We start from the raw sequence: 57168 nt of genomic DNA, 5'->3' as shown, positions 1-57168 counted from the left end.
AGCTGAAAACAAACCGTTGCCTTCTCGTTACCTACTCTCCTATACAAAAATGTAACTACCATATAAATCAAGTCGTTACATTACTTTAATCCCGCACCTCTGTGGGGTCCGCCGCATGTTTTCGCCTGCACAGGACGGTTATTTGAACCACTCCTGCAAATGGTCGCGGCCGTAGAAGTAGTAGACCGCAAGCCCCACCCAGCTGGTGAGCAGCACCACGACCGCCGCGATGACCTTTCCGCCCGTGGAGATGTTCTTTTTGAAAATGTCCAGCACGCACCAGATTGCGCACACGAGGCCGATCAGCCAAACAATCGTTCCAATCATAACATTTTGAATTTAGAGAAACATTGATGTTCGAATATGTCCGCCGGGTAAACCACGTCCGAGAGAAACAACCCCTGGGCCGGCGCGCCGGCGCTCGACCGCGACAGGTCGCGGCTCTCGACGATCGAGCGGAACCCGTCGGGCGTGTAACGTCCGCGCCCCACGTCGACCAGCGTGCCTACCAGCGACCGCACCATATTCCGCAAAAACCGGTCCGCACGGATCGTGAAACACATCGTGCCGCGGGAGTCGATCGTCCAGACGGCCTCCTTCACACGGCAGATGTTGGTCTTGTTGTTCGAATTGAGCTTGGCGAAAGAGGTGAAGTCGTCGTACGCGGTCAGCATCGCCGCCGCCTCGTTCATCCGCCCGACGTCGAGCGGCACGTAATACTGCCACGTCTCGTGCCGCGTAAAGGGATTCTTGCGCGGCTCGATGAAGTAGCGGTACTCCCGTTCGCGGGCGTGGAAGCGGGCGTGTGCATCCTCCGCCACGGGCGTCATGCTGCCCACGGCAATGTCGCCCGGCAGCAGGAAATTGAGTTTGTAGACCGTCTGCGCAGGATCGGCGACGGGACGTTCGCAGTCGAAGTGCGCCACGTAATAGGCCGCATTGACCCCCGTGTCGGTACGCCCGGCGCCCGTCAGAGCAACCGGTTCGCGCAGCAGGGTAGCGAGCGCCCGTTCGAGCGTCTGCTGCACCGACGGCTGGTCGGGCTGCCGCTGCCAGCCGCAGTAGGCGGCCCCGTTGTACCGGAGTTCGAGAAAATAGCGCATACCGGAAATGATTTGTCCGGCAAATATACGAAATTCCAGAATACTATTGTACGCTCTCCTGCGTTTAGATTCATAAATAATTCGTATCTTTGTACGAATATTTCGACAAAACAAATGAAAGCAGCGATCATAGGATACGGCAAGATGGGCCGCGAAATCGAACGGATTCTCACGGAAAGAGGGCACGAAGCGGCTCTGATTATCGACACGGACAACGCGCACGAACTCGACGCCGCACATCTGGCGGGCATCGACGTCGCGCTGGAGTTCACGACGCCCGAAACGGCCTACCGGAACATCCGCACCTGCATCGAATGCGGCGTGGCGGCGGTGAGCGGCACGACGGGCTGGACCGACCGCCTCGGGGAGTTGCAGGAGCTGTGCCGCGAGCGGGGCGGGGCGTTGTTCTACGCCTCGAACTACTGTCTGGGCGTGAACCTGATGTTCCGCCTCAACCGGCAGCTGGCCGCGATGATCGACCGCGTGGGCGGCTACGACGTGCGCATCGAGGAGGTGCACCACACCCAGAAGAAGGACGCCCCGAGCGGCACGGCAATCACGCTGGCCGAGGGAATCGCCGAAAACCTCGCCGGCAAGCAGGGCTGGGTCAACCTGGCTCCGGGAATCGAACACGCCGCCAACCGCATCGAACGCAGCGGAGAGGCGCCCGCCGACCGGATCGAAATCCGCTCCGTGCGCAAAGGCGCCGTCCCGGGCATCCACACCGTGACCTACGAATCGGAGGATGACGTGCTGGAGATCAGACACACGATCAAGAACCGCCGCACGCTGGCCCTGGGAGCCGTCGTGGCCGCCGAATTCCTCTGCGGAAAACAAGGGGTCTACTCGATGGACGACCTGCTGCGCAATGCATAATTCACAATTCATAATTCACAATTAAAATCGGGGCTTTCCGCATGGGTAAAATCAAAAACTTGCTACGCAACAAATGGGTCGGTTTCACGCTGGCCGCATTGCTTTATACGCTCTGGTTCGTGGTCTGGACGGGCAACCTCTGGCTGCTGCTGGGACTGCCGGTCATCTTCGACCTCTACATCACGAAGTTCTTCTACCGCTACGTCTGGAGCCACAACGTGAAGATGTGCCAGCGCAGCAAAACCTACCGCACGGTGTACGAATGGGTCAACGCCATCATCTTCGCGACGGTCGTGGCGACGCTGGTGCATCTCTTCGTCTTCCAGATGTACGTCATCCCCACCTCGTCGATGGAGCGGACGCTGCTCATCGGCGACTATCTCTACGTGAGCAAGGTGGCTTACGGACCGCAGATGCCCAACACGCCGCTGTCGTTCCCCTTCGTACACCACACGATGCCCTTCTCGCAGACCAAGAAATCGTTCTCCGAGGCGATCAAGTGGCCCTACCACCGCCTCAAGGGGCTCAAGCCGATACGCCGCAACGACGTGGTGGTCTTCAACTTCCCGGCGGGCGACACGGTGCTGCTCGAAAACCAGAACGTGACCTATTACGACACGCTGCGCAGCTTCGAGGAGTCATTCGGCAAGGAGGAGGGACGCAAACGCCTCAACGAAAAATACACGGTGATCAGCCGCCCGGTCGACAAACGCGAGAACTACATCAAACGCTGCGTGGGGCTTCCGGGCGACTCGCTCGAAGTCCGCAACGGAAAGGTGTGGGTCAACGGCGAACCGCAGGAGGCGATACCCGGACTGCAATACAACTACGTGGTGCAGACCTCGGCCCCCTTCACGCAGTACGCCATCGACAACCTCGGAATCCGGGAGTACAGCGGTTACGGCTCGGGCTACTACATGAACCTCACGGACGAACTCGCCGAGAAGGTCAGGGGCTTGAGCAACGTCATTTCGGTCAACCGCTATATCTACACCCCCAACGACGAGGTGTTCCCGCAGTGGGGCGCTCCCCGCTGGAGCCAGGACAACTACGGCCCGATCTGGATTCCGAAGAAGGGCGACACGGTGCAGCTCACAGCGGAGAACCTGCCGCTCTTCCGCCGCATCATCGAGGCCTACGAAGGGCACACGCTCGAAGAGCGCGACGGACGCATCGTGATCGACGGCAAAGAGGCGACGGAGTACACCTTCGCGATGAATTACTACTGGATGATGGGCGACAACCGCCACAACTCGGCCGACTCGCGTTTCTGGGGCTTCGTGCCCGAGGACCACATCGTGGGCAAGGCGTCGTTCGTATGGCTGTCGCTCGATGCGGAAAAGAGTTTCCCCGCGAACATCCGCTGGGAACGGCTCTTCAGAAAGGTTCGGTAGACGTGGCCGGCGACAGTTACAGAACCGTCGCGGCCCCCGCCGAAGCCGCCTGCCGGGAGCGGAGCAGCAAGTTCCTCTCCTGGATTTATCCCGTGCGCACGGAGGAGGAGATCCGCGAACGGCTCGACGCGCTGCGCAAACGGTATTACGACGCCACGCATCACTGTTACGCCTGGCGGCTGGGACCCCGCGGCGAGGCGTTCCGCGCCAACGACGACGGGGAACCCTCGGGAACGGCCGGAAAACCGATCCTCGGACAACTGCTCTCGAACGACATCACGGACTGCCTGGTGGTCGTGGTCCGCTATTTCGGCGGCACGAAACTGGGGGTTCCGGGGCTGATCGCCGCCTACCGGGAGTCGGCGGCCGAGGCCATCGCGGCGGCCGAAATCGTGGAGCTGACGGTGGACCGCACGGTGCGGGTGGATTTCCCCTATGTGGCGATGAACGCCATCATGCGGGTCGTCAAGGAGCAGCAGCCGCGCATCGAGGAGCAGACCTTCGACAACCTCTGCACGATGCGGCTCGCGATCCGCGAAAGCCGCGCAGCGGAGCTTATCGAAAAATTGCGCAAAGCCGGCGGCTCGGTTCGGGACGAAGCGGAATGAAATACGAACAACGGATTGGAATATTTGCGGGTCAGCTCCGTTTTTGACGGAAAAAAATCCGCATTATCGTTCGCAACGGAAAAAGAGAGACCGAGGAAACGCGCGCCCGGAGCGGGGGGGGGCTGTAAAGGCGTCCGCAGGCGAGGGCAGACAGCTTGCTGTTTGCCGAGCCGCCACAGCCTAAACGGCGCGTGTTTTTGCGCCGTAAACCCGATCTTACTGCGCCCGCTCAGCGCGGATCCGAGGGCACTCCCGCCAGAACGGCATGCGAATGGTTTTGGGCGCCTTTTACCACCAAAAGGTACATAACGGCGAGTGTGAAACACTCGGAAAAGCGGATTGGAATATTTGTAACATGAAAGAACACGAAAACTCCATATATATCAAAGGAGCGCGGGTCCACAACCTCCGCAACATCGAGGTCGAAATTCCGCACAACAAACTCGTCGTCGTGACGGGACTCTCCGGCTCGGGCAAGTCGACGCTGGCCTTCGACACGATTTTCGCCGAGGGGCAGCGCCGCTACGTCGAGAGCCTCTCGGCCTACGCCCGGCAGTTCCTCGGGAAGATCAACAAACCCGACGTGGACATCATCACGGGCATCGCGCCGGCCATCGCCATCGAGCAGAAGGTCAACACGCGCAACCCCCGTTCGACCGTGGGCACGACGACCGAGATCTACGACTACCTCAAACTGCTGTTCGCCCGCGCGGGGCACACCTTTTCGCCCGTCTCGGGGCAGGAGGTGCGCTGCTTCAGCGTGGATGACGTGGCGGCCCGGATTCTCGCCCGCGACGGACAGCGCGTGGTCATCGGCGCACCGCTGGTATTGGGCGAAGGGCAGGGGATCATCGAAAAACTGACACTGCTGCTCTCGGAGGGCCTCATGCGGGTCTACACGGGCGGCGAGGTGCGGCTGATCGAGGACGTGCTGCCCGGAATCGGTCCCGACACCCGGGCCGACGAAATCCGGATCGTCGTCGACCGCATGCGCGTAGCGACGGACGAGGACTCGCAGACCCGCATCCGCGACTCGGTGGCCCGCGCCTTCTCCTACGGCGGGGGCATCTGCGAAATCGTCACGGACGAGGGCGTACGGGAGTTCTCGTCGCGCTTCGAGGCCGACGGCATCGAGTTCGAACGCCCCTCGGAACACCTCTTCAGCTTCAACAACCCGCTGGGGGCCTGCCCCCGGTGCGAGGGCTACGGCAAGGTGATCGGCATCGACGAGGACCTGGTGATCCCCGACAAGAGCAAGACCATTTACGAGGACGCCGTGGCCTGCTGGAGGGGCGAGACGATGCGCAAATGGAAGCAGCAGCTCGTGGAGAACGCCTCGAAGTTCGGATTCCCGATCCACACGCCGTTCCACGAACTGACGCCCGAGCAGAAACGGCTGCTGTGGCGCGGTAACGAATATTTCCACGGACTCGACGAATTTTTCGAATACATCGACTCGGAGCGGCGCAAAATCCAGTTCCGCGTGATGAAGGCCCGCTACACAGGCAAGACCGCCTGTCCCGAATGCGGCGGCTCGCGCCTGCGCAAAGAGGCGTTGTACGTACGCGTCGGCGGCAAGACGATCGCCGATCTGGTGGCGATGCCCGTGGACTCCCTGATCGCCTTCTTCGCAGGGCTGGAACTCGACGAACACGACACGAAAACGGCGTCGCGCATCCTCGTCGAAATCCGCAACCGCCTGCAATACCTCGCCGACGTGGGGCTGGGCTACCTGACGCTCGACCGCCTGTCGTCGACCCTCTCGGGCGGCGAGAGCCAGCGCATCAACCTCTCGACCTCGCTGGGCAGCAACCTCACCGGTTCGCTCTACATCCTCGACGAACCGTCGATCGGGCTTCATCCGCGCGACACGAACCGCCTGATCGGCGTATTGAAACAGCTGCGCGACCTGGGCAACACGGTGATCGTCGTGGAGCACGAGGAGGAGGTGATCCGCGCCGCGGACTGGATCGTCGACATCGGACCCAAGGCCGGTTACAACGGCGGCGAAGTGGTCTTCAGCGGCACGCTGCCCCAACTGCTGAAAAGCAAAAAGAGCCTCACGGCCGACTACCTCACGGGGCGGCGCGAGATCGCCGTTCCGGCAACCGCCCGCGGTTGGAGCAACTCGATAACCGTCAAAGGCGCGCGGGAGAACAACCTGCGCAATGTCGACGTGCGGATTCCGTTGGGGGTGATGACCTGCATCACGGGCGTCAGCGGCTCGGGAAAATCGTCGCTGGCGAAGGGAATCCTCTACCCGGCGCTGCGGCGCCTGCTCTACGACACGGGCGTGAAACCCGGCGATTTCGACGGCCTGACGGGCGACGTGCAGCTGCTCAAATCGGTCGAGATGGTCGACCAGAACCCCATCGGCAAGTCGTCGCGTTCGAATCCCGTGACCTACATCAAGGCCTACGACGAAATCCGGAAACTCTTTTCGGACCAGCCCTATGCCCAGCACAACGGGCTGGGCGCTTCGGCCTTCTCGTTCAACATCGCCGGAGGCCGTTGCGAGGAGTGCCAGGGCGAGGGCATGATCAAGGTCTCGATGCAGTTCATGGCCGACGTGGAACTGGTCTGCGAGGCGTGCGGCGGGCGACGTTTCCGCGACGAGGTGCTCGAAGTGAAATACCGCGGCAAGTCGATCTACGACGTACTGGAAATGACCGTGGACGACGCCATCGCCTTCTTCGGCGAGGAAAGCAAGAAGAACGCCACCTGCCGGCGCATCGTCGAGCGGCTGCAACCGTTGCAGGACGTGGGTCTGGGATACATCAAGTTAGGACAGTCGTCGTCGACCCTCTCGGGCGGCGAGAGCCAGCGCGTGAAGCTGGCTTCGTTCCTGACGAAGGATTCGGCGCAGGGAGGCGTCATGTTCATCTTCGACGAGCCGACGACGGGGCTGCACTTCCACGACATCTCGAAACTGCTCGCGGCGTTCAACGCCCTGATCCAGCGCGGACACACGATCGTCGTCGTCGAGCACAACATGGACATCATCAAATGCGCCGACTGGATCGTGGACCTCGGCCCCGAGGCGGGCACGGCGGGCGGACGGGTCGTGTTCGAAGGCACGCCGCGCGAACTGGAAAAGTGCACCGAAAGCCATACGGGCAAATTTTTGCGCATGCGCGCAAAAATAATGAAGAATGAAAAATGAAAAATTAAGAATTGTCGTACACATGTGCAAAAATAGCCGCACAGCCCAATTTTTCATTTTTAATCTTTAATTTTCAATTGAATGGAATTCTCTACCTATACACTCCCCAACGGCATCCGCGGCATTCACCGTCAGGTGCGAAACACCGTGGCGCACTGCGCGCTGGTGATCGGCGCCGGGAGCCGCGACGAGCATCCCGCAGAGTACGGACTGGCGCACCTGACGGAGCACGCCTTTTTCAAGGGGACCGAGCGACGCAAGGCATGGCAGGTCAACTGCCGCCTGGAAAACCTCGGCGGGGAGCTGAACGCCTTCACCACCAAGGAGGACACGACGATTCACGCCACGACGCTGAAGGGCGACTTCGCGAAGGCCGCGGAGCTGATCGCCGACATCGCTTTCCGCTCGACGTTCCCCGACCGGGAGCTGGAGCGCGAAAAGGAGGTGATCGTCGACGAGATCAACACCTACAAGGATTCGCCCGCCGACCTGATCTACGACACCTTCGAGGACATGCTGTTCGAAGGTTCGGAACTGGGCCACAACATCCTGGGCCGCAAGGCGTCGCTGATGCGCTACGACGGCCAGGCGATCCGCGCCTTCACGGCACGCACGCACACCACCGACCAGATGGTATTCTCGTCGATCGGCAACTTCTCGGCCAAGACCGCCGAAGCCGTCGCGGCACGCTATTTCGCCTCGCAGCCCGCCTCGCAGCGCGGCTTCGTGCGCGCTGCGCCCGCGCCTTACCGGGCCTTCGAAAAGACGGTCTCGAAGCACACGCACCAGACCCACTGCATCATCGGCAGCCGGGCATTCGGCATCTCGGAGGATCGGCGGCTGCCGCTGGCCCTCGTGACGAACATTCTCGGAGGTCCGTGCGCCAACTCGCTGCTCAACATCGTGGTGCGCGAGAAGAACGGACTTTCGTACAACATCGAAGCCAGCTACACGCCCTACGGCGACACGGGCATCGTGGCCATCTATTTCAGTTCGGACCACAGCAACGCGGAGCAGTGCATCGAGCTGATCGAAGGACAGTTGCACAAACTGCGCACCGTGCCGCTGACGGCACGCCAGCTGTCGATGGCCAAGAAACAGTTCATCGCCCAGCTGGCCATATCGAGCGAAAGCAACGAAAGCTACATGCTCGGGGCGGGCAAAAGCCTGCTCGTCCACGACGGCATCGACACCATGGAGCAGGTCTACGCCAAGGTCCGCGCCCTGACGGCCCGGCAGCTCACGGAGGTGGCCGAGGAGGTTTTTTCGGATATGTCACGATTAATCTACAAATAAGATGAAAACCGTATTGTTCGTATTACTCGACCAATTCGCCGACTGGGAGTCGGCATTCCTCGCCCCAGCGCTTCGCGGCGGCATTATGCCGGGACGCCCGGGACGCCACGCCGTGCGGTATGCGACGCCCGGGGGAGTTCCCGTACGCTCGATCGGCGGCATGACCCTCACCCCCGACTGCGATACGGAGACGCTGCCGGACGACTGCGCCGGGCTGATCCTCGTCGGCGGTATGAGCTGGGCGACGCCCGAAACCGAACGGATCGTCCCGCTGGTAAGGGAGGCCCTGTCGCACGGGATTCTCGTCGGTGCGATCTGCAACGCCGCATCGTTCCTCGCGGCCCACGGATTCCTGAACGGCGTAAGGCACACCGGAAACGGCCTCGAAATGCTTCGCGAATGGGGCGGCGCGAACTACACGGGCGAGAAACTCTACCAGGAGCGGCAGGCCGTGCGCGACGGCAACGTCGTGACGGCCAACGGCTCGGGGTATCTGGAATTCACGCGCGAATGCCTGCTCGCGCTCGAAGCCGACACGCCGGAGCAAATCGCCGCATCGTACGCCTTCAACAAACACGGATTTTATCAGGAATAGATGGACGCTCTCGAAAAATACGTCCACGATTTTTCGGAACCCGAGGAGAAGCTGCTGCACGAACTCGACCGCGAGACCAACCTACGGGCCGTGGCGCCGCGAATGATCTCGGGGCACATTCAGGGCCGTCTGCTGGAGATGCTCGTACGGATGCTGCGGCCCCGGCGGGCGCTCGAAATCGGGACCTTCACGGGTTACTCGGCGCTCTCGATGGCCGCGGGGCTGGAGGAAGGGGCCGAACTGCACACCGTCGAGGTGGACGACGAGCTGGAAGAGTTCATCCGATCGTATTTCGACCGCAGCCCCCACGGCGGCAAAATCCGCCTGCACATCGGCTCGGCGCTCGACATCGCCCCGAAACTGGGCGGCGAATTCGACCTCGTGTTCATCGACGGCGACAAACGCGAATATCCGGCCTATTACCGGATGCTGATGGGCGACGACGGCAGTAAGGCGCTTGTTCACAGCGGATCGGTGCTGATCGCCGACAACATCCTCTGGTCAGGGAAGGTCGTGCAGCCCGTGGCGCACAACGACCGCCACACGCAGGCGCTCCTCGAATTCAACCGCATGGTCGTCGAAGACGCACGGGTGGAGAACGTCATCGTCCCGCTGCGCGACGGGCTGAATCTGATAAGAGTAAAATAAGATGGAAATCAAGGAATTGCAGGAGCGCGTAGACGCCTGGATCCGGGAATACGGCGTGCGCTACTTCTCGGAACTGACCAACATGGCCTGCCTGACCGAAGAGGTGGGGGAGCTGGCCCGCGTGATGGCCCGCAAATACGGCGACCAGTCGTTCAAGGCGGGCGAAAAGGAGAACCTCGCCGACGAAATGGCCGACGTGCTGTGGGTGCTGGTGTGCCTGGCCAACCAGACGGGCGTGGACCTCACGGCGGCCGTCGAGGCCAATTTCGCCAAAAAGACCGCCCGCGACAAGGAGCGTCACCGCGGCAACCCCAAGTTATAAAACGCCGCCGACCGCGGCAAAGCCCCGGCCCGAAGCCGTAAAAACGCCCCATGCGGCGGCTTTGGCCGTCGTATGGGGCATTTCCCGCTTATGGCATCAGGGGAGGGATCAGCGTCTCGGTTCGGTCAGTTTCAACGGCACGGCGCGGGCAATTACCTGTCGTTGCGGTTCGTCGCGGGCAAAGCATAATCCGCGCTGTCGGCAGGCAGGCGCAGGGGATCGGGCGGAAGCATCCGCACGATGCCGGGATCGGAAGCTTCCGCAGTCAGTTTGAGACGAAAGGCATGCGCACGGCGCGACGCGTCCATCACGTCGGCCAAATCGGCCATAGGAGCATCTTTGTCGGCCCGCAGAACCACCTCCATCTGCGCACGGTCGGCTTCGGAGAGTTTTTCGCGTTCGGCGGCGATCAGCCGCTCCAGATCCCCGACCGTCACAGGACGGCCGTTGAAGAGAATCTTTCCGCCGGAGGAAATATGTACCGTAACGGTCGGCCGGTCCGGATCCCCGGCTGCCGGAAGAGGAGTTTTGACGGTAAAACTGCAAAGCATCATCATTGCTGCCACCACGGGAATGGCGGCACCGAGCCGCAGCACGGCGAAACGGCGTTTTCTGAATTGGGTCATCATGGCAAATCGTTTTTTGGTGAGTGAATGATTCAACCCGCAGGCTATATCCGGATTATGGCCGAAGAGTTGGTGAAAAATAACCGTTCTGTATTCGGTAAGGTCGTAACCGGCGTCGAGCACGTCGCGGTCGGCCTCCCATTCGTGCACCTCCTGCAACCACCGCCCGGCAATCCAGACGAACGGATTGAACCAAAAGAGACTGCGGACCAGCTCGACGGCGATGCGTTCCGCCGAATGGCGGTGACGGACATGACCCGCTTCATGGCAGAGAACGATCATGCGCCGGCGACCTTCGTATCCTCCGCCCAGGAAAACCGTGCGCAGGAACGAAAAGGGAGTGGCGATCTGCGGATGCTCGGCAAGGGTGTACGCCCCGCAATCGGTCAGACGCGACCGTCGCCGCAGACGGCGAATTCCGACCATGCGGACCGCAAGAAACCCAAGCGACAGAAACACCGCCGTCAGATAGCCACCCACAGCCATCGGGCGCAATATGCGCCGCCAGCCGGATGGGACGACCGGAACGGCAACGGGAAGCTCCCCGGTCGTCTGCACGAAGTTTTCAGCCGGGGGCGCGGCAATCAGCGGCAGCGGATAGACCACCGTCCGGGCAGGGTAGAGCGGAATGTCGAGCGCCGGGATGACCGCCGAGAGAAATACGGCAGCGACCAGATAGCGGCGGCAGGCCCTGAATGAAACCTTGCGGACCAGCAGCAGGCGGTAGAACGCCAGGAGCAGTCCGCTGCAAAAGAGCACTTCGAGAATATAGAGCAAAGGCGATTTCATGCCCGCGGAGCCAGCCCTTTTCGGGGCCGTGCAAACGCCCGGAACGCCCCGGAACAAAAAAATACCTCCGAACGGGATCGTTCGGAGGTATCGGCGGGACGGAACCGCCCCGAAAGCAGGGGGCTACTCCAGCTTGAGGTCTTTCTTGATGCCTTCGATCTTGGCGTCGAGTTCAGCCAGCGTCTTGTCGAAATCGGCGACCGAAGCCAGCGGCGCCTTCACGCCGAAGTAGAACTTGATTTTAGGCTCCGTGCCCGAGGGACGCACCGAAACGGCCGTGCCGTCGGCGGTGAACCATTGCAGCACGTTGCTGCGGTCCTGCTCGATGGCGGTCTTCGCGCCGGTCTTCACGTCGAGCGTTTCGAGCGTCTGGAAATCGTTGATCTTCACCACCTCGGAACCGAGGATCGCCTTGGGCGGATTGGCGCGGAAGTCGACCATCATCTTCTGGATCAGCTCGGCGCCCTCCTTGCCCTTGCGGACCACCGAAACGAGGCCCTCGCGGTAGAAACCGTATTTCACGTAGAGTTCCTGCAACCACTCGTAGAGCGTCAGGCCCATCGTATCCATCGCCCATGCGGCGGCCTCGGCGGCCAGCGAGCAGGCCGACACGGCGTCCTTGTCACGCACGTAGTCGCCCGCCAGGTAACCGAACGACTCTTCGCCGCCGCCGATGTACTTGGCTTTGCCCTCGTTCTCGCGAATGATCTTGGCGATATACTTGAAGCCCGTGAGGCAGTCGTAGCACTTCACCTTGAAATGCTCGGCCACGGCGTTGGCCATCTGCGAGGTGACGATGGTCTTCACGACATACTGGTTGCCGTCCAGCTCGCCGCGCTCGGCCCAGCGGGTCAGCTGGTAGCTCAACAGCAGCACGAGGGTCTGGTTGCCGTTCAGCAGCACGTATTCGCCCTTCTTGTTGCGCAGCGCCACGCCGATGCGGTCCGAATCGGGATCGGTGGCCAGAACCAGGTCGGCACCCTCCTTCGCGGCCAAATCAATGGCCATCGCCATCGTCTTGCGCTCCTCGGGGTTGGGAGACTCGACGGTGGGGAAGTCGCCGTCGATGACAGCCTGCTCCTTCACCATGATCACGTTCGTGAAGCCGAATTTCTTCAGCGACGCCGGAACCAGCCGCACGCCCGCACCGTGCATCGGCGAATAGACGATCTTCATGTCGTGGTGCTTCTTCACGCTTTCGGGCGAAAGCGAGAGTTCGTGCACCTTATTTAAATAGATTTCATCGAACTTCTCGTCGAGGATGGTGATATTTTCGGGATTTTTGCCCGTCTCGATCATATCCACGTCGGTGATCTTCGCAACCTCGGCGATAATGTTCTTGTCGTGCGGCTCGGTGACCTGCGCCCCGTCGGTCCAGTAGGCCTTGTAACCGTTGTACTCCTTGGGGTTGTGCGAGGCCGTGACGACCACGCCCGAATGACACTTCAGTTCGCGGATGGCGAAGCTCAATTCCGGCGTCGGCCGGAGCGCGTCGAACAGAAAAACCTGAAACCCGTTCGAGGCGAAAATATCGGCCACACGCTCGGCGAACATGCGCGAATTGTTGCGGCTGTCGTGGGCCACGGCCACACGCACCCGCTCGCCCGCGAAGTTCTTCTTCAGGTAGTTCGAAAGACCCTGCGTGGCGGCGCCCACCGTATAGACGTTCATGCGGTTGGAACCCACGCCCATGATGCCGCGCAGGCCGCCCGTACCGAATTCGAGGTCTTTGTAGAAACTCTCGACAAGCTCTTTCATATCGTTGTCCATCAGGTATTTGACCTGCTTTTTCGTCGCCTCGTCATAGTGGCCGTCGAGCCAACTCTGGGCTTTTTTCAGAACCAATTGTTCCAATTCGTTTGCCATAAGTTTATTAGTTTTATTTATAGTTTGACTTCGGAAGTCCCAAAAAAATTATATGCAAATATACGAAATAAAATTCGATAATTCACTATCAGGGAGTTAAAATTGAGACCCCGGAAACCGTTGTTTTTCTATATACAAAAAAAGGAGAACTGCAACATAAAATCGAGAATCTTTTTGCAAAATTATTCACAACTTTGTCACATCAAAAATAGTGCAACCCTCTGTCATGTTAAACAACACACGGACATATAGCGATATATGGCAAAACTGCTTGGACCAGATCAAGGCCCGGACCTCCGCCGAGGAGTTCGAAAAGTGGTTTCAGCCCATCGTCCCGCTCGAATTCGACGGCACGACGCTTCGCTTGAGGGTTCCCAACGAAAGCTACGTCCGCCAAATCGAGAAGAACTACATCCCGTTCCTCAAACCGATCATCTCGCAGCTCTACGGGCAGCAGACGAGACTGCACTACGCCGTGCCCCGTGCGACGGCTCCGGCGGTTCCCGTAGCGGCCGACGCCGACACGACAGCCATCTCGCGTTTCAATGCGCAGACCAACACCGCAAATATAAAAAATCCTTTTGTAATTCCGGGTGTCAAGAAGCTTATCGTCGATCCGCAGCTGAATCCGAACCTCACGTTCGCGACCTTCATCGAGGGCGAGTGCAACCGGCTGGCCCGCTCGGCGGGCATGTCCGTAGCGGTGAACCCGGGAAACAACCCCTTCAATCCTCTTTATATATATGGGGATTCGGGGCTGGGAAAGACCCACATCGTGCAGTCGATCGGCCACGAGGTGCGCCAGCGCCACCCGGAGTTGCAGGTGCTGTACGTCTCGATGAACAAGTTCCAGGCGCAGTTCCAGACGGCCTACAAGAACGGCGAGATTCCCGACTTCATCCACTTCTACCAGATGATCGACGTGCTGATCATCGACGACATCCAGGAGTTGACGGGAAAGACCGGTACGCAGAACGCGTTTTTCAACATCTTCAACCACCTGCAACTGGCGGGCAAGCAGCTGATCCTCACGTCGGACAAGCCGCCCGTCGAGTTGAAGGACATCGAGCAGCGACTGCTGACCCGTTTCAAATGGGGACTGTCGGCCCAGCTCAACACGCCGGACTACGACACGAAGCTCAAGATCATACGCGCCAAGGCGCAGAAACTCGGGGCGCAGATCACGGACGACGTGGTGGCGTACCTGGCGGACAACATCTCGGCCAACGTGCGGGAAATCGAAGGCGCATTGTCGTCGCTGGTGGCCAACGCCTCGTTCCTCGGACGCAAGATCACCACGTCGCTGGCCAAGGAGATTCTGAAGGTCTACGTGAAGCTCTACCAGAAGGAAATCACCATCGACCACATCATCGAGGTCGTGTGCGAATACCTCAATCTGGACTTCGCACGCTTCAACTCCACGGAGCGCACGCGCGAAATCGCCCAGGCCCGGCAGATCGCCATGTATCTGGCCAAGCAGCACACCAAGGCGCCGCTGACGACGATCGGGTCGGCCATCGGAGGCCGCAACCACGCCACGGTGCTCCACTCGTGCAAGGCCGTGACGAATCTGATCGAGACCGACAAGGCGTTCCGCCGCCAGGTCGAGGAGATCGAAAAAAAGGTGCTCGCCCAATAAATTGGGTACACATACCGTCGGTACAAACAGAGGGTCGTGACAGACAATGTCACGACTTTTTCGTATATTTGGAGTCACTAACCCTCAAACCCATGAAAAAGCCCCTTTCGATCATCACCGCAACCGCGATTCTGGCGGGTTGCAGCCAATCGACAGCCGTAAAATTCACCCTTACGGGCCGCGACCCGGCGTTTACCGACGGAAAATACATGTACATCATCACCTATGCCGGAGGCCCGGAGACCATCATCGACTCGGCGCGAATCGACAACTCGTCCTTCGCAATGAAAGGAAGCTGGCCCTATCCGGTGAGCGCCTTCCTCTATATGGGACGAGGCGCCGACGGAGAACAAATCAGCGACTCGGATTTCATCCTCGAAACCGGCGAGATCCGTGTTGAAAAGCGCAATGAAGACGAATTCATCCTGACCGGAACGCCGCAGAACGAGTTCAGGAACGAACTGCCGCAAAAAGTCGCCGGGTTGAGGCAAAAAGGCCTTTCCCCGCTGCGTACGGCCGAAGCCTGCGACAGTTTATTCCGCGCGGTCGTTCTCGAGAACCGCAACGCCCTGGCGCTATCCCTGCTGGAGAACGAATTACTGACCAATCGTCCCGGACGCGAGCTTCTGCCATTATTGGATTCGTTCCCGGCTGCATTTCAAAAGCATCCCGCCCTGCTCGGACTGCGCAAGACGATCGCCGGGATGCGCGCCGATGTCGGAACATCTTATGCCGACATCACGGGACAGACGCCCGAAGGGGATACCGTTTCACTCGCCGCGACAGTCCGTAAACCGGGCAACCGCTACGTGCTGCTCGACTTCGGCGCCCTCTGGTGCGGGCCTTGCCGGGCGGAGTTCCCGAACCTCGCTGCGCTTTACGAGAAATACCACAGCCGGGGATTCGACATCTTCGGCGTCTCCTACGACGCCAACCGCAAACGATGGCTCGAATGCATCGAGACCTACGGCATGCGCTGGACGCAGATTCATCAGGGATTCGGTCTGCACCCGCGCCAGACACAGGCGTGGAGCGACTATACGCTGGGCGGCATCCCTTCCTGCTTCCTGATCGACTGTGCGACGGAAAAGATCATAGCCAAACAACTGCGGGGCGAAGCCCTCGCGCAGAAACTCTCCGAACTGCTCGACTGACCGCCTATGAACCAACCCGAAAGCGGGTCGTGACAGACAATGTCACGACTTTTTCGTATATTTGCCGAAAACAGCATGAAAGCGTTCGTCACTCTTTTGATTGCGTCCTTTTCAGGAATCGCAAACTGCCATGCAATTATTCCGGATACCGTATATATCAGGAAGCCGGAAAGCATGGGGCTGATATATAGAAATTTAGAAGTCATCACAAACGACGGCTATAAAATCGAAACCTGGTTTTTCCCTGCACAAAACCCGCCGTCCGAGAGCGAGCTGCGGAATCCGAACGAAAACCGCCGAACCCACGAAGCGCCGGGTGAGGCAAAGCGCCCGACCATCATCATATGCAATGGCGATGCAGGCAATATGTCCTACTTCCAACTTTATCTGGCGAAGAACTGGACCTCCCGGGGGTTCAATGTCGTGACTTTCGACTGGCGCGGATTCGGCAAGAGCTCACCCTTTGCAATGGATCGCAACTACCTGTGTTATACGGAAATGCTGGAAGATTACCGGGCTGTCATACGGAAGACCTCCGAACAGGAGGAAGTTCTGGACGGAGCGACGGCCATCGTCGGCTGGTCGACAGGCGCCTATCTCTCCATGATTACGGCACACACCGACAATCTGGTGAATGCTTTCATCGGCCGTTCCCTTCCGACGGATTTCGACGATTTCATCCCTTTGGTCATGCAGTACAAAAACAAGACCCGCAATGAATTGCTGGTTCCGGATGATTTTCCGACCGAACTGATGCCCGTACATATCGCTCCGGAATTCGAAAAACCCCTGTTCCTGATCGTAGGCGAGAACGATTTCCGCACTCCCGTCTGGATGAGCAGGAAAATAATCGAATCGCTGCCCGAAACGACACCCAAAGAGTTGATGATTGTCGAAAATGCCGCTCACGGCGGAAAGGAAGACCCGATGCTGATTGCATTCGATGACTTCATAAAAAGAACATCCGACTTTCTTATGGCTAATTTACGACCTCTGCACGGCGAACGGCCGTCTGCTGCCGAATAATTATGGACCAACCCAAACTCGAACGCCTGCTGCGGCTAATGAAGCTGCTGACGGCCAACACCACCTACAACGTCGACCAGCTGGCCGAACGGCTCCAGATGTCGCGCCGCACGGTCTACCGGTATATCGACACCTTTCGCGAGGCGGGGTTCGTGATCAAGAAATCGGGCGACTGCATCCGTCTCGACAAGGAGTCGCCGCACTTCCGCGACATCTCGCAGCTGGTGCACTTCACCGAGGAGGAGGCCGTGATCCTGAAAAACGCCATCGAGAACATCGACGACACCAATATGCTCAAGCAGAACCTCAAGCGCAAACTCTACTCCGTCTACGACAACAAGACGCTGGCCGACACCGTCGTGCGGGGCAAAAACGCCCCGAACATCCGGCGGCTGATCGAGGCCATCGAGCAGGAGCGGCAGGCCGTGCTGCACGGCTACCTGTCGGCCCACGGAGGCGGGGTCCGCGACCGCAGGGTAGAGCCTTTCGCCTTCACGACCAACTACGTGCAGGTGTGGTGCTACGACCTCGAAAGCCACACGAACAAACTCTTCAAAACCTCGCGTATCGGCTCCGTGGAGCTGTCCGAAGCGGCGTGGGAGCACCAAGAAGCCCACAGCGAGGGATTCATCGACGCCTTCCGCATGCACGGCGGGGCGCGCCGCCGCGTGCGGCTGGAACTGGGAACGCTGGCCTACAACCTGTTGTGCGAGGAGTATCCGCTGGCCGAACGCGATGTGAAACCGCTGGGGCGGGGACGCTGGTCGCTCGACACGGAGGTGGCCGGAATGGCCGGGGTGGGACGCTTCGTCGTGGGGCTGCTGGACGACATCCGCATCGTCGACTCCCCCGAGCTGACGGGCTATATCCGCGAATATATTGCGGCAAACACCCCGAAAATGTAAATTTTTCACTATATTTCCACAAACTTTGAAAGCAAACCGCATGAAACGAAATCACCTCCTGACGACCGGCGCGCTGTGCCTCGCACTCGCCGCCGCATCGTGCTGCCGGCAAGCTCCGGCCCCGCAGGCAAAAGCCTCCGCCGAACCCGTCTCGCTGAAAGATCACGGAGCCGAACCGACGGTGCTGAACATCGAAAGCCACACGCTCGCGAACGAGAATTTCCGGACCGCATTGTGGACCGGCAGCAACTTGCAGGTGACGCTGATGGCGATTCCCGCCGGCGGCGACGTGGGGCTGGAACAACACCACGACATCGACCAGTTCCTGCGCGTGGAGGAGGGCACGGCACGCGTGATGATGGGCGACAGCGAGGACAACCTCGACTTCGTGCGCGAGGTCTCGGACGACTATGCGATCCTGGTCCCGGCCGGAAAATGGCACAACATCGTCAACACGGGTGACAAACCGCTGAAAATCTACTCGATTTACGCCCCGGCGGAACACCCCCACGGCACGGTCCACAAGACCCGGCAGGAGGCCATGGAGGCCGAACACCACCATTAGCCGAACGACCCGCCGACAGCTGTCGGCGGGTTTATTTTACATTTTTCACCGTTGTGTCACAACCTGTCACTCGCAGACCGTTCCTTTGCAGCGTGAACCAAAAACAAAACGACAATGGGAACAGCTTACAGAATCAGGTGCAAGCACTGCGGAGCGCAGTTCGAGCACTCCATGCAGCCGGGCTACGGCCTGCTGCCGATGTGCGTCGGGTGCGGCGAATACGTCGAGACCGAAACGGCCATCCGGTGTCCTGCCTGCCTGCACCGGCTCAACACCACGCAGGAGGAGTTCAACGAGCAGATCGAAGTGACCTACCAATGGGATTAGGCCGCAAAAAAGTCGCCCGGGAAGCATGAAAATCGCCGGAAAATTCATACCTTTGAGAAAATAATCTCTTTTTCGGAAAACGCTATGACACAGTTGCAGGCGGGGGAGATGGCCCCCGATTTCAAGTCCACGACCCAAGACGGTGAGCCTCTGACGCTTGCCGATCTGCGAGGACAGCGCACGATACTCTATTTCTACCCCAAGGACAACACCTCGGGCTGTACGCTCGAAGCCAAAAGCCTGCGCGACGGCAAGGCCGAACTGACACGGATGGGATTCCGGATCATCGGCGTAAGCCCCGACAGCGAGAAGTCGCACCGCAGTTTCTGCGACAAGCACGACCTGAATTTCACGCTGCTCTCCGACACCGACCACTCGGTGTGCGAAGCCTACGGCGTGTGGGCCGAAAAGTCGATGTACGGCCGCAAGTACATGGGTGTGCTGCGCACGACGTTCGTCATCGACGCCGAAGGCCGCATCGAGAAGATTTTCACCAAGGTGGACACCAAGAACCACTACCGGCAGATCATTGATTCCTACAAGTAAGGACAGGATACAATTTGTCCCGCCGATGTGCGTCCGACCGCCGTATTCGCCGCCTGAAGCGTCGTTTACGAATCCGACCCCCCCCCTAAATCCCCGTCTCGGGCGGGGACCCGACGCCGCAAGGCGGCGAAACAACGGCTCCCGCCGCTCGGCGAAGTTCGACAGCAGCGGACCGAAACAAAGTTAATGATACAAAACAAAACCATAATGGCAGAAAAAGTACAGATAAACGCGGACAAGCTCAAAGTGCTGGACGCAGTGATGCAGAAAATAGAGAAGGACTTCGGCAAAGGCTCGATCATGCGCATGAACAGCACCGAAGTGAACGACATTCCGGTCATCCCGACGGGTTCGATCACGCTCGACATGGCGCTCGGCGTAGGCGGCTATCCCAAGGGCCGCGTCGTGGAGATCTACGGTCCCGAGTCGTCGGGCAAGACCACGCTGGCGATTCACGCCATCGCCGAGGCGCAGAAGGCCGGCGGCATCGCGGCCTTCATTGACGCCGAGCACGCCTTCGACAGTTTCTACGCACAGAAACTGGGCGTGGACGTCGACAACCTGCTCATTTCGCAGCCCGACAACGGCGAGCAGGCGCTCGAAATCGCCGACTCGCTGATCCGTTCGAGCGCCATCGACATCATCGTCATCGACTCCGTGGCGGCGCTGACGCCCAAGGCCGAGATCGAGGGCGAGATGGGCGACTCGAAGATGGGTCTTCAGGCGCGCCTCATGTCGCAGGCGCTGCGCAAACTCACGTCGAGCATCTCGAAGACCAAGACCGTCTGCATCTTCATCAACCAGCTGCGCGACAAGATCGGCGTGGTCTACGGCAACCCCGAGACCACCACGGGAGGCAATGCGCTGAAATTCTACGCTTCGGTGCGTATCGACATCCGCCGCATGTCGGTCATCAAGGACGGCGAGGACCAGCTGGGAACCCGCACGAAGGTCAAGGTCGTGAAGAACAAGGTGGCCCCTCCGTTCAAACGCGCGGAGTTCGACATCATGTTCGGCGAGGGCATTTCGAAGATCGGCGAGATCGTCGACCTGGGCGTCGATTACGGCGTGGTCAAGAAGGCCGGATCGTGGTTCTCCTACGGCGACCGCAAGATCGGACAGGGACGCGACGCCGTCAAGGAGCTGCTGAAAAACGACGAGGAGCTGCGCAACGAGATCGAGGCCAAGGTCCGCGAAGCCATGAAGACCACCAAAAAGGAGTAGTCTATGGGATATACTGCCGAGGATGAGAACCTTATAAAGGAGAAATGGGACGACCTGCTCCTCTCGTGCACCAAGATCTGCAAGAACGACGAGGACTGGAACTTCATCAAACGTGCATTTTTCCTGGCCAAGGAGGCACACGAGGGGGTAAGGCGCCGCTCCGGCGAGCCGTACCTCCTGCATCCTATTGCAGTAGCCAAGATCGTCATCGAGGAGATCGGGCTGGGCGTGAAATCGGTCGTCGCGGCCCTGCTGCACGACGTCGTGGAGGACACGGAATACTCCGTGGAGGACATGGAACGCATTTTCGGCCCGAAAATCGCCTCGATGGTCGACGGACTGACGAAAATGTCCGGCGTGTTCAACGCCGACACCTCCGAGCAGGCCGAATATTTTCGTAAAGTGCTCCTCACGCTCTCCGACGATGTACGGGTGATCCTGATAAAGATCGCCGACCGCCTGCACAACATGCGCACGCTGGGGGCGATGCCGATGAACAAGCAGATCAAGATCACGGGCGAGACGATCTACCTCTTCGCGCCGCTGGCCTACCGGCTGGGGCTCTACTCGATCAAGAGCGAACTGGAGGACCTCTGCATGAAGTACCGCTTCCCGCAGCAGTATGCCGAAATCACGCAGAAATTGCAGGAAAGCGAAGCTTCGCGCCGGGAGTTCATCAACAAGTTCAACGCCCCGATCATCGCCTCGCTCAACCGCGACAACATCAACTACGAGATTTCGGGACGCGTGAAAAGCGTCTACTCGATCTGGAGCAAGATGCAGCGCAAGCAGATTCCTTTCGAGGAGATTTACGACCTGTTCGCCATCCGCATCGTCTTCAAGCCGCTGCCGTTTCCGTCGGAGAAAACCCAATGCTGGCAGATTTACTCCACGATCACCGACATTTACACCCCCAAGCCCGACCGGCTGCGGGACTGGATTTCGATGCCCAAGGCCAACGGCTACGAGGCGCTGCACTCGACGGTGATGGGACCCGACGGAGTGTGGGTCGAGGTGCAGATCCGCACGCAGCGCATGGAGGACATCGCCGAACGCGGGTTCGCCGCCCACTGGAAATACAAGCATGCGACCATTTCGCAGGACGAGGACGAATTCGACAAGTGGCTGAAACAGATACGCGCGGCGCTGAACAGTCCGACGGAGAACGCCGTGGACTTCCTGGACAACTTTAAGTTATCGCTGTATACATCGGAAATAGTGGTGTTTACACCCAAGGGCGAAGCCCGGAAAATGCCGTTCGGAGCCACGGCCCTCGACTTCGCCTACGACATCCACTCGAAGATCGGAAACAGCGCCATCAGCGCCAAGATCAACCACAAACTCGAACCGATCACCACGCAGATCAACAGCGGCGACCAGATCGAGATCATCACGGCCGACAACGCCCGCCCCAAGCCCGAATGGCTCGAAACGGTCACCACGGCCAAGGCCAAACAGTCGATCAAGAGTTTCCTCAAACGCGAACGGCAGAACAACATCGAGCGGGGCATGCAGATGCTCGACGAAAAGATGAAGTCGCTGAACGTCAAGTTGAGCGGCCGCGTACTGCGCAAGATCACGCCCATTTACGACAGCAAGAACAAGGAGGAGCTGTACAGTAAGATCGGAGCGGGAATCGTCTCGCTCGACAACCTGGACAAAGCCCTCAAGGTCAACTCCAAGAGCAAGATACTCAAATTCTGGACCCTCTTCATCCCCCAGAAGAAGGAGGACGAGACGGACGATGCCGCAATTCCGGGCGAAATCGCCCCGGCAGAGGAGGCTCCGGCCACGGAACCGCAGTTCGAAATCGCGGAGTGCTGCAAGCCCATTCCGGGCGACAAGGTGGTAGGGTATCGAGACCCCGCCTCGGGAAACATCATCGTACACAAGGCCACGTGCGACGAGCTGAACCGTCTTGCGACACAGTTCGGCCGCAACATCGTCAAGGAGGAGATCAAATGGTCGCAGCACAAGGCCATGTCCTACCTGGTGACCACGGAACTGCGCGGCATCGACCGGCAGGGCATCCTGCTCGACCTGGCGAAGGTCGTAAGCGCCGATTTCAACATCAATATCCGCGAAGTGAACATCCACAGCCACGACGGCATCTTCGAAGGCAACGTCAGCCTCTACGTGAAGGACGCCGAAAGTCTCCACGCCGTGATGGACAAACTGCGCAAGATAAAGGGTATAGAGAGTGTCAAACGAACATTGAGTTAAAGACATGGATGATTTCGCAACGGTAATATGGGTCGTGATCATCGCCGGAGCGATGATATTCAACGTCGTATCGCAATCGCGCAAGGCCCGCGGAAAAGGCGCCCGCACACCCGGCCACGAAGAGGCGTGGCCCTCGCAGGCACACCCGGAGTCCGAACCGGACCCGATGCCGGCTCCGCGCCCTGCGCCGTGGCCCGTTGCACCCGTTTTTCCGGACGAATGCCAGAGTCTGGAGGAGATTCCCACCGAGGAATACGCACCGGAACATACGACGCCGAAAGCCGCCGGGAGGGGGCATTTACGCCACCAGACCGTCAACCGGCTCATGGACGACAGCGGGAATGACGAAATCGCCGCGCATTCCCTCACGAACAATGCACCGGATGCGGCAACAACGTCCCAGACCGAAGAATTCAACCTCCGGCAGGCGATTATCTACTCGGAAATACTGAAACCCAAGTTCGAGGAATAAGATGCCTGAAACCAAGCCTAAAGCCCTCTTGACGCCCGAAGAACTGCGTTGGCGGGCCGCCGCCCGGGACCCGGACAAGGCAAAACGCAATCTGAAACTGCAATACATCCTGCTCGGATGCGCAATCGCCGCAAGTATCGGATGGGGAATCTACTTATTCCGTACCGATGTCATCTCCCGGTCGGACTGGTTGGGAGCGTTGGGGATCGCCCTCTCCCTCGTCAGCATCCTTCTCGGCATTGTCAATAACAGGCGTATTTTGGTGGGCAAGAGGCCCTGGGGCGATCTCTGACCCACTCTCTCCACAGCAGAAACCTCGATAAATGACGAAAATGACACCTCGGGAAAATAAATGGCTGGAAGACTACCGCCGCCGGGAAGCCGCGAAAACGGTCCGAATGCAGCGCAGGGCGCTTTGGTTCTGGGGTGCGTTATTCACGACATGGGCGATTTTCGGGCTTTTCGCAGAACCGGACAAGTTCACATTCACCGACAGCCTGCTGCTGATAATGATCCTTGTCAATGTATTTAACAGCATCAAGGAACTGATCCGCAATAAACGAATCGCCGCAGAAAAAAATGCAGCCGAAACTTCGGAAGACGCCCCGGTCGCTAAATAGGCAAAACCTAAAAACAAAGATATGGCAACTATTTTTTCACGCATCATCGCAGGGGAGATCCCCTCGTACAAAGTAGCCGAAAACGAAGACTACTATGCATTTCTCGACATCAATCCGCTGACAAAAGGCCATACGCTGGTCGTCCCCAAAAAGGAGGTGGACTATATTTTCGACCTCGATGACCGAACGCTGGCAGGCATGATGCTTTTCGCCAAAGAGGTCGCAGCCAAAATCAAGCGGGAAATAGCGTGTGCAAGGGTAGCAGTCGTCGTTTTAGGCCTCGAAGTGCCCCATGCACACATTCATCTGATCCCCATTCAGAGCGAAAACGACGTGGATTTCCACCGCGAAAAGCTCAAACTGACGCCGGAAGAGTTCTGCGAAATAGCCGACAAACTCTCGAAATAGAAGGCTGTTTACAAATCTACAACAAGCTGTATTTAAGCCGGATAGTGGGTTATCAACACTATCCGGTTTCTTTTTATTTAACATAATAAATCCGAAATCCGGAGATGTTAACAAAATGTCTGATAAGGGTTCGGAAATAGCTTGAAAATGCATTCATTTTTACAAAATAGGGTAGTGTATTTACAAATGTAAACACATAATGTCCGCGTTATTTCCATATGTAATTACATTTGTAAATCACATTTGTTTGTTAAAGATGTCAATAGTTACAATTGTAATAATCCGACATCCTTTAAATAAACTGCAATTCCAGAGCGATCAACAAGCGATTAAAATATTAAACATTGAGCAATATATACTCATTAATCAGTCATTTACGAATATTACTTAAAGAAACAATTCAATATCATATAGTCTAATCCATCAATAACCAGCTACAAGTAGACTGCGCCAATAGTGCACAGCGTAAATATTCAAATACCATATATTTATCGTTATTTATCTAAAATAACGCTTTAACAAATAGATTGCATGCAAATTTAACCATATCGACTTATTTACACTTGTAAACTTTGTCGACACTTATTAACATTTTACAAATGTAGATTTTACTTGTTTTACAAAAGAAAAAACTTTATATTTGTAAAAATTTGCGCTGATGAGGGAAAAATTGCTCGATCTGATGAAAAACGAAGGATTGAAGCCGAGCCAGCTCGCGGAACTGCTCGAAATCAATCCGGCGGGAATTTCCCATATTCTCGCCGGGCGAAACAAACCGGGCTTCGATTTGTTACAAAAGATTCTCCGGAGGTTCCCGCGAATCAATCCCGACTGGCTGCTGCTCGATTCCGACAAGATGTATCGCGACAGCGAACCCGAACAATCCGCACCGGCCACTGCGGTCGAATCGTCGATCTCCGACGGATTGTTCGGTCCGACCCGGAATACGCCGCTCAACCCGCCGCATCAGGAGCCGGCTTCGACAACGTCCGAAAATCCGGCGCCGCCGGCAACGGCTCCATTTTCCGGCACACGGACAGACGTCGCCGTCCGGCGAATCGTAATATTGTACGATGACCTTACCTTCGAGAGTTTCACGCCGACAAAGCGCTAAAAGCCATCGCCCGGAATATTTTTGTGAATGTTGCACGCACAGGAAGATAATCCGCCGCCGGCCGAAGCTTAAAATCCAAAATGAATTTAACCCGCCGGCCAATCGTCCGACCGGCGACCATAAAAAAAGCATCCTTACAGTACAAAGGTAATTGAATTAATATTGTCATTATGTTAAATTATGGTCGTTATCCGAATATTAATTGATTAATAATCAACCGTTTTTACTTATTAATATACCAGTAGATACCGCCGACAAAGACCGCTCCGCCGGCGATATTGCCCAAAGTCGCGGGAACAAGATTGGCAAGCAGAAAATCGGACACGGTGACCGATGCACCGTGCATCATGCCCAGCGGAATGAAAAACATATTGGCGATGCTGTGTTCATAACCGATTGCCACAAAACACATTATCGGGAAAAACAATCCCAGCAGCCGGCCCGCAACATCGTTGGCGCTCAAACCCAGCCACACGGCCAGGCACACCAGCCAGTTGGCGCCGACACCCCGCAGGAACACCGTGAGCCACGGCATCGAGACCTTTGCCTCGGCAATGCCGACGGCCGCCGAACGCCACGCCTCGGCAGAGAGCATGCCGGGAAGTTTCACGAGAAAACAGGCGAAAAACAGCGACCCGACAAAATTTCCGGCATAGACCAACATCCAATTTAACAACACCTTACGCCATCCATAACGTCGTCCCAATGCACCGGGGATCAGCACGGCATTATTGCCCGTAAAGAGTTCCGCTCCTGCGAAAACGACCAGCATAAGCCCCAGCGGGAAGACAAGTCCGGAGAGCAGGCGCTGCAATCCCGGAGCAGGAGCCATCGACGGAAAGCCATATCCTATCACGATGGAAAACAAGCCTCCCATAGAAATATAGGCGCCAGCTAAAAACGCTAAAATCAATATTTTGCGAACGGGAAGCGAAATCTTGTCGGAGGCGGCCCTCTCCACCAGGGCGAGGACCTCTTTCGGATTGTTTATCGGCATACGGGGATTTTAATCGGGGGCCAAAGATAAACATTTCGGCCGAAACGACAAAACAAGCCGCAAAATCCCGCCGCTACGGGTAATTTTACTACCTTTGCACAAAATACAGGGGACTACCCTACCGTATAAATCACAAATCATTGATTGTCAACCATGCGTAAATTATCGGCATACTTACTGGCAGCCCTGCTGCTCGCGGCCTGCACGCCGGAACAACCCGCCGGGGAGAATACGTTTTACGTCTCGATCCCCCCGCTGCGCAGCATCGTGGAGGGGATTGTCGGCGACGATTTCAAAATCGAGGTGCTCGTGCCGCCCGGAGCAAGTCCCGAGACGTTCGAGCCGACGCCCCGGCAGTTCGTGGAGCTGAACAAGGCACAGCTCATTTTCAACGTGGGATTGATCGACTTCGAAACCACCCTGCTGGGCAAAGTCGGGGATCAGGCGAAAGTCGTGAACTTGAGCCGCGGTATCGACCTGATCGCAGGCTCCTGCTCGCACGGCCACCACGGACACGACCACGGGCATGCCCACGGTGTAGACCCCCACGTCTGGACCTCGCCCAAAGCCCTGCAAACGATGGCCGCAAACGCCTACGAGGCAATTCGCAACGCCTATCCCGACTCGGTGAAATACGAGGCCGGCTACAACCGGCTGCGCAGCACGCTCAAGGAACTGGACATCCGCACGGCGGAGAAGATCGCCCGGAGCGGCGTGAAGTACTTCATCGTCTACCATCCCGCACTCACCTACTACGCACGCGATTACGGACTGCGGCAGGTGGCCATCGAGGCCGACGGCAAGGAACCGTCGGCCAAACAGCTGACGGCGGTTATCCGACAGGCCCGCGAGGACGGCGTGCGGCGGATTTTCTACCAGAACCAGTTCCCGGCATCGACCGTGGAGATCATCGCCCGCGACATCGACGCCGAATACGTGGAGATCGACCCGCTGGACGAAGACGCCATCGGCGCCATCGACGCAATGACCGATTCAATCACGGCAAAATGAATCTGGTAACGCTGCGCGACGTAAGTGTCGCATACGACGGCTACGAGGCCCTCCGGCACGTCGACCTGGAGATTGCGGACCTCGATTTCCTGGGGGTCATAGGTCCCAACGGCGGCGGAAAAACGACGCTCGTAAAGGCCATCCTGGGAACCGTCCCCCACACCGGAGAGCTGACTCTCGCCCCGGAGCTGTTCCGCGGGAAGGAACGGCTGATCGGCTACATGCCGCAGATTTCGGATTTCGACCGCGCATTCCCGATCTCGGTCCTCGAGGTCGTACTGTCGGGATTGCAGGGCCGCCGCGGATTCAGCTCCCGCTACACGAAGGAGGACCGTGCCAGAGCGATGGAACTGCTTGCGGCATCGGGAATCGCCGACACGGCCCGCAGCCCCATCGGCGAGGTGTCGGGCGGGCAGATGCAGCGGGCGCTGCTGGCCCGGGCCGTGATCTCGGACCCGAAGCTGCTGATCCTGGACGAACCCGCGAATTTCGTGGACAACAAATTCGAGAAGGAGCTTTACCGCACGCTGCATGAACTGAACGCCCGCATGGCGATCGTCATGGTGTCGCACGACATCGGCACGATCACCAGCGTCGTGAAGGAGATCGTCTGCGTCAACCGGCAGGTCCACCGCCACCGTTCGAACATTCTGACCGAGGAACAGTTGCGCAACTACGACTGCCCGATTCAACTGGTATCGCACGGGCACATCCCCCACACCGTGCTGGAACACCACCCCGGCGACTGCTGCCGCAACCACGAATAAAACGAACGGAGCGCCCCGCATGAGACGCTCCGTTGTTTTTCAGCGGAAGGGACTACCCTATTTCTTCTCGTTGATCTTGCTCAACTTTTCGAAAAGTTTGCCGAAAACGTCGTCCATCTCGGCGCGCAGGGCAGCGTAGTGCTTGCGGACGAGCGACGGGTTGTGCGGCTCGGCGGGATTCATCGCTTTGGCGAACAGATCGTTGCGAACGCCGACGGCCTCCTGCATCACCTCGAAAATCTCCTTCTCTTTCGAAGGCTGGAAACAGATAGCCATATCGCAGTCGAAAACAACCTCCTCAAGGCGGTAGTCAATCTCCTTCTTCAGGTTTCGTAAATTTGCCATATTCAGTCGATTTTAAAATTTTTGCTCTGACAAAGGTAATAAAACGTTTCGGATTATCAAACATTTTCGGACTGCGGCCCCGGGAATTATTTCCCGGGCGGGCGGCGGACAAAAAAGGATTCCGGATTTCCGGAATCCTTTTTCATTACATTTTTTCAAGCTCCTTGTAGGTCTTTTTGGCGGCCTTCTCGGCTTTCTTGGCGGCCTTGGCCTCCTTTTTAGCGATCTTTTTGGCAGCCTTCTCCTGCTGGCGGACTATCTTCTGCGCTTCGCGGGCCTCTTTTTTGGCGAGCCGCTCGGCGGCCCTCGCCTCCTTCTTCACCTCCCGGGACTCCTCGCGCACCTCCTTCTTGTATTCGTGCCTGTCGGGCATCTCGACGATGATTCCGTTCACCTGCTCGTCGACAACGACATACGGTTCAGCGGGTTGCGCGGGCTGCGGCTGCGGAGCCGGTTTGGGTTTGGGGATCATGGTGCGCTGCTCGACGATGTTGCCCGCACCGTAGCCGATCGTCAGTTCGACACGGCGCAGTTTCGGCAGAACGTTCTTTTTCAGGTAGCTCCATGCAGCCGGCATCTTCTTGAGCGCCAATTCTTTCTGATCGGACGACTGCTTGCCGTCGATGACGTTCAGCACGGACTGCCGGTCGGGCATCGACGACTGTGCGACCAGCGCGCGGCACGTCTCCCAATCCTCGGCGACGGAATTCACCGTCACCTTGTACTTTTTCGAGAAATCGTACTTCCTGTCGACATACGCCTTGAAATCGCCGGCCCGCTTGGCAGCCAGCGCTTCGTTGAACTTCAGCGGACCATCGGGAGAAGAATAGCCCGTGATCGTCACGGCGCAGACCTGCCGGAGCGTATCCTTCACGAGGTTGTCCACAAAGGCGTTGAGTCCGTCCAGCTCCTGCGGATTGCCGTTGAGCGCGGCATTGAGCGTCGCCAGATTGATCTGGTAGCGAATCGAATAGTCGGCGTCGCCGCGGCTTTTGACGATGAACCTGCGAACGATGTAGTCTCCGTCGGCAGTCTCCGACAGCAATACGGTATCGGCCGCAGGAGCCGGAACCGCACTCTTGGTTTGGGCCGTCGCTCCGGCAGCGGCACACAACGCGAGAGAAAGAGCGAAAGTTGATGCAAATGTTTTCACGCTAAAATAGTGTTAGTTAACGCCCTCGTCTCTCGCAAGATTCGTACCACGCTAACGGCACGAAAAAACGGAGGTTTCAGCGAAACCTCCGTTTTTCATTATCACAGAATGCGTTACATGCGTTCGGGGACGTCGATGCCCAGCAGTTTCATGCCCTCCTTGATGACGCGGGCGACCTGCTGCGCCAGCTGGAGACGCATCGTGCGCACCCCGGCGTTCTCCTCCTTGAGGATCGAATGGTCGTGATAATAGCCATTGAACTGCTTGGCCAGCTCGTAGACATAGGCCCCGACGACCGACGGCGCGAAGTTCTCGCCCGCGGACTTCACCACAGACGGATACTCCGTCAGCGACTTCACCAGGTCGATCTCCTCGCGCAGGTAATCCGCCGTGGCGGCTCCTCCGAAGTCGATGCCCGCCTCGGCGGCCTTGCGAAGCACCGAGCGGATGCGCGCATGGGTGTACTGGATGAAAGGACCCGTATTGCCGTTGAAGTCGATCGACTCGCGGGGATCGAACAGCATCGTTTTCTTGGGATCGACCTTTAATATAAAGTACTTGAGCGCACCCAGCCCGACCATCGTCGAAACGGCATTGGCCTCCTCCTCCGAGCATCCGTCGAGCTTGCCCAGCTCGGCCGACATCTCGCGGGCCGTCGAGACCATGCCTTCGATCAGGTCGTCGGCGTCGACCACCGTACCCTCGCGCGACTTCATCTTGCCCTCGGGAAGCTCCACCATGCCGTAGGAGAGGTGGGTGATATGATCGCTCCAGTCGGCGTAGCCCAATTTCTTGAGCACCAGTTTCAGCACCTGGAAGTGGTAGTTCTGCTCGTTGCCCACGACGTAGATCATGTCGTCGAGCCTATTGTCCTCGAAGCGGCGGAAAGCCGTGCCGAGGTCCTGCGTCATGTAGACCGACGTGCCGTCGCCGCGCAGCAGCAGTTTCTCGTCCAGTCCGTCGGCCGTGAGGTCGATCCACACCGAATTGTCGGGACGGCGGTAGAAGACACCCTTTTTAAGCCCCTCCTCGACGAGCGACTTGCCCAGCAGGTAGGTCTGCGACTCGTAATAGACCTTGTCGAAATCGACGCCCAACGCCTTGTAGGTCACGTCGAAGCCCTCGTAAACCCAGCCGTTCATCGTCTCCCAGAGCGAGTACACCTCGGGGTCCCGGGCCTCCCACTTGCGCAGCATCTCCTGCGCCTGGAGCATGATCGGGGCGTTTTTCTTGGCCTCGTCCTCCGGCTGTCCCTGCGCGACCAGCTCCCTGATCTGCGCCTTGTAGTGTTTATCGAACTCCACGTAGTACTTGCCCACGAGGTGATCGCCCTTCATCCCCGACGATGCCGGGGTTTCGCCGTTTCCGTAGAGCTTCCACGCCAGCATCGACTTGCAGATGTGGATGCCGCGGTCGTTCACCAGATTGGCCTTGATGACCGTATGGCCGTTGGCCTTGAGAATCTGCGCCACGGAGTAACCCAGCAGGTTGTTGCGGATATGCCCCAGATGGAGCGGCTTGTTGGTGTTGGGCGACGAGTACTCGACCATCACGGTACGGCCCGTCGCGGGAGCCTGCCCGAAACGTTCGTCGGCGGCGACCTCGGCGAAGCGGGCCGCCCAGAACGCGCTGTCGAGCGAAAGGTTGAGGAAACCTTTGATCACGTTGAACGACGCGATCTCGGGGACGTTGGCCGCCATGTATTCGCCGATTTCGGTCGCGGTGGCTTCGGGCGACTTGCGGCTTCGCCGGAGCAGCGGAAAGGTTACGAGGGTATAGTCGCCCTCGAACTCCCTGCGGGTCTTCTGAATCTGCAACTGCTCGTCGCCAAGCTCACCGTAAAGCGCCTCCACCGATCGGCGGACCGCATCCGAAATAAAGGTTTCGATATTCATATCCAATAGATTTTGCCTGCAAATTTAGCGTTTTTCAGCGAATAAGCAATTCCCTCGGGACCATATTCTTTGGTTTTAGCCCGACATCCATTATCTTTGCGACACAAACCGACAAGACATTCCATGGAAATTCTCGTCATTCTGCTGCTGATCCTGCTCAACGGGCTGTTCGCCATGTCGGAGATCGCGCTCATATCGGCCCGCCGCTCGAATCTGGAGATGCAGGCCCGGCAAGGCAGCGCAGGCGCCCGCCAGGCCCTGAAACTGGCCAAAGACCCCGACCGGTTCCTCTCGACCGTACAGATCGGCATCACCCTGATCGGCATTCTCACGGGTATTTACTCCGGCGACACGCTGGCGGCGAAATTCGGCGGAGAGCTGGCCCGGCTGGGCATTCCGCTGCGCACGGCGACCGTCACGGCGCAGGTCACTATCGTCATCGCGGTCACCTACCTCACGATCATATTCGGCGAACTGGTCCCCAAACGCATCGGCATGAACGCCGCCGAGCGGGCCGCAAAAATCGTCGCGCGGCCGATGCGGCTGCTTTCGGTCGCGGCGTCGCCCTTCGTGTGGCTGCTCTCCAGAAGCACGGCGGGCGTCGCCCGCCTGCTGGGCCTGCAACGGGCCGAGAGCAAGGTCACCGAGGCGGAAATCCGTTCGATCATCCAGGAAGGCGCCGAGGACGGCGAGGTGCAGGCGGTCGAACAGCAGATCATGGGCCGCGTCTTCTCGCTGGGCGACCGCACCGTGGAGTCGATCATGACCCACCGCAGCGAACTGGCATGGATCGACGCGGCGGCGTCCGCGGCGCAGATCCGCGAGACGGTGGCCCGAGCGCCCCACAACCGCTACCCCGTCGGCGAGGGAAGTCTCGACAAACTGCTGGGCGTGGTCTGCCTCAAAGACCTCTTCCTGCATCTGGGCGACGAGGGATTCGACCTGCGCAGGCTGGTCGCTCCGGCGAAATTCTTCCACGAAGGGTTCGAGGTCTACAACGCCCTCGAACAGTTGCGCACGGAGCAGCTGGGCTACGGCATCATCTGCGACGAATTCGGCGTGACGCGCGGCATCATCACCCTGCGCGACATTTTCGAAGCCCTGGTCGGCGAACTGCCCGACCCGCGCGAGGAGCCGGACATCGTCCGGCGCGAGGACGGCAGCTGTCTGGTCGACGGGCAATGCCCTTTCTACGACTTTCTCGACTGGTTCGGTCTGGAAAACGCCCTGCCCTGCAACGCCTACAACACCGTCAGCGGCCTGATCCTCGACCAACTGGCCCACATTCCCGTCACGGGAGAGAAACTGGAATGGAACGGCTTCACGTTCGAAATCGTGGACATGGACGGCGCGCGCATCGACAAAATCCTCGTCAGCCAGAAACAACAGCCATGAAAATCGCAAATATAGAACTGGGCGAACGCGCCTTGCTGCTCGCTCCGATGGAGGACGTGACCGACCCGTCGTTCCGCTACATGTGCAAACGCTTCGGCGCCGACATGGTCTACACCGAGTTCATCTCGTCGGACGGGCTGATCCGCGACGCGGCGAAATCGCTCAAGAAACTCGAAATCGACGACGCGGAACGCCCCGTGGGCATTCAGATATACGGCCACCTGATCGACCCGATGGTCGAGGCGGCGCGCATGGCCGAGGCGGCCGGTCCCGACGTGATCGACATCAATTTCGGCTGCCCGGTGAAGAAGATCGCCGGGCGCGGAGCCGGGTCGGGGATGATGCGCGACGTGCCGCTGATGGTCGAGATGACGCGCCGGATCGTCGCGGCGGTGAAGAAGCCCGTGACGGTGAAAACCCGCCTCGGATGGGACGAGGAGTCGAAAAACATCGAAGAGATAGCCCTGCGGTTGCAGGATGTCGGCATTGCGGCCCTCACCATTCACGGGCGCACGCGGGCGCAGATGTACCGCGGCGAGGCCGACTGGACGCTGATCGGCAAGGTGAAGAACAACCCGCAGATACGCATTCCGATCATCGGCAACGGCGACGTCGATTCAGGTCCGAAAGCCCGCGAGATGTTCGACCGCTACGGCGTGGACGGCGTGATGATCGGCCGGGCGACCTACGGCCGGCCGTGGATATTCCGCGAAGTGAAGCACTACCTCTCGACGGGCGAAGCGCTGCCGCAGCCGTCGGTCGCGGAACGCGTGGCCATCGCGAAGGAACATTTACAGAAATCGCTCGAAATCAAGGGTGACCATGTCGGAATCCTCGAAATGCGGCGTCACATGACCAACTATTTCAAGGGGCTGCCCGACTTCAAGTCCACACGGCTGAAACTCGTGACATCGCTCGACACCGCCGAGCTGTTCGCCACGCTCGACGAGATCGCCTGCCGCTGGGGCGGCTACGATTTGAGCGAAGCGGTTCCGGCACCGCTGTCGCACAACCTGTGAAAAAGCGGGGCCGCAATGTATGCGGCCCCGCTTTTTCATCGGAATCATACCGGTCCCTACTCGACCGTAATGCTGTTGAGCAGGCCGGTGCGGTTCCCGTAGCCGTCCACCTCGAAGGCGTAGATTCGGCCGAAAGCCGGGCGTTTGAAGAATAGCATGAAATAATGCACGATTTCGATTGGCATACAAATATAAATACATCAGCCGTTCCGGGGCACCAATATTTGACCAATCGACGACAGTTTTCCGCCAACCGGACCCCTGCGGGGCATTTTGACTAAATCTTGCTTTTTTCTGATCAAAATATGGCAGGTAAAAAATTTTAATTTACGAAATTTGTATTCGTAAATTAGGATTTTAAAACCAACCCAACCATGAAAGCTCCCGTAAACGCCATGTCGCTGCGCCGGATCGCGAACCTGATGGTATATCTATTTGAGCGCCGACGACGGCAATACGGGCAACCATCAGATATACGTGCTCGAAAATCCGGAGCAGGCCCCCGCAAAGGTCGAAGCGATGGCCAAAGCGTATGAAGCCTGGGCAAAGCGCTGCATGGTAGAGCCTTACCCCGGACAGTTCAAGAAGAAGAGACAGTAAACACTATATTCAATCCTTTTATCAATCAGTAATGAAAAAAAACAATTCTGACAACCGTGGCAGCACTGAGCATGCTGTGCACCTTTGCCCAGTGGAAACCCGTGGGCGACAAAATCAAGACGCCATGGGCCGAAAAGGTCGACCCGGCCAACGTGCTTCCCGAATACCCGCGTCCGCAGATGGTACGCTCGCAGTGGGTGAATCTCAACGGCCTGTGGGACTATGCCATCAAACCCGTCGGCGCCATGGAACCGAAAACGATGGACGGAAAGATCCTCGTCCCCTTCGCTGTCGAATCCTCGCTGTCGGGCGTGCAGAAGGGCCTCACCGAGAAGGATGAACTCTGGTACCGCCGCACGTTCAGCGTGCCCGCCGCCTGGAAAGGCAGCAACGTGCTGCTGAACTTCGGCGCGGTGGACTGGAAAGCCGACGTATTCGTGAACGACATCCTTGCAGGCTCGCACACGGGCGGCTTCACGCCCTTTTCGCTCGACATCACCCCCTATCTCAAGGCCAAAGGCGAGCAGAAGCTGGTCGTACGCGTGTTCGACGGCACGGACAAGGGATACCAGCCCCGCGGAAAGCAGGTGCTGAACCCCAACGGCATCTGGTACACGCCGGTCAGCGGCATCTGGCAGACCGTGTGGATCGAACCGGTTGCGAAGAGCCACATCTCGGGCATCAAGGCCATTCCCAACCTGGACCAGAAGAACATCGCCGTAACCGTGGCGGCCGAAAACTGCACGACGGGCGATCTGGTGGAGGTGAAGATCCTCGACAAGGGCAAGCTCGTGGCTTCGGCGACGGGACTTCCCGGAAACCCGCTGCGTCTGGGCATCGCCGAGCCGAAACTCTGGAGCCCCGACTCGCCGTTCCTCTACGACATGGAAGTGTCGCTCAGGCAGGGCGGGAAAACCGTCGACAAGGTCGATTCGTACACCGCCATGCGCAAGATCGGAACCAAGCGCGACAAGGGCGGCATCCTCCGCATGACGCTCAACGACAAACCGCTCTTCCACTTCGGTCCGCTCGACCAGGGTTGGTGGCCCGACGGACTTTTCACCGCACCGACCGACGAAGCGCTGCTGTTCGACATTCTGAAGACCAAGGAGCTGGGCTACAACATGATCCGCAAGCACGTGAAGGTCGAGCCGGCGCGCTGGTACTACCACTGCGACCGCGAAGGCATCCTCGTATGGCAGGACATGCCCTCGGGAGACATGGGCAACAAGTGGGAAATGTACACCTACAACGGCGGTACGGACAAGAACCGCACGCAGGAGTCGAAGGACAACTTCAGCAAGGAGTGGAAGGAGATCATGGATTTCTGCATGTCTTCCCCGAGCGTCGTGGTATGGGTTCCCTTCAACGAGGCATGGGGCCAGTTCGACACCGAGCGCATCGTGAACTGGACCATGGAGTACGATCCTTCGCGTCTGGTCAACCCCGCCAGCGGCGGCAACCACCGTCCCTGCGGCCACATGCTCGACCTGCACAACTACCCGGGTCCCGCCATGAAACTCTTCGATCCGCAGCGCGTGAACGTGCTGGGCGAATACGGCGGCATCGGGCTGCCCATGGAGGGACACCTCTGGTGGAACAAGCGCAACTGGGGCTACGTGCAGTTCAAGACCCCGGAGGAGGTGACGGCAGAGTATGAGAAATACGCCAAAAGCCTGATCAAATACGTGCGTCTGGGCTTCTCGGGCGCCGTCTACACCCAGACCACCGACGTGGAGGGCGAAGTGAACGGTCTGTTCACCTACGACCGCAAGGTGATGAAGGTGCTTCCCGAACGGCTCAAGGCCGCCAACAAAGCGGTCATCGAATCCATGCCGCTGGACATGGAGTAAACGCTCCGGATTCCTGCAAAAACAACCTCTGCGTACACTTAATAGCGAAAAAAGGGAACGGGCGTGAAATTCACGCCCGTTCCCTTTTCAAATCCATCGCCTATTTCAGCACCCGCTCGACATAGGCCTTGTAATCCTTCACGACGGGTTCGTAGCCGTCGTCCTCGTACAGCGGCGAGGAGATCAGGAAATCGGCCGACGAACGGTTGATGGCCGTCGGGACGTTGTAAAGCGTCGCCAGACGCAGCAGCGCCTTCACGTCGACGTCGTGCGGCTGGGCCGACATCGGGTCCCAGAAGAAAATCAGCGCATTGATCTTTCCGTCGGCGATGAGCGACCCCAGCTGCTGGTCGCCGCCCAGCGGACCCGACTTGAGCAGCGTGATTTTCAGCTCGGGTTTCTCCTCCGTCTCGTCCTCGTGCTCCTCCCGGTGGTCGCGCAGGGTCTTTTCGACCATCTTGCCGGTCGTACCCGTACATACCAAATGGTGGCGGCTCAACTTGCGGCTGTTCCAGTCGACCCACTCCGCCAGGTCGCGTTTCATGTTGTCGTGGGCAACCAGTGCCAGCACTTTCGTTTTCCTCTCCATAACGACAGGTCTTTATGAAAGCCGCAGCGGCTTTCGGTTCGTCCCGGCACGGGCCGGGATATTTTTCGCTATTCGTTCTCGGCCGGAAGTTTGAACTCCGTGAATCCCGCCCCGACCAGCGTGTTGTACCACGCGAAACACTTCTTGATGTCCGAAACATGCACCCGGTCGCGGTCGTACTCGGGAAGCACCTCGGCAAACGCGGCTTTCAGCTTCTCGGGCGACTCCTTGGGGCTGATCGCCTCCTTGCCGCCCGTGTGGGCGTAGATCCGGGTGAAAACGTCGGCCAGCGCAATGTCCTCGCCTTCGGTGAACATCGAAATCTCCGAAAGGGCGCTCACCTTGGCATTCGCCGAGGCATTCATGCGCCGTCCGTCGAGCAGCGACTCGACGATCACGCCGCGCACGGACTGCGCCACGAATTTATAAAGTCCGGGCTGGCCCGAAATGGCCAGAATCTCTTTCAGTTCCATAAAATTGCTATTTCGTTGTTTAAATGGGTTGTTCGGATTCTTCCTCCTCTTCGTCGGGAACCGTATATTCCCGAAGCTGCGTATAGGAGGGCACATTGTATGCCGTGATGGCACGTATCCGGAAAGTCACTTTCCGGCCGGCTCTCTGCCGGGGAATGACTCCCTCGTAATCGAACGAGGTGACGTCGGCTGGCGGCTCGGTCTTCGCGACGGTCCTCACGTCGGACTCGTCGCCGTCGAGCATGTAGAGAATGCAGACGTTGCGCAGCCCGTAGGGGCACGAAACGGACACCTTCACCCGGACCTCCGAATCGAAGGCCATGATCTGCGGCGACACGGTCACCTCGCCGAATTCCGCCGGGGTCGTATACTCGGGTCCCCGGTCAGGATTGCAGGCCGAAAGGCTCATTGCCGCAAGAACGGTGAAAAGGTGCGTTTTCATACCCTACTCTTTGGTCAGGTGCACGTCCATCTGCGGGAACGGGAAGTTGATGCCGGCCTTCGGCAGCTCCTTGTAGAACTGCTCGTTATGCTCGAAAAAGACGTTCCAGTAGTCAGCGTTCTTCACCCATGCGCGGATCGAGAGGTTCACCGAACTGTCGGCCAGCGCAGCGACCCACACCACCGGGGCGGGATCGGGCAGGACGCGCGGATCGGCGGCCAGCATCGAAAGGACGGCCTTGCGGGCCACATCCACGTCGTCGCCGTAGGAGATGCCCACGGTCCAGTCCACGCGGCGCGTCTCGGAGGTGGAATAGTTGTCGATGATGGCCGTCGCGATCGAGTTGTTGGGAATGTAGATCGTCTGGTTGTCGGCCGTGGCGATCACCGTCGAGAAGAGCTTGATGTCGCGCACGGTTCCCGACTGTCCCTGCGCCGAGATGTAGTCGCCGATGCGGTAGGGTTTCATCAGCAGGATCATCACCCCGCCGGCAAAGTTCTGGGCCGTGCCGCTCAAAGCCATACCGATGGCCAGCGTGGCGGCCGACGCGACGGCGATGAGCGATGTCACGTTGACGCCCAGCGTCGACACGACGATCAGGATGAGCAGCAGCGTGAAGAACGCGCTGACGGTATTACGCGTGAACGAACGCAGCGAAATGTCGACATTGCGGTGCTGCATAGCCACGTCGATCAGCCGCAGGAAGCGGCGCACGAGCCAGCGCCCGATGAAATAGATGGCCAGCGCAATGAGAACCTTGACAAGAATCCAGAGCGATTCACGAATCAGCGAGCCGAACAAAGTGCTGAAATCCATGTTCACGATCTTATTGACCGCTTCGGCCAGATTCGCTTTCTGCACACTGTCCGGCACGATCAGCGAGGCAGGTTCTTCGGCCGCTAAAAATGTCCACATAATTCCGTTTTTTAAGTTTGTGAGGCAAAAATAGCCAAAAAAAAGAGAACTTTATTAACTTTGTCTGCGCTTTTTGCAGAAAGCGCCGGAAAACACCATACATTATACGATGCAGAACAACGTTGAAATTATCCAGATCAACATTTCGGGTGAAGACAAACCGGGCATGACCTCGTCGCTCACCGAGATCCTCGCACGCTACGACGCCTTCATCCTCGACATCGGACAGGCCAACATCCACCAGTCGCTGACGCTCGGCATCCTGATCAAGACCACGGCCGACAAGTCGGGAAGCATTATGAAGGAGCTGTTGTTCAAGGCGTCGGAACTGGGCGTGATGATCCGTTTCACGCCCATCTCCGAGGAACGCTACAACGACTGGGTGGGCCGTCAGGGCAAAAACCGCTACATCATCACCCTGCTGGGCCGCACCGTCACGGCACGCCACATCGCCGAGGTGACGAAGGTCGTGGCCGAGCACGGGCTGAACATCGACGCCATCAAACGCCTCACGGGCCGCATGCCCCTCTGCGAGGACGACCGCGCCGCCAAGTCGTGCATCGAGCTCTCGGTGCGCGGATCGCTCACCGACCAGGAACGCAGCACGATGCAGGAGGGATTTATGAACCTCTCGGAGATCGGTCTCGACGTCTCGTTCCAGAAGGACGACATCTACCGCCGCAGCCGCCGCCTGATCTGCTTCGACATGGACTCGACGCTGATCGAGACCGAGGTGATCGACGAACTGGCCGAGCGCGCGGGCGTGGGCGACAAGGTGCGCGAAATCACGGCCAGCGCCATGCGCGGCGAGATTGATTTCCGCGAAAGCTTTTCGCAGAGGGTCGCGCTGCTCAAGGGACTGGACGTCTCGGTCATGGAGGAGATCGCCCGCAGCCTGCCGATCACCGAGGGGCTGGAGCGCATGATGACCATTCTCAAACGCGTGGGTTACAAAACGGCGATCCTCTCCGGCGGATTCACCTATTTCGGCAACTACCTCCGGCAGAAATACGGCTTCGACTATGTCTACGCCAACGAATTGGAGATCGAGGACGGACGCCTCACGGGACGCTATGTCGGCGAGGTGGTCGACGGACGCCGCAAGGCTGAACTGCTGCGGCTGCTGTGCCAGTTCGAGGAGATCAACATCGCCCAGTCGGTGGCCGTCGGCGACGGCGCCAACGACCTGCCGATGCTCAACCTCGCGGGCCTGGGCATCGCCTTCCACGCCAAACCCAAGGTAAAGGCCACGGCCCGACAGTCGATCTCGACCATCGGGCTGGACGGCATCCTCTACTTCCTGGGACTGAAAGATTCGCGTATCGAACAATAACATTGCCGGATACGCTTCCGCGCGACACGCCGCATCCCGCTTCGGTCCGGTCGTTATCGCCGCCTCCGGCGTCGTTCACCGGTCCGCCCCTCTCCCGGGGAAGGGCTTAACGGCAAACCGGCCGGGGTCCGTATGAATCACCGCATTGCGTAAAAATATGTTTCACTTCCGTCCCATACCTTTTTTCGGCGCCGTCGCCGCGCTCCTGCTGACCGGGTGCTACGACTCCCGGTTCGGGGAACCGGACGACGACGGCGAGGGGAAACCCGCGACGGAGACCATCGCCGCGCTGCGCGACCGCTATGCGGGCACGCCCTTCACCGTTACGGGCGACATCGTCGTCACGGGGAGGGTCGCGAGTTGCGACCGCGCGGAGAATTTCTACCGCACGCTCTGCATCTGCGACGCTGAAGCGGGACTTGAAGTGATGGCCGGTATCGACCATCTGCACAACGACTTCCCCATAGGAAGCCGCGTAACGCTTTCGCTCCGGGGACTCGCCGTCGCCGAAAGCCGCGGGGTGTTGCAGGCGGGACGTCCGCCCGCCGCCGGAAGCGGCTACGCAACGGACTACATCGGCTCCCGGGCGGCGCTCGGCTCCGTGCTGGTCCGCAGCGGCGAAGCCCTGGCTGCGCCCTCCCCTGCCCCGCTTGCCATTCCCGCGCTGACGGAAAGCCGCTGCGGCACGCTCGTCCGCATCGACGGCGTGCGCTACACCCCCGAAGACCTTTCGGCGGCAACCTGGGCGGGCTACAAACGCTTCACCGACGCCGACGGCAACGCCGTCTACACCTACGTCCGCCGATACGCCCGTTTCGCCGACGCCGAAGTGCCTGCCGGCACGGTCTCGCTGACGGGCATTCTCCAGTACGACGCCGCGGGCGACGGGCGTTACATCCTCAAACTGCGCGATGAGAACGACTGCACGCATTAGCCTGCTGACGCTGCCGGTCCTGCTGACGCTGCCGGCCGGATGCGACCGGGCCACGCAGCCCGAATTCACGGTCCGTCCTCCGGAGCCGCAGAATTCGGTCGCCTACCTCAAATCGCTCTGCGACGGGAAGAGCAGCGTCGCGATAGCGCAGGACATCACCATCCGCGGATTCGTCACGGCCAATGACCTCTACGGCGAATTTCACAGGACGATCGTCGTCGAAGACGCCTCGGGCGGCATCTCGATCGCCGCGGAAGGCTCCCCGCTGGCAGACCTCTATCCGTTCGGCATCGTGGCGACCGTACGCTGCAACGGCCTTACGCTGTGCGACTACGGCGGGAAAATCCAGCTGGGAACGACACCCGGCGACGGCGGCGCAGGGTGCATTCCGCGCGAAGAGCTGGCGCGGTACATCCGCACCGAACCGCCCGGCGGCGAGACACCCTCCGCACAGCTCCTTACGTTCGACGCCGTCTCGGCCCGGCACATCGACACACGCGTCCGTTTCGACGACGTGCGTTTCGCCGACGCCGGGAAAACCTGGTGCGACACCGACCCGGAGACGGGCCGCGCCGTCGCCACCGAGCGCGAGATCGTCGACACCCGGGGCCGAACCTTCACCGTGCGGACCGCCGCGACCTGCGTCTACGCAAAGGAGCCTCTGCCCCAGGGCACAGGCTCCTTGTATGGAATCATCGACTATTTCGCCGGGAAATACACCCTGCGCGTCACCAACCGCGAAGCGGAGTTTTCCGGCACGGCAGCGCATTCCGCAGCAACACGCCGAACCGCCGGGCGTCCGGCGCGGACAACGCGGACAACGCGGGCGGGGGTTACCGCTGCAACGCCTCCCACAGCATATCCTTGAGCCGCGGGATGTTCAGCCCCGAGACCGACGAGATGAAGACCGACGGCACGCCTTCGGGCAGGTGGCCGCGCATCTCGGCGATCAGGTCCTCGTCGAGCATGTCGCATTTGGTGACGGCCAGCAGACGCTCCTTGTCCAGCAGTTCGGGATTGTACTGCGTCAGTTCGCCCAGCAGGACGTCGTAGTCGCGGCGGATGTCGTCGCTGTCGGCGGGAATCAGGAACAACAGCACCGAATTGCGCTCGATATGGCGCAGGAAACGGGTTCCGAGACCGCGGCCCTCGTGCGCACCCTCGATGATGCCCGGAATGTCGGCCATGACGAACGACTTGTGGTCGCGGACCTCGACGATACCGAGGTTCGGCTCCAGCGTCGTGAAGGCGTAGTCGGCGATCTTGGGCTTCGCGGCCGAAACGACCGAGAGCAGCGTAGACTTGCCCGCATTGGGGAAGCCCACCAGCCCCACGTCGGCCAGCACCTTCAGTTCGAGGATGAACGTGCCTTCCTCACCCTCCTCGCCCGGCTGGGCGTAGCGCGGCGTCTGGTTGGTGGCGCTCTTGAAATGCCAGTTGCCCAGACCGCCCCGGCCGCCCCGGAGCAGCACGAGCCGCTCGCCGTCGGCCGTCACCTCGCCCACCGTTTCGGTGGTCGCAGTCCCGTCCTCGTTCTCGAAAACGCGCTTGGCGACCGTGCCCAGCGGAACCGGGATCACGATGTCGCGGGCGTCCTTGCCCGAGGAGCGCGCCCCGGAGCCGTGCTCGCCGTCCTCGGCGAACTGGTGACGCTGGTATTTGAGGTGGATGAGCGTCCAGTACTGCTTGTCGCCTTGCAGGACGATGCTCCCGCCCTTGCCGCCGTCACCGCCGTCGGGACCGCCGAAAGCCACGAATTTCTCGCGGCGAAAATGCGTCGAGCCGCCGCCGCCGTGCCCCGAGCGGGCGAATATCTTTACGTAATCTACGAAATTGGAACCTGCCATGTCATTCATTGTTCTTGAAGCGACAAAGGTACATAAAAGTCGGACGAGAACAAAATTGATTCGCATGCAGTTCGGTAAAACGCCGCAACAAAAATAAAAGTGTCGTTACGACACCCAAAAAAGGCAGACCGCGAAAAAACGGTCTGCCGGCAATTCGGAATAACGGGATTAAATCTGCGAAGCGACGTAATCCCCCACCTCGGAGGTCGAACGGGCCTTTTCGCCCGGCGCTGCAAGGTCCTCGGTGACGACTCCTTCGGCCAGCGCCCGATCGACGGCACGCCGCACGGCCCTGCCCTCGGCATCGAGACCCAGGTGCTCCAGAAGCATCGCGGCCGAAAGGATCGTGGCCATCGGGTTGGCGATGTTCTTTCCCGCGGCCTGCGGATAGGAGCCGTGGATCGGCTCGAAAAGGGCCACTTCGGCCCCCACGCTCGCCGAGGAGAGCATGCCCAGCGAACCGCTGATGACGCTGGCCTCGTCGGTGAGGATGTCGCCGAACATGTTTTCGGTGACGATGACATCGAAATAAGCCGGTTGGCGGATGATCTGCATGGCGGCGTTGTCCACGAACATATAGTCCACCGCCACCTCGGGATACTCCCGGGCTACCCGCTGAGCCGTTTCACGCCACAGACGCGAGGTTTCCAGCACGTTGGCCTTGTCGACGACCGTCAGTTTGCGGCGGCGCGACACGGCCAGCCGGAACGCCACGTGCAGGACCCGTTCGATCTCCGAGACCGTGTAGGTGCAGGTGTCGAAGGCGCGCGCGCCCTCCTCGTCGCGGCCCTGCGGACGGCCGAAGTAGATGCCGCCCGTGAGTTCGCGCACGCAGATGAAATCCGTGCCGCGGACCACCTCCGCCCGGAGCGGCGAACGGTCGGCCAGGGCGTCGAACAGCGCCACGGGGCGCAGGTTGGCGAACAGCCCCAGCGACTTGCGCATCCGCAGCAGCCCCTGCTCGGGCCGCACCTTCGCCGTGGGGTCGTTGTCGTATTTGGGGTCCCCGATGGCTCCGAACAGCACGGCGTCCGCCGCAAGACAGACGGCGTGCGTCTCGTCGGGATAGGGGTCGCCCACGGCGTCGATGGCCGCGGCGCCCACCAATGCGGGACGGTATTCGATCTTGTGTCCGAATTTTTCCGCCACGCGGTCCAACACTTTCGTGGCTTCGGCGACGATCTCGGGACCGATGCCGTCGCCGGCTAAAAGAGCGATTTTAACATCCATTGTCGTTATAGTTTATTTCAATGATATTCAACATTTTGACAGTCGCCTTGATGGCAGCCTCCGTCTGGTCGGCGTCCAGCCCGCGGGTCTTGAACTCGCGGCCGTCCATCTCCCAGGTGATGATCGTCTGCACGAAGGCGTCGGTGCGGCCTCCGGGCGGAATCGAAACGGTATAGTCGCGCAGCATCGGAAACTCGCGCCCGAGCTGTTCGCGGTAGATTTGCCGCAGGGCACGCATGAAGGCGTCGTACTGGCCGTCGCCCGCCGAGGTCCGCTCGTACGCGCAGCCGTGAATCTCGATCCGGAGCGTCGCGACGGGGTGCATCCCCTGCGCCAGCGAGAGGCTGTAATTGAGAATCCGGACCGGAGTGTCGACCGGGTCGTAGCGCAGCACGTCGGCGATGATATACGGCAGGTCCTCGGCCGTCACCTGCTCCTTCTTGTCGCTCAACTCGACCACCCGTTCGGTCACCTTGCGCATCGCGGCCTCGTCGAGGTCGATGCCCAGCGCTTCGAGGTTTTTCAGGACATTGGCCTTGCCCGAGGTTTTGCCCAGGGCGTATTCGCGGACGCGCCCGAAACGCTCGGGAAGCAGTTCGTTGAAGTAGAGGTTGTTCTTGCTGTCGCCGTCGGCGTGGATGCCCGCGCACTGCGTGAAGACGCTCGCGCCGACGATCGGTCGGTTGGCGGGAATGCGGATGCCCGTATAGCTCTCGACCGTGCGGCTGACGCGGTTGATCTTCGTTTCGTCGATCCCCGTCGTGCGGCCCAGGCGGTCGTGCAGCACGGCCACCGCGCTCGACAGCGGCGCGTTGCCGGCCCGCTCGCCCAGCCCGTTCACGGTGACGTGAACGCCGTGGAAACCCGCACGCACGGCGGCGGCGGTGTTGGCCACGGCGAGGTCGTAGTCGTTGTGGGCGTGGAAATCGAAACGCAGCGACGGATAACGCTCCACCAGGTCGCGGCAGAAACGTTCGGTGTCGTAGGGGTCAAGGACGCCCAGCGTATCGGGGCACATGAACCGGCTGACGGGAGCGTCGGCCAGTCCGTCGAGCATCGCGTAGACGTAGTCGGGCGAACGGCGCATGCCGTTGGACCAATCCTCAAGGTAGAGGTTCACCTTCATCCCGCGGTCGACGGCCGCAAGTATCTCGGCGCGCACATCCTCCAGATGCCGTTCGGGCGTGCGGCGCAGCTGCCCCTCGCAATGTTTCCGCGAACCTTTGGCCAGCAGGTTGACCACGCGGCATCCGGCGGTCCCGAGCCAGTCGAGCGACACCCCGCCGTCGATGAATCCCAGCGCTTCCACACGGTCGGCATAGCCCTTGGCGGCAGCCCATTCGGCGATGGCGCGCACGGCCTGCTGTTCGCCCTGCGAGACCCGCGCCGAGGCGATCTCGATGCGGCTTACGTGCAGTTCCTCCAGCAACAGCCGGGCGATGGAGAGTTTTTCACGGGCGTTAAAGGAGACGCCCGAGGTCTGCTCGCCGTCGCGCAGCGTGGTGTCCATGATTTCAACCGGGGGAAACATCGGTGCAGGCTATTTGCGGGCGGCTTCGAAGGCCTCGATCCGGTCGGCGATACTGCGCAGGTAGTCCACGTCGTCGTAGCCGTTTTCGAGACAGCGTTTCTTGTAGGCGTCGATCTCGAAACCCTCGCTGCGCCCGTCCGACACGATGGTCAGCGTCTGGTTGCCCAGGTCGACGGTGAACTGCGCCTTCGGGTCGCGCCGGATCTCGCCGAAAACAGCTTTCAGAAACTCCTCGCTCACACGGATCGGCAGCAGGCCGTTGTTCAGGGCGTTGTTGCGGAAGATGTCGGCGAAAAAGCTCGACACCACGACGCGGAAACCGTAGTCGGCGATGGCCCAGGCGGCATGCTCGCGCGAACTTCCGCAGCCGAAATTGCGCCCGGCGACGAGGATTCGCCCCTCGTAGCGAGGATCGTTCAAAGGGAACGAAGCGATCCGCTGTCCCGCGGCGTCGTAACGCCAGTCGCGGAAAAGGTTGTCGCCGAAGCCCTTGCGTTCGGTGGCTTTCAGAAAGCGCGCCGGGATGATCTGGTCGGTATCTATGTTTTCCACCTCGACGGGAACGGCCCCCGAGGTGAAGGTTACGAATTTGGGTATGGACATAATGATAATCTTTTACATATCGAACACTTCGCGCGGATCGGAAATCACGCCCGTCACCGCGGCGGCGGCGGCAACGGCCACGCCCGACAGCATCGTACGGGCGCCGGGACCCTGCCGGCCCTCGAAATTGCGGTTCGAGGTCGAAACGCTGTATTTGCCCGCCGGAATCTTGTCGGCGTTCATCGCCAGGCACGCCGAACAGCCCGGCTGGCGGAGTTCGAAACCCGCTGCGGCGAGGATGCGGTCCAGTCCCTCGGCTCGCGCGGCGGCTTCGACGCCCTTCGAGCCGGGAACGATCCATGCGGTGATGTTGTCCGCCTTGCGGCGGCCTTCGACCAGACGGGCGAAACGGCGCAGGTCCTCGATGCGGCCGTTGGTACAACTGCCGACGAACACGTAGTCGACCGCTTTGCCCAACATCCGCTCCCCGGGTCTGAAACCCATGTACTCCAGCGCCTTGGAATCGGCGTCGGCGGGAATCGTTCCGTCGACGGCCATCCCCATTCCGGGATTGGTTCCGTAGGTGATCATCGGGGCGATGTCCGCGGCGTCGAAGCGGTATTCCCTGTCGAAAACCGCGTCCGCATCGCTGTAAAGTTCCCGCCAGCGGGCCACAGCCTCGTCGTAGGCGGCTCCCTGCGGAGCGCGTTCGCGGCCCCGGAGGTATTCGAAGGTCTTCTCGTCGGGGGCGATCATGCCGCCGCGCGCGCCGCACTCGATGCTCATGTTGCAGACCGTCATGCGGCCCTCCATCGAGAGCGAACGGATCGTGCTGCCGGCAAACTCGATGAAATGGCCCGTGCCGCCCGAAGCGGTGAGTTTCGAGATGATATAGAGGATGACATCCTTGGCCTCGACACCCGGACGCAGCGCGCCGTCGACCGTAATGCGCATCGTGCGGGGTTTGGTCTGGAGGATGCACTGGCTGGCGAAGACCATTTCGACCTCCGAAGTCCCCACGCCGAACGCCACGGCGCCCAAAGCTCCGTGGGTCGAAGTGTGGCTGTCGCCGCAGACGATCGTCATGCCCGGCTGGGTGAATCCCAGCTCGGGGCCGATGATGTGCACGATGCCCTGCTTGGGGTGTCCCACGCCGAAGTGCTCGATGCCGTGGCGGGCGCAGTTCTCGGCCAGCGTCTCGACCTGCCGCCGCGACTCCGGCTCCCCGATCGGAAGGTGCTGGTCGACGGTCGGGATGTTATGGTCGGCCGTGGCCGTGATCTGCGCCGGACGCGCGACGCCGAAGCCGCGGCGTTCGATCCCCGCGAAAGCCACGGGCGACGTCACCTCGTGGATATACTGTCGGTCGATGTAGAGCACGCAGCGGCCGCCGTCCTCGACACGCACCGTGTGCGCGTCCCATATCTTGTCCAGAAGCGTTCGTCCCATATCAATCCTCCTCCTCGATTTTTTCGGTTACGTTGAGTGCGCGCAGCGCGTCGAGGAACGCCTCGATCGAAGCCCGCGTGGTGTCGGTGTGCGCGCCGAATCCGTGGACCGTGCGGCTGCCGCACTCGACCTGCACATGCACGCGGCCCACGTCGTTCGAACCGCGCGTGATGGCCTGCATCAGGAACTCCGCAAGCACCACCTTCTCGTTGATCAGTTTCTTGATGGCCGAGACCGCCGCGTCGACCGGACCGTTGCCCGTGGCGGTGGACATGCGTTCGTGGTCGCCGAATTTCAGCACCACGGTAGCCGTCGGAACCAGCGTCCCGGTGGTCACCTGCATGAATTTCAGCGAAATGGACTGCTGCTTCATGCGGTCGATGTCGCCCACGAGATACAACAGGTCGTAGTCGTGAATCTCCTTCTTCCGGTCGGCCAGGGCGAGGAATTTCTCGTACGTGGCGTCCAATTCCTCCTGCGTGAGGTCGTAGCCCAGCAGTTCGAGCCGGTGCACGAGGGCCGCGCGCCCGCTGCGGGCCGTGAGGGCGATGACCGACTCGTTCAGCCCGATGTCCTGCGGGTCGATGATCTCGTAGGTCTGACGCTGCTTGAGCACGCCGTCCTGATGGATGCCCGACGAATGGGCGAAGGCGTTGCGGCCCACGATGGCCTTGTTGGGCTGCACGGGCATGTTCATCAGGCTCGACACCAGGTGCGAGGCCTTGGTGATCAGGCGCGAATTGATGTTCGTGTCGACGGCCACGTCCTTGTGGCAGCGGAGCGTCATCACCACCTCTTCGAGCGAGGTGTTGCCGGCCCGTTCGCCGATGCCGTTGATCGTGACCTCGGCCTGCCGTGCGCCGTTCAGGATGCCGCTCAGCGTATTGGCCGTAGCCATGCCCAGATCGTTGTGGCAGTGGGTCGAAATGATCGCCCGGTCGATGTTGGGAACGTTGTCCACGAGGTATTTGATCTTCGCGCCGTATTCGTTCGGAAGACAGTAGCCCGTCGTGTCGGGGATATTGACCACCGTCGCGCCGGCCCGGATGACCGCCTCGACCACGCGGGCGAGGTACTCGACGTCGGCGCGCCCGGCGTCCTCGGCATAGAACTCCACGTCCTCGACGTAGCGTTTGGCATATTTCACCGCCTCGACGGCAGATTCGACGATCTTCTCGGGCGTGGAACGCAGTTTGTCGTAGATATGCTGCGGCGAAACGCCGATGCCCGTATGGATACGCTTGCGCCTGGCCAGCCGCAGCGCATCGGCCGCAACGTCGATGTCCTTCTTCACGGCGCGGGTCAGCGCGCAGATCGTCGGCTCGGAAACGGCCTTGGAAATCTCCAGCACGGAGTTGAAATCACCGGGGCTGGAGATGGGAAATCCCGCCTCGATGACGTCTACGCCGAGGCTTTCGAGCAGTTTGGCGACTTCAATTTTTTCGGTGGTGTTCAACTGACAACCGGGGACCTGCTCACCGTCGCGCAGCGTGGTGTCGAAAATGTACAATCTCTCACTCATACTAACCTCTTTATCGAATAAAACTTAATGACGCCGCCCCACGCTTTCCGTGCGGCAAACGCCACCCTGACTTTCTGTATTGCTTACGATCCGTAACAAAAACAGTCGCCGGACTTGAAGATTCGACGCTTTTAGCGACGCATTCCAACCGGAATGAAACCGAAACGACCGACGTAACTGCCTTGCTCTCTTGCAAATATATGAATTATTTAATAATTTCAAAAACAAATCGTCCAAAAAGTCGGATAATTACACACCGGCGGCCTCCCCGTCCCGGATGGACAGGAAGGCCGCCGCAAAACAGGCCGGCAGGTTACAACACCTGCGGATTACCGCCCCGGCAGGTTACAGCGCCAACGGTTCGTAAGGCAGCCCCCAGGCGTCGGCCACGGGTTTGCAGACCACCCTGCCGCCGATGATGTTCAGCCCCAACGCCAGCTCGGGATTCTCCTGTGCGGCGCGCCGCCAGCCCTTGTCGGCAAGCTGGATGGTGTAGGGAAGCGTCGCGTTCGTAAGCGCGAGGGTCGAGGTGCGGGGCACGGCGCCCGGAATGTTGGCCACGCAGTAGTGCAGGATGCCGTCGACGTAATAGACCGGGTCCTCGTGCGTGGTGGGGCGCGAAGTCTCGAAACAGCCGCCCTGGTCGATGGCCACGTCGACCATCACCGTTCCCGGCTCCATCTCCCGGAGCATGTCGCGCGTGACGAGCTTCGGGGCCTTGGCTCCCGGAATCAGCACCGAGCCGACCACCAGGTCGGCATGCTTCAGCTCCTCGCGGATGTTGTATTCGGAAGACATCAGCGTCTTGACGTTGCGGGGCATCACGTCGGCCAGATAGGTCAGCCGCTGGAGCGAAATGTCGCAGATCGTCACGTCGGCTCCCGTTCCGGCAGCGGTGCGCGCCGCAGCCGTTCCGACAACGCCCGCACCGATGACGAAGACCTTGGCGGGCTTCACGCCCGGCACGCCGCCCAGCAGCACGCCCTTGCCGCCGCGGGGTTTTTCGAGGAAATAGCGTCCCTCCTGCGCGGCCATGCGCCCCGCGACCTCCGACATCGGGATCAGCAGCGGCAGCGAACGGTCGGCGCGCTCGACGGTCTCATAGGCACAGCAGACCGCCCCGCTGTCGACCATCGCACGGGTGAGGGGTTCGCTGCTGGCGAAGTGGAAGAAGGTGAAAACCAGCTGGTCCCTGCGGATGAGTTTGTACTCGGGAGCCACCGGTTCCTTGACCTTGACGATCATTTCCGCCCGGGCGTAGACCTCCTCGATCGAGGGAAGCATCTCCGCCCCGACGGCCGTGTAGGCATCATCGGCAAATCCGCTGTTCACACCGGCCGTAGCCTGCACATAAACTTTGTGTCCCCGTTTGACAAGCTCCCGGGCGCCTGCGGGGGTAAGAGCAACGCGATTCTCGTTGTTCTTGATCTCTTTTGGAATACCGATAATCATGGATCTGGAAGTTTTTAAGGTTTTTGCCTCTCCAAAATACGAATTTAACGCGGAAATCCAAAAAATCCGGACGTTTTTTTACGTGCGGATCAAAACCGGTAAGAGATTGTAAGATAGAACGAACGGGGCCACGCATAGGTGCAGCGCGAGGCGTGGGGCGCGTAGAGCGTGTCGTCGCCCGGGCGGATGCGGCGCACGCGCAGCGACTCGTAGCCGCCATAGACCGTATCGGCCTCGCCCGTCAGGTTGCGCAGCATCAGCGACGCGGTGAGCCGCGAACGTTCGAACCGGAACGACTTGAACAGCGCGGCATCGAGCGTGAAGGCGTCCGGCAACCGCTCCTGCCGGGTGAAGGCGTCGAAAAACTCCCGTGTGATACCGCCCTGACCCGCGATGCGGTCGGTGCGGCGCAGGGGCATCGGTTCGACGTAACGCCGCCCGGCATATCCTGCCGAAGCGCGGCATCCCCACCCTTTCGGGCCGAACCAGGCGATCTCCGCCAGAGCGGTCAGCTGCGGGGCGCCGCCCGTCTCGCAGCCGCCCATACGGCTCACGGCCTGCACGTCGACGGCCGAGTTATCCACGTCGGAGAGCACCGTGACGCGCGGATCGCGAATGTATTCGTAGCATCCGGCCGAAGCGGCCAGCGACAGCAGCCAGCAGTAGGACAGCCGGATGTCGGCCGCGGCCTCCGCGCCGCAGGACATGCGTCCGACGCCCGTCACGGCCATGTCGCAGTAGACCGAGGCCATGTCGTCGTAATACGTCCGCGTCTCGATGCCGTCGAGCGTCATCGCAGCGAAGAACGCCGCCTGAAAATCGACGACGGGTCCCGTCAGGCGGCAGTTGAGTTCGGCGGCGTAGATGCGTTCGGGCACGGGGTTGTCGACCGTACGGTTGTTATAGAGCGGCTGAAAGAAAAGATCCCCGGCCCGAGGGGTCCGGGCGGCGGCCGCGGCGGCGATTTCGATATAGCGGCGCGGGGTGAAGGCCCAGCCCGCCGCGACCTTGAGCGTGTAGGGCGTGAACCGCATGACGCGCGAAGGGCCGTAGGACTGCCCGCCGGGAAAAAGTTCCTTCTCGTAATAGCCCCGGCGGCTGACGGCATCGCTCCCCAGCACGACCGAAAGATCGGCCCGGAAACGGTCGGAGCGGTAATCGGCCTGCAAGCGGAGCGCAGCCCCGCGCAGCGTCAGCGCATAATCGTAGCCGAAGCGGTCGCCCTCGCGGACCGTCCGTCCGGGATGCCGCAGGTCATTCTGCAACAGATTGCCGTACGTGTCGTCGTCGATCAGGAAGCGGTCGATGTCCGTAACGTACCCGGCGCCCAGCAGATCGCGCATCTGCTTGTAGGAACGGGTGTTTTCGCGGCGGAGCGAAACTCCGTAGCGGAGCGTCAGCCGGGCGTCGGCTTCGGTGGCGAACGACGCGTCGAAAGCGAGGTTGCAGAGCCGTTCGACACGGTCTTCCAACGCATAGACCGCATGTCCGCCCGCCATGCGGTTCTGGCGGATCAGCTCGTCCCAGTCGATCTGCGTGTAGCGCGGATCGCGGGCGAGCCACGCCTGCTCGGTCTCCCGGTCGCCCGTATAGCTGGGCAGATACCGGTAATTGTCGGGCATCGGCGTGCGGGCGTCGTACCAGTCGAGCATGCTGTACTTCGCGACGCCCGCCTCGGCGGCAAGCGTGGCGGCGAACGAGGTCGAAGCCGACAGCGGCACGGCATAGGCGGCCAGGGCCAGCGGAACCGTCTCGCGCCGCACGCGGGAGTTGCGCACCCTGCCGTCCTGCCAGCCCCACGCCGGGTTGTAGAGACGGTCGCCCGTGAGCGTGAAAGCCTCCTCCGAAGAGGAGAGGCGCGTGCCCCGCACCGAGGGCGGCACGATACACAGCACGGAGAGTTCGTGCCCTTCGCCGAAACGCCGGGCAAGGCGCAGTCCGGCGGTCACGGCATTGGTGAAGACCCCTTCGACGTGCATGTCGCGGCCGGTGCGGACGTCGAGAGCCGCCGAAATACGCCAGCCGTCGCCCGGCGACGCCGAGACGGCGGCTTTCGCTCCCACGAGGTAATTGCGGTCGGTGAAGCGGACCGAAGCCAGAAAAGGCTGCAACGGCTCCCCGTCCGAAAACCGGAACGCCCGCATGCCGCCCGCCGCAGCCGGCTCCCCGGGCGCGGCGGCAAGCCCCGCATAGCGCTGTTCTTCGGCCCCGAGCAGGCGCAGCGCCGCGAGGTAACGGTAGGAAACCGCAACGCCCATGAGCGACGTGCGTTCCAGGGTGTAATCCAGTCCGCGGCGCCGGAGCGCGACCTGCGGCAGGCTGAAACCGGTGCGAAGGCCGTAGAGGTCCGAAGGGGACTGCACGGCGCGGTAGAAGATCGTCGAATCGGTCGTGAGCAGTTCGCGCCGCTCCTCGCGTTCGGCATAGGGATAGTATTCGTCGCCGGGGTACTGGGCCGCCGCCGCACACGGAAACAGGAGAAACAACAGGACACAACGGCTTTTCAGCATATCTTCACGACTTTACAGAACACAAAGATAGCAAAAAGTCCGACGATTCAAAACTGGATCGCATGCAGCGCGGCAAAACGGTCCGGCAAACAGAAAAGCCGTCGCGACACGGCAGGAGCAGCGTCAGACGGGGATGGGGCATGACAAATTCCGGCGTCCCCGCAGCGGGGACGCCGGAATCGGAATCAGATTGTTTTCAGGACTTCGGTCAGCAGTTTCCAGAACTTGGGAACCGTGGCGATTTCGAGCCGTTCGTCGGGCGAATGCACGCCGCGGAGCGTCGGACCGAAGGAGACCATCTCCAGATCGGGATACTTTTCGAGGAACAGACCGCACTCCAGCCCGGCATGGATGGCGCGGACCTTGGGTTCGGAGCCGAACAGCCGTTTGTAGGCATCGACGGTGACCTCCAGCAGCTTCGACTGCGGGTCGGGCATCCAGCCCGGATAGCCGTCGGAATGGGCCACGTCGGCGCCCGCCAGCGCGAAGACCGACTCGACCATCTGCATCACGTAGGTCTTGGCGCTCTCGACCGACGACCGCTGCGACGAGGTGACGACGATGCGGTTGCCCTCCGCGAACTTCACCGAAGCGAGGTTCGTCGAGGTCTCGACCAGCCCCGGAACGGCGAACGACATGGCCACGACCCCGTTGGGAACGCCCACCAACGAGTAGACCAGCGCCGACTGCGTCCTGCTGTCGAGCACCTCGTCGACGTGGGGCATCTCGTTGAGCGTGATTTTGAAATTGGGTTCGCGGAAGCGGAATTCGGCTTCGAGGTCCGCGGCGAAAAGGTTGTAACGCTTGACGAACTCCTCCTTGAAGCGGGCCGGAACGCCGAAGATGGCGTAAGCCTCGCGGGGAATGGCATTGCGGAGGTTGCCGCCGTTGAAATAGCACAGTTTGAGTTCGAACGACTGCATGCCGTCCCACAGCAGGCGCGCCACGGTCTTGTTCGAGTTGACGCGGCCCTTGTCGATGTCGTCGCCCGAGTGTCCGCCCTGAAGGTCCGACACGTCGACACGGAAGAACGTGTAGTTCTTCGGCGACGGCTCCATCGTGTAGTGGAACGTGGCGATGGTGTCGATGCCGCCCGCACAGCCGATGAAGATTTCGCCCTCGTCCTCCGAATCGAGGTTGACGAGGTATTTGCCCGTGAGCATCCCCTCGCCCAGCTCGAACGCACCCGTGAGGCCCGTCTCCTCGTCGACGGTGAACAGCGCCTCGACGGGACCGTGCTCCACCGTCTCGTCGAGCATCACGGCCAGCGCGGCGGCCATGCCGATACCGCAGTCGGCGCCCAGCGTCGTACCTTCGGCCCGGACCCACTCGCCGTCGATACGCGTGCGGATGGGATCGTTGTCGAAGTCGAACTCCACATCGGAGTTCTTTTCGCAGACCATGTCCATGTGCGACTGGAGGATCACGGCTGCGCGCTCCTCCATGCCCGGCGTGGCGGGCTTGCGCATCACGACGTTGCCGATGGCGTCCTTTTTATATTCGATATGGTGCTTTTTGGCGAAATCGACCAGAAAATCAATGATTTTGCCCTCCTTCTTCGAAGGACGCGGCACACGCGTGATGGCGTCGAACTGTTCCCAGACAAGACGCGGTTCCAAAGAGGTTATTTCCGACATAGATTTTTGCATTTTTGCAAAGTTAGGAAAAAATCCGTAACTTTGACAATATAAAATACGGGAACGAATGGATTTCAGAATAGGACACGGATACGACGTACACGCTCTGGCCGACGGCCTGCCGCTGGTTCTGGGAGGCGTGGAGATCGCCCACACGAAAGGGTGCGTCGCCCACTCGGACGGAGACGTGGCGATCCACGCCCTGTGCGACGCTCTGCTGGGCGCCGCGGCGCTGGGCGACATCGGGCTGCACTTTCCCGACACGTCGGTCGATTTTGCGGGCATCGACTCGAAGATCCTGCTGCGCCGCGTGGCGGAACTGCTGCGCGAAAAGGGCTACGAGATCGAGAACGTGGACTGCACGATCCGCGCCCAGCAGCCCAGGTTGCGGCCGCACATCGACGCCATGCGCCGTGCGATGGCCGGCGCAATGGGCGTAGACGACGACCGGGTGTCGGTCAAGGCCACGACCACGGAGCATCTGGGCTTCGAGGGGCGCGAGGAAGGCATCTCCGTCTCCGCCGTGGCGCTTATTTACCGTCCTGCGGACAGGAAATAATTCAGAATTTACAATTCAGAATTCAGAATTGCTTATATTTGTACGATCAAACACCAAACCGCGACGCCTATGAAGCAGTAGAAAACAACCTTTCAACTCCGTGCCTGCGGGCACACGACATATAAAAAGTGCATCGGCTTTTCTTCTTACGTCGGAAAATTGGACACTTTCTAACAAGTAAGGGACTAAAGGCGATGCTCGTGCTGTTTTACGGCGCGGGCATTTCTTTCATCTTACTTGTAGGTCGTCCAATACCTCCGACGTGGATAAAGGAATTTGTCCGCGTTTTTTATTGACTCTTAACCCTTAACCAATCTATCAAAATGAAACAAAACCGTATTCTGCTGCCGTTCTTGGCGATCTGTCTGGTCGCATGCAGCAAAGATGATGACGAAGGACATTCGAAAAACGAACAGAATGTTCCGGTAAAAGAAATTACATTTAAGAACTGTTCTTTTACCATGGTAAAAGTAGATGGAGGAACATTCCAGATGGGAGCAACCCGTGAACAGGAGGCGAGCGGCTGGAAACCGGATCGCACCGAATATCCTGTACATAAAGTGACGCTCAATACCTTTTATATCGGAGAAACAGAGGTCACAAAGGAACTTTGGAGCGCAGTTATGGAAACAGAGTGCGACTATTCTGAATACCATAAGCCTCAAGGCGTGGAGTGGAACGACATTCAACCTTTTATCGAACGTCTCAACCAAGCAACGGGATTAAAATTCCGGTTACCGACCGATGCCGAATGGGAATATGCAGCACGGGGAGGCAACCGATCCCAGGGACACATTTATCCGGGCTCCGACATTTCGATCCTGGCGGCCTGGTGTTACAACAATGCCGGAACCTATATACTCAATGAAAACAAGTGGGATTATTGGGAGTTACGTAACAATGGAAACAGCCCGCATTATGTAAAACAGTTATTACCCAATGAACTGGGATTGTATGACATGGGCGGTAATCTTTACGAATATTGCAGTGACTGGCTGGGCGATTATCCCGAGGAACCTCAAACAAATCCACAAGGTCCGCAAAGCGGGTCTATGCGCGTTATACGGGGCGGATGTTGGGCTATTTGGTCCAATTCCGCACGCGTATCACACAGGCCTGCACAATCTTACAATTCGGATTATGTAGGTTTGAGGCTGGCCATGAGTACCGAGTAATTTCAGATAAAACGGCGCCTATAATTGATTCGGCGCCGTTTTATCCTTCATTTTCTAATCCATCCTGCGATACCGCGGGTCGTTCACCCGCTTGTTCCACAGCCAGCCGACGTAGCGCATCGTGACGTCGGGCGTCAGGAGCGTCAGCACCGTTTCGCCCGTGGCGGTCGAGACGGCGAAATCGGCGTGGTAGAGCGTGTTGCCGTCCGAAATATTGAAGGAGACCGACCAGCCCCACTGCACGCGGGCCGCCCGGTAGTCGCGGACCGACATCGAATCGAAATTCAGCATCTCGACATACTGGGTGATGCCCCGTTCGGTAGGCAGGTGCACCTCGACATGGTCGACGAACACCCCGAAAAAGAAGTAGTCGGCATAGATCGAACGGATCATTCCGCCGGGTAGCTGCTGCATCGAGTTGGGGAAGAACATATAGTCGCGCGACTGCACCAGCGAGTCGATCTTCGCGGCGTAGACCCGGGC

General features: G+C 59.7%; 56 protein-coding genes (1 of these 56 running past the window's edge). 33 read left to right on the top strand and 23 right to left on the bottom strand.

Annotated features, from left to right (window positions below):
• Positions 1-138: 138 nt before the first annotated feature.
• On the bottom strand, positions 139-327 hold the full coding sequence (locus tag BHV64_RS02800) for a PLDc N-terminal domain-containing protein (protein WP_015547718.1): 189 nt from the start codon (positions 325-327) through the stop codon (positions 139-141).
• Positions 324-1103 carry a tRNA pseudouridine(38-40) synthase TruA gene (gene truA, locus BHV64_RS02795; RefSeq protein WP_015547719.1) on the bottom strand — a complete coding sequence of 260 codons (780 nt, stop codon included), beginning with the start codon at positions 1101-1103 and terminating at the stop codon, positions 324-326. The genes BHV64_RS02800 and truA overlap by 4 nt, the downstream gene beginning before the upstream one ends.
• A 114-nt stretch (positions 1104-1217) precedes the next feature.
• Between truA and dapB the strand changes: the two genes are divergently transcribed.
• The 8 genes from dapB (at position 1218) to BHV64_RS02755 (ending at position 10005) form a co-directional block, all read left to right on the top strand.
• Positions 1218-1979 (top strand): 4-hydroxy-tetrahydrodipicolinate reductase, encoded by a 762-nt coding sequence (gene dapB, locus BHV64_RS02790; RefSeq protein ID WP_015547720.1) that lies wholly within the window; start codon positions 1218-1220, stop codon positions 1977-1979.
• 41 nt (positions 1980-2020) lie between these two features.
• On the top strand, positions 2021-3373 hold the full coding sequence (lepB, locus tag BHV64_RS02785) for a signal peptidase I (RefSeq protein ID WP_147620753.1): 1353 nt from the start codon (positions 2021-2023) through the stop codon (positions 3371-3373).
• Positions 3374-3375: 2 nt separating this feature from the next.
• The gene (locus BHV64_RS02780; RefSeq protein WP_138266174.1) at positions 3376-3981 is read left to right on the top strand and encodes an IMPACT family protein; all 606 of its coding nucleotides are present in this window, start codon (positions 3376-3378) and stop codon (positions 3979-3981) included.
• Positions 3982-4336: 355 nt separating this feature from the next.
• Complete coding sequence (gene uvrA, locus BHV64_RS02775; protein WP_022062425.1) at positions 4337-7144, top strand: excinuclease ABC subunit UvrA; 2808 nt, start codon at positions 4337-4339, stop codon at positions 7142-7144.
• A gap of 81 nt (positions 7145-7225) precedes the next feature.
• Entirely contained in the window at positions 7226-8440 is a 1215-nt protein-coding gene (locus tag BHV64_RS02770; protein ID WP_118406441.1) for a M16 family metallopeptidase, read from the top strand.
• Position 8441: 1 nt separating this feature from the next.
• The gene (locus BHV64_RS02765; protein WP_217727183.1) at positions 8442-9035 is read left to right on the top strand and encodes a type 1 glutamine amidotransferase family protein; all 594 of its coding nucleotides are present in this window, start codon (positions 8442-8444) and stop codon (positions 9033-9035) included.
• Positions 9036-9683: an O-methyltransferase gene (locus BHV64_RS02760; RefSeq protein WP_217727180.1), complete on the top strand. Its 648-nt coding sequence runs from the start codon at positions 9036-9038 to the stop codon at positions 9681-9683.
• Position 9684: 1 nt separating this feature from the next.
• A complete protein-coding gene (locus BHV64_RS02755; protein ID WP_015547726.1) occupies positions 9685-10005 on the top strand; it encodes a nucleotide pyrophosphohydrolase in 321 nt (106 codons plus the stop codon).
• Between the two features lie 152 nt (positions 10006-10157).
• On the opposite strand, the gene BHV64_RS02750 is transcribed toward BHV64_RS02755, so the two are convergent.
• Both BHV64_RS02750 and BHV64_RS02745 read right to left on the bottom strand, forming a co-directional pair.
• Positions 10158-11420 carry a biopolymer transporter ExbD gene (locus BHV64_RS02750; protein WP_195285623.1) on the bottom strand — a complete coding sequence of 421 codons (1263 nt, stop codon included), beginning with the start codon at positions 11418-11420 and terminating at the stop codon, positions 10158-10160.
• 123 nt (positions 11421-11543) lie between these two features.
• Positions 11544-13286, bottom strand: coding sequence for a phospho-sugar mutase (locus tag BHV64_RS02745; RefSeq protein WP_015547729.1), 1743 nt, complete (start codon positions 13284-13286; stop codon positions 11544-11546).
• A 226-nt stretch (positions 13287-13512) separates the two neighbouring features.
• Between BHV64_RS02745 and dnaA the strand changes: the two genes are divergently transcribed.
• The 14 genes from dnaA (at position 13513) to BHV64_RS02675 (ending at position 25509) form a co-directional block, all read left to right on the top strand.
• Positions 13513-14925, top strand: a complete 1413-nt coding sequence (gene dnaA, locus BHV64_RS02740; RefSeq protein WP_118406444.1) for a chromosomal replication initiator protein DnaA — start codon at positions 13513-13515, stop codon at positions 14923-14925.
• A 92-nt stretch (positions 14926-15017) separates the two neighbouring features.
• Positions 15018-16079, top strand: a complete 1062-nt coding sequence (locus tag BHV64_RS02735; RefSeq protein WP_022062431.1) for a redoxin domain-containing protein — start codon at positions 15018-15020, stop codon at positions 16077-16079.
• 75 nt (positions 16080-16154) lie between these two features.
• Positions 16155-17105: an alpha/beta hydrolase family protein gene (locus BHV64_RS02730; RefSeq protein WP_168949638.1), complete on the top strand. Its 951-nt coding sequence runs from the start codon at positions 16155-16157 to the stop codon at positions 17103-17105.
• Between the two features lie 2 nt (positions 17106-17107).
• Complete coding sequence (locus BHV64_RS02725; protein ID WP_195285626.1) at positions 17108-18010, top strand: helix-turn-helix transcriptional regulator; 903 nt, start codon at positions 17108-17110, stop codon at positions 18008-18010.
• A 40-nt stretch (positions 18011-18050) separates the two neighbouring features.
• Positions 18051-18575, top strand: coding sequence for a cupin domain-containing protein (locus tag BHV64_RS02720; RefSeq protein ID WP_015547732.1), 525 nt, complete (start codon positions 18051-18053; stop codon positions 18573-18575).
• Positions 18576-18689: 114 nt separating this feature from the next.
• A complete protein-coding gene (locus BHV64_RS02715; RefSeq protein WP_022062434.1) occupies positions 18690-18902 on the top strand; it encodes a hypothetical protein in 213 nt (70 codons plus the stop codon).
• An 84-nt stretch (positions 18903-18986) separates the two neighbouring features.
• Positions 18987-19448, top strand: a complete 462-nt coding sequence (bcp, locus tag BHV64_RS02710) for a thioredoxin-dependent thiol peroxidase (RefSeq protein WP_015547734.1) — start codon at positions 18987-18989, stop codon at positions 19446-19448.
• Positions 19449-19655: 207 nt separating this feature from the next.
• A complete protein-coding gene (gene recA, locus BHV64_RS02705; RefSeq protein ID WP_015547735.1) occupies positions 19656-20672 on the top strand; it encodes a recombinase RecA in 1017 nt (338 codons plus the stop codon).
• A 3-nt stretch (positions 20673-20675) separates the two neighbouring features.
• On the top strand, positions 20676-22895 hold the full coding sequence (locus tag BHV64_RS02700; RefSeq protein WP_015547736.1) for a RelA/SpoT family protein: 2220 nt from the start codon (positions 20676-20678) through the stop codon (positions 22893-22895).
• 4 nt (positions 22896-22899) lie between these two features.
• On the top strand, positions 22900-23367 hold the full coding sequence (locus tag BHV64_RS02695) for a hypothetical protein (RefSeq protein WP_288115541.1): 468 nt from the start codon (positions 22900-22902) through the stop codon (positions 23365-23367).
• A 1-nt stretch (position 23368) separates the two neighbouring features.
• Complete coding sequence (locus tag BHV64_RS02690; RefSeq protein WP_044054556.1) at positions 23369-23659, top strand: hypothetical protein; 291 nt, start codon at positions 23369-23371, stop codon at positions 23657-23659.
• A 31-nt stretch (positions 23660-23690) separates the two neighbouring features.
• Complete coding sequence (locus tag BHV64_RS02685) at positions 23691-23987, top strand: hypothetical protein (RefSeq protein ID WP_015547738.1); 297 nt, start codon at positions 23691-23693, stop codon at positions 23985-23987.
• A gap of 21 nt (positions 23988-24008) precedes the next feature.
• On the top strand, positions 24009-24395 hold the full coding sequence (locus tag BHV64_RS02680) for an HIT family protein (RefSeq protein WP_178849506.1): 387 nt from the start codon (positions 24009-24011) through the stop codon (positions 24393-24395).
• 658 nt (positions 24396-25053) lie between these two features.
• Positions 25054-25509, top strand: coding sequence for a helix-turn-helix domain-containing protein (locus tag BHV64_RS02675; protein ID WP_149887152.1), 456 nt, complete (start codon positions 25054-25056; stop codon positions 25507-25509).
• Between the two features lie 223 nt (positions 25510-25732).
• Here BHV64_RS02675 and BHV64_RS02670 read toward each other — a convergent pair whose 3' ends face one another.
• Positions 25733-26506, bottom strand: a complete 774-nt coding sequence (locus BHV64_RS02670) for a formate/nitrite transporter family protein (RefSeq protein WP_195285629.1) — start codon at positions 26504-26506, stop codon at positions 25733-25735.
• A gap of 153 nt (positions 26507-26659) precedes the next feature.
• On the opposite strand from BHV64_RS02670, the gene BHV64_RS02665 reads away from it, so the two are divergent.
• Both BHV64_RS02665 and BHV64_RS02660 read left to right on the top strand, forming a co-directional pair.
• Complete coding sequence (locus tag BHV64_RS02665; RefSeq protein WP_015547742.1) at positions 26660-27517, top strand: metal ABC transporter solute-binding protein, Zn/Mn family; 858 nt, start codon at positions 26660-26662, stop codon at positions 27515-27517.
• Positions 27514-28284, top strand: a complete 771-nt coding sequence (locus BHV64_RS02660) for a metal ABC transporter ATP-binding protein (protein ID WP_015547743.1) — start codon at positions 27514-27516, stop codon at positions 28282-28284. The genes BHV64_RS02665 and BHV64_RS02660 overlap by 4 nt, the downstream gene beginning before the upstream one ends.
• A gap of 57 nt (positions 28285-28341) precedes the next feature.
• On the opposite strand, the gene BHV64_RS02655 is transcribed toward BHV64_RS02660, so the two are convergent.
• The 3 genes from BHV64_RS02655 to argS form a co-directional block, all read right to left on the bottom strand.
• A complete protein-coding gene (locus BHV64_RS02655; protein ID WP_015547744.1) occupies positions 28342-28629 on the bottom strand; it encodes a hypothetical protein in 288 nt (95 codons plus the stop codon).
• Positions 28630-28774: 145 nt separating this feature from the next.
• Complete coding sequence (locus tag BHV64_RS02650; protein ID WP_231839930.1) at positions 28775-29782, bottom strand: hypothetical protein; 1008 nt, start codon at positions 29780-29782, stop codon at positions 28775-28777.
• Positions 29783-29895: 113 nt separating this feature from the next.
• Positions 29896-31677: an arginine--tRNA ligase gene (argS, locus tag BHV64_RS02645; protein WP_015547745.1), complete on the bottom strand. Its 1782-nt coding sequence runs from the start codon at positions 31675-31677 to the stop codon at positions 29896-29898.
• A gap of 123 nt (positions 31678-31800) precedes the next feature.
• On the opposite strand from argS, the gene BHV64_RS02640 reads away from it, so the two are divergent.
• Together BHV64_RS02640 and dusB are read left to right on the top strand one after the other, a co-directional pair.
• Positions 31801-33072 carry a hemolysin family protein gene (locus BHV64_RS02640; RefSeq protein ID WP_217727176.1) on the top strand — a complete coding sequence of 424 codons (1272 nt, stop codon included), beginning with the start codon at positions 31801-31803 and terminating at the stop codon, positions 33070-33072.
• Positions 33069-34091, top strand: a complete 1023-nt coding sequence (gene dusB, locus BHV64_RS02635; RefSeq protein WP_015547747.1) for a tRNA dihydrouridine synthase DusB — start codon at positions 33069-33071, stop codon at positions 34089-34091. Before BHV64_RS02640 ends, dusB begins: the two co-directional genes overlap by 4 nt.
• Positions 34092-34147: 56 nt before the next feature.
• Here the strand turns inward: dusB and BHV64_RS02630 are convergent, their stop codons facing one another.
• On the bottom strand, positions 34148-34276 hold the full coding sequence (locus tag BHV64_RS02630; RefSeq protein ID WP_015547748.1) for a hypothetical protein: 129 nt from the start codon (positions 34274-34276) through the stop codon (positions 34148-34150).
• A 250-nt stretch (positions 34277-34526) separates the two neighbouring features.
• Here BHV64_RS02630 and BHV64_RS02625 point away from each other — a divergent pair, with 250 nt between their 5' ends.
• On the top strand, positions 34527-34691 hold the full coding sequence (locus BHV64_RS02625; RefSeq protein ID WP_153811583.1) for a hypothetical protein: 165 nt from the start codon (positions 34527-34529) through the stop codon (positions 34689-34691).
• A 71-nt stretch (positions 34692-34762) separates the two neighbouring features.
• Positions 34763-36544 (top strand): glycoside hydrolase family 2 protein, encoded by a 1782-nt coding sequence (locus BHV64_RS02620; protein ID WP_288115544.1) that lies wholly within the window; start codon positions 34763-34765, stop codon positions 36542-36544.
• Between the two features lie 100 nt (positions 36545-36644).
• Here the strand turns inward: BHV64_RS02620 and BHV64_RS02615 are convergent, their stop codons facing one another.
• The 4 genes from BHV64_RS02615 to BHV64_RS02600 all read right to left on the bottom strand — a co-directional run bounded on the left by BHV64_RS02615 (position 36645) and on the right by BHV64_RS02600 (position 38963).
• On the bottom strand, positions 36645-37133 hold the full coding sequence (locus tag BHV64_RS02615; RefSeq protein WP_022062448.1) for a methylglyoxal synthase: 489 nt from the start codon (positions 37131-37133) through the stop codon (positions 36645-36647).
• A 68-nt stretch (positions 37134-37201) separates the two neighbouring features.
• Entirely contained in the window at positions 37202-37606 is a 405-nt protein-coding gene (locus tag BHV64_RS02610) for a DUF5606 family protein (RefSeq protein WP_015547751.1), read from the bottom strand.
• Between the two features lie 19 nt (positions 37607-37625).
• Positions 37626-38048 (bottom strand): hypothetical protein, encoded by a 423-nt coding sequence (locus BHV64_RS02605; RefSeq protein ID WP_217727174.1) that lies wholly within the window; start codon positions 38046-38048, stop codon positions 37626-37628.
• Between the two features lie 3 nt (positions 38049-38051).
• Entirely contained in the window at positions 38052-38963 is a 912-nt protein-coding gene (locus tag BHV64_RS02600; protein ID WP_015547753.1) for a mechanosensitive ion channel family protein, read from the bottom strand.
• A 109-nt stretch (positions 38964-39072) separates the two neighbouring features.
• Here BHV64_RS02600 and serB point away from each other — a divergent pair, with 109 nt between their 5' ends.
• The 3 genes from serB (at position 39073) to BHV64_RS02585 (ending at position 42098) form a co-directional block, all read left to right on the top strand.
• Complete coding sequence (serB, locus tag BHV64_RS02595) at positions 39073-40296, top strand: phosphoserine phosphatase SerB (protein WP_044054862.1); 1224 nt, start codon at positions 39073-39075, stop codon at positions 40294-40296.
• A 157-nt stretch (positions 40297-40453) separates the two neighbouring features.
• Complete coding sequence (locus BHV64_RS02590) at positions 40454-41230, top strand: DUF5689 domain-containing protein (RefSeq protein WP_149887149.1); 777 nt, start codon at positions 40454-40456, stop codon at positions 41228-41230.
• Entirely contained in the window at positions 41208-42098 is an 891-nt protein-coding gene (locus tag BHV64_RS02585; protein WP_288115540.1) for a DUF5689 domain-containing protein, read from the top strand. Before BHV64_RS02590 ends, BHV64_RS02585 begins: the two co-directional genes overlap by 23 nt.
• Here the strand turns inward: BHV64_RS02585 and obgE are convergent.
• The 9 genes from obgE to BHV64_RS02540 all read right to left on the bottom strand — a co-directional run bounded on the left by obgE (position 42064) and on the right by BHV64_RS02540 (position 54951).
• Complete coding sequence (obgE, locus tag BHV64_RS02580; protein ID WP_022062452.1) at positions 42064-43077, bottom strand: GTPase ObgE; 1014 nt, start codon at positions 43075-43077, stop codon at positions 42064-42066. The genes BHV64_RS02585 and obgE overlap by 35 nt on opposite strands.
• Before the next feature lie 168 nt (positions 43078-43245).
• The gene (gene leuB / locus BHV64_RS02575) at positions 43246-44307 is read right to left on the bottom strand and encodes a 3-isopropylmalate dehydrogenase (protein ID WP_118406451.1); all 1062 of its coding nucleotides are present in this window, start codon (positions 44305-44307) and stop codon (positions 43246-43248) included.
• The gene (locus BHV64_RS02570) at positions 44297-45838 is read right to left on the bottom strand and encodes an alpha-isopropylmalate synthase regulatory domain-containing protein (RefSeq protein ID WP_044054558.1); all 1542 of its coding nucleotides are present in this window, start codon (positions 45836-45838) and stop codon (positions 44297-44299) included. Before BHV64_RS02570 ends, leuB begins: the two co-directional genes overlap by 11 nt.
• Before the next feature lie 9 nt (positions 45839-45847).
• Positions 45848-46441, bottom strand: coding sequence for a 3-isopropylmalate dehydratase small subunit (gene leuD, locus BHV64_RS02565; RefSeq protein WP_015547759.1), 594 nt, complete (start codon positions 46439-46441; stop codon positions 45848-45850).
• 12 nt (positions 46442-46453) lie between these two features.
• Positions 46454-47830, bottom strand: coding sequence for a 3-isopropylmalate dehydratase large subunit (gene leuC, locus BHV64_RS02560; RefSeq protein ID WP_195285634.1), 1377 nt, complete (start codon positions 47828-47830; stop codon positions 46454-46456).
• Position 47831: 1 nt separating this feature from the next.
• Positions 47832-49352, bottom strand: a complete 1521-nt coding sequence (locus tag BHV64_RS02555; RefSeq protein WP_022062456.1) for a 2-isopropylmalate synthase — start codon at positions 49350-49352, stop codon at positions 47832-47834.
• A 345-nt stretch (positions 49353-49697) separates the two neighbouring features.
• Positions 49698-50804, bottom strand: coding sequence for an alanine dehydrogenase (gene ald / locus BHV64_RS02550; RefSeq protein ID WP_015547761.1), 1107 nt, complete (start codon positions 50802-50804; stop codon positions 49698-49700).
• An 89-nt stretch (positions 50805-50893) separates the two neighbouring features.
• Positions 50894-53314 carry a TonB-dependent receptor gene (locus BHV64_RS02545; protein ID WP_217727169.1) on the bottom strand — a complete coding sequence of 807 codons (2421 nt, stop codon included), beginning with the start codon at positions 53312-53314 and terminating at the stop codon, positions 50894-50896.
• 185 nt (positions 53315-53499) lie between these two features.
• Positions 53500-54951 carry an aminoacyl-histidine dipeptidase gene (locus BHV64_RS02540; RefSeq protein WP_138266139.1) on the bottom strand — a complete coding sequence of 484 codons (1452 nt, stop codon included), beginning with the start codon at positions 54949-54951 and terminating at the stop codon, positions 53500-53502.
• A 67-nt stretch (positions 54952-55018) separates the two neighbouring features.
• Between BHV64_RS02540 and ispF the strand changes: the two genes are divergently transcribed.
• A complete protein-coding gene (ispF, locus tag BHV64_RS02535; protein WP_217727167.1) occupies positions 55019-55510 on the top strand; it encodes a 2-C-methyl-D-erythritol 2,4-cyclodiphosphate synthase in 492 nt (163 codons plus the stop codon).
• A gap of 323 nt (positions 55511-55833) precedes the next feature.
• The gene (locus BHV64_RS02530; RefSeq protein WP_138266137.1) at positions 55834-56685 is read left to right on the top strand and encodes a formylglycine-generating enzyme family protein; all 852 of its coding nucleotides are present in this window, start codon (positions 55834-55836) and stop codon (positions 56683-56685) included.
• A gap of 54 nt (positions 56686-56739) precedes the next feature.
• Here the strand turns inward: BHV64_RS02530 and BHV64_RS02525 are convergent, their stop codons facing one another.
• Positions 56740-57168 carry the 3' portion of a hypothetical protein gene (locus BHV64_RS02525; RefSeq protein WP_022062460.1) on the bottom strand. The gene runs 222 nt beyond the window's last position, so the window shows 429 of its 651 coding nt (coding positions 223-651); the start codon falls outside the window, past its right edge — the gene reads right to left on this strand; it ends in the stop codon at positions 56740-56742.

It is taken from the genome of Alistipes sp. 56_sp_Nov_56_25 (assembly GCF_001915285.1).
GTDB classification, from domain to species: domain Bacteria; phylum Bacteroidota; class Bacteroidia; order Bacteroidales; family Rikenellaceae; genus Alistipes; species Alistipes shahii.
The sequence above is the reverse complement of the archived record's forward strand: the minus strand, read 5'-3'. Positions and strand labels throughout refer to the sequence as shown.

Excerpts from the sequence above, each read along its gene's own strand:
- BHV64_RS02680 (WP_178849506.1), top strand. The coding sequence starts at position 24,009 with ATGGCAACTATTTTTTCACGCATCATCGCAGGGGAGATCCCCTCGTAC.
- BHV64_RS02715 (WP_022062434.1), top strand. The coding sequence starts at position 18,690 with ATGGGAACAGCTTACAGAATCAGGTGCAAGCACTGCGGAGCGCAGTTC.
- BHV64_RS02750 (WP_195285623.1), bottom strand. The coding sequence starts at position 11,420 with ATGAAATCGCCTTTGCTCTATATTCTCGAAGTGCTCTTTTGCAGCGGA.
- BHV64_RS02585 (WP_288115540.1), top strand. The coding sequence starts at position 41,208 with ATGAGAACGACTGCACGCATTAGCCTGCTGACGCTGCCGGTCCTGCTG.
- recA (WP_015547735.1), top strand. The coding sequence starts at position 19,656 with ATGGCAGAAAAAGTACAGATAAACGCGGACAAGCTCAAAGTGCTGGAC.
- uvrA (WP_022062425.1), top strand. The coding sequence starts at position 4,337 with ATGAAAGAACACGAAAACTCCATATATATCAAAGGAGCGCGGGTCCAC.
- BHV64_RS02615 (WP_022062448.1), bottom strand. The coding sequence starts at position 37,133 with ATGGAGAGGAAAACGAAAGTGCTGGCACTGGTTGCCCACGACAACATG.
- BHV64_RS02630 (WP_015547748.1), bottom strand. The coding sequence starts at position 34,276 with ATGCCAATCGAAATCGTGCATTATTTCATGCTATTCTTCAAACGCCCG.
- leuD (WP_015547759.1), bottom strand. The coding sequence starts at position 46,441 with ATGTCCATACCCAAATTCGTAACCTTCACCTCGGGGGCCGTTCCCGTC.
- leuB (WP_118406451.1), bottom strand. The coding sequence starts at position 44,307 with ATGGATGTTAAAATCGCTCTTTTAGCCGGCGACGGCATCGGTCCCGAG.
- leuC (WP_195285634.1), bottom strand. The coding sequence starts at position 47,830 with ATGGGACGAACGCTTCTGGACAAGATATGGGACGCGCACACGGTGCGT.
- BHV64_RS02760 (WP_217727180.1), top strand. The coding sequence starts at position 9,036 with ATGGACGCTCTCGAAAAATACGTCCACGATTTTTCGGAACCCGAGGAG.
- dnaA (WP_118406444.1), top strand. The coding sequence starts at position 13,513 with ATGTTAAACAACACACGGACATATAGCGATATATGGCAAAACTGCTTG.
- BHV64_RS02590 (WP_149887149.1), top strand. The coding sequence starts at position 40,454 with ATGTTTCACTTCCGTCCCATACCTTTTTTCGGCGCCGTCGCCGCGCTC.
- BHV64_RS02720 (WP_015547732.1), top strand. The coding sequence starts at position 18,051 with ATGAAACGAAATCACCTCCTGACGACCGGCGCGCTGTGCCTCGCACTC.
- BHV64_RS02570 (WP_044054558.1), bottom strand. The coding sequence starts at position 45,838 with ATGTTTCCCCCGGTTGAAATCATGGACACCACGCTGCGCGACGGCGAG.
- BHV64_RS02620 (WP_288115544.1), top strand. The coding sequence starts at position 34,763 with ATGCTGTGCACCTTTGCCCAGTGGAAACCCGTGGGCGACAAAATCAAG.
- BHV64_RS02610 (WP_015547751.1), bottom strand. The coding sequence starts at position 37,606 with ATGGAACTGAAAGAGATTCTGGCCATTTCGGGCCAGCCCGGACTTTAT.
- dusB (WP_015547747.1), top strand. The coding sequence starts at position 33,069 with ATGAAAATCGCAAATATAGAACTGGGCGAACGCGCCTTGCTGCTCGCT.
- BHV64_RS02670 (WP_195285629.1), bottom strand. The coding sequence starts at position 26,506 with ATGCCGATAAACAATCCGAAAGAGGTCCTCGCCCTGGTGGAGAGGGCC.
- BHV64_RS02685 (WP_015547738.1), top strand. The coding sequence starts at position 23,691 with ATGACGAAAATGACACCTCGGGAAAATAAATGGCTGGAAGACTACCGC.
- BHV64_RS02640 (WP_217727176.1), top strand. The coding sequence starts at position 31,801 with ATGGAAATTCTCGTCATTCTGCTGCTGATCCTGCTCAACGGGCTGTTC.
- BHV64_RS02545 (WP_217727169.1), bottom strand. The coding sequence starts at position 53,314 with ATGCTGAAAAGCCGTTGTGTCCTGTTGTTTCTCCTGTTTCCGTGTGCG.
- BHV64_RS02690 (WP_044054556.1), top strand. The coding sequence starts at position 23,369 with ATGCCTGAAACCAAGCCTAAAGCCCTCTTGACGCCCGAAGAACTGCGT.
- argS (WP_015547745.1), bottom strand. The coding sequence starts at position 31,677 with ATGAATATCGAAACCTTTATTTCGGATGCGGTCCGCCGATCGGTGGAG.
- BHV64_RS02605 (WP_217727174.1), bottom strand. The coding sequence starts at position 38,048 with ATGAAAACGCACCTTTTCACCGTTCTTGCGGCAATGAGCCTTTCGGCC.
- bcp (WP_015547734.1), top strand. The coding sequence starts at position 18,987 with ATGACACAGTTGCAGGCGGGGGAGATGGCCCCCGATTTCAAGTCCACG.
- ispF (WP_217727167.1), top strand. The coding sequence starts at position 55,019 with ATGGATTTCAGAATAGGACACGGATACGACGTACACGCTCTGGCCGAC.
- BHV64_RS02695 (WP_288115541.1), top strand. The coding sequence starts at position 22,900 with ATGGATGATTTCGCAACGGTAATATGGGTCGTGATCATCGCCGGAGCG.
- lepB (WP_147620753.1), top strand. The coding sequence starts at position 2,021 with ATGGGTAAAATCAAAAACTTGCTACGCAACAAATGGGTCGGTTTCACG.
- ald (WP_015547761.1), bottom strand. The coding sequence starts at position 50,804 with ATGATTATCGGTATTCCAAAAGAGATCAAGAACAACGAGAATCGCGTT.
- truA (WP_015547719.1), bottom strand. The coding sequence starts at position 1,103 with ATGCGCTATTTTCTCGAACTCCGGTACAACGGGGCCGCCTACTGCGGC.
- BHV64_RS02730 (WP_168949638.1), top strand. The coding sequence starts at position 16,155 with ATGAAAGCGTTCGTCACTCTTTTGATTGCGTCCTTTTCAGGAATCGCA.
- BHV64_RS02665 (WP_015547742.1), top strand. The coding sequence starts at position 26,660 with ATGCGTAAATTATCGGCATACTTACTGGCAGCCCTGCTGCTCGCGGCC.
- BHV64_RS02540 (WP_138266139.1), bottom strand. The coding sequence starts at position 54,951 with ATGTCGGAAATAACCTCTTTGGAACCGCGTCTTGTCTGGGAACAGTTC.
- BHV64_RS02725 (WP_195285626.1), top strand. The coding sequence starts at position 17,108 with ATGGACCAACCCAAACTCGAACGCCTGCTGCGGCTAATGAAGCTGCTG.
- BHV64_RS02755 (WP_015547726.1), top strand. The coding sequence starts at position 9,685 with ATGGAAATCAAGGAATTGCAGGAGCGCGTAGACGCCTGGATCCGGGAA.
- BHV64_RS02530 (WP_138266137.1), top strand. The coding sequence starts at position 55,834 with ATGAAACAAAACCGTATTCTGCTGCCGTTCTTGGCGATCTGTCTGGTC.
- BHV64_RS02655 (WP_015547744.1), bottom strand. The coding sequence starts at position 28,629 with ATGGCAAATTTACGAAACCTGAAGAAGGAGATTGACTACCGCCTTGAG.
- BHV64_RS02675 (WP_149887152.1), top strand. The coding sequence starts at position 25,054 with ATGAGGGAAAAATTGCTCGATCTGATGAAAAACGAAGGATTGAAGCCG.
- BHV64_RS02800 (WP_015547718.1), bottom strand. The coding sequence starts at position 327 with ATGATTGGAACGATTGTTTGGCTGATCGGCCTCGTGTGCGCAATCTGG.
- BHV64_RS02555 (WP_022062456.1), bottom strand. The coding sequence starts at position 49,352 with ATGAGTGAGAGATTGTACATTTTCGACACCACGCTGCGCGACGGTGAG.
- BHV64_RS02770 (WP_118406441.1), top strand. The coding sequence starts at position 7,226 with ATGGAATTCTCTACCTATACACTCCCCAACGGCATCCGCGGCATTCAC.
- BHV64_RS02745 (WP_015547729.1), bottom strand. The coding sequence starts at position 13,286 with ATGGCAAACGAATTGGAACAATTGGTTCTGAAAAAAGCCCAGAGTTGG.
- obgE (WP_022062452.1), bottom strand. The coding sequence starts at position 43,077 with ATGGCAGGTTCCAATTTCGTAGATTACGTAAAGATATTCGCCCGCTCG.
- dapB (WP_015547720.1), top strand. The coding sequence starts at position 1,218 with ATGAAAGCAGCGATCATAGGATACGGCAAGATGGGCCGCGAAATCGAA.
- BHV64_RS02765 (WP_217727183.1), top strand. The coding sequence starts at position 8,442 with ATGAAAACCGTATTGTTCGTATTACTCGACCAATTCGCCGACTGGGAG.
- BHV64_RS02700 (WP_015547736.1), top strand. The coding sequence starts at position 20,676 with ATGGGATATACTGCCGAGGATGAGAACCTTATAAAGGAGAAATGGGAC.
- serB (WP_044054862.1), top strand. The coding sequence starts at position 39,073 with ATGCAGAACAACGTTGAAATTATCCAGATCAACATTTCGGGTGAAGAC.
- BHV64_RS02600 (WP_015547753.1), bottom strand. The coding sequence starts at position 38,963 with ATGTGGACATTTTTAGCGGCCGAAGAACCTGCCTCGCTGATCGTGCCG.
- BHV64_RS02660 (WP_015547743.1), top strand. The coding sequence starts at position 27,514 with ATGAATCTGGTAACGCTGCGCGACGTAAGTGTCGCATACGACGGCTAC.
- BHV64_RS02735 (WP_022062431.1), top strand. The coding sequence starts at position 15,018 with ATGAAAAAGCCCCTTTCGATCATCACCGCAACCGCGATTCTGGCGGGT.